The organism is Streptomyces sp. E11-3 (assembly GCF_046540415.1).
Lineage (GTDB): Bacteria > Actinomycetota > Actinomycetes > Streptomycetales > Streptomycetaceae > Streptomyces.
Map to the genome: position 1 here is coordinate 716,560 of NZ_JAZGRL010000002.1, position 54,903 is coordinate 771,462.

The 54,903-nt window shown below is 70.8% G+C and carries 54 protein-coding genes, 5 tRNA genes and 1 pseudogene (1 of these 60 only partly in view); 15 read left to right on the plus strand and 45 right to left on the minus strand.

The window, feature by feature from the left end:
- Window positions 1-56: 56 nt before the first annotated feature.
- The 15 genes from U9R90_RS22000 to pgsA form a co-directional block, all read right to left on the minus strand.
- Window positions 57-2,582, minus strand: coding sequence for a RelA/SpoT family protein (locus U9R90_RS22000; protein WP_411058373.1), 2,526 nt, complete (start codon window positions 2,580-2,582; stop codon window positions 57-59).
- A gap of 169 nt (window positions 2,583-2,751) precedes the next feature.
- Window positions 2,752-3,291, minus strand: coding sequence for an adenine phosphoribosyltransferase (locus U9R90_RS22005; RefSeq protein ID WP_411058374.1), 540 nt, complete (start codon window positions 3,289-3,291; stop codon window positions 2,752-2,754).
- Complete coding sequence (secF, locus tag U9R90_RS22010) at window positions 3,288-4,451, minus strand: protein translocase subunit SecF (RefSeq protein ID WP_411058375.1); 1,164 nt, start codon at window positions 4,449-4,451, stop codon at window positions 3,288-3,290. Before secF ends, U9R90_RS22005 begins: the two co-directional genes overlap by 4 nt.
- A 1-nt stretch (window position 4,452) precedes the next feature.
- Window positions 4,453-6,273: a protein translocase subunit SecD gene (secD, locus tag U9R90_RS22015; RefSeq protein ID WP_411058376.1), complete on the minus strand. Its 1,821-nt coding sequence runs from the start codon at window positions 6,271-6,273 to the stop codon at window positions 4,453-4,455.
- 148 nt (window positions 6,274-6,421) lie between these two features.
- Window positions 6,422-6,892 carry a preprotein translocase subunit YajC gene (gene yajC, locus U9R90_RS22020; protein ID WP_411058377.1) on the minus strand — a complete coding sequence of 157 codons (471 nt, stop codon included), beginning with the start codon at window positions 6,890-6,892 and terminating at the stop codon, window positions 6,422-6,424.
- 164 nt (window positions 6,893-7,056) lie between these two features.
- Entirely contained in the window at window positions 7,057-8,139 is a 1,083-nt protein-coding gene (ruvB, locus tag U9R90_RS22025; protein ID WP_411058378.1) for a Holliday junction branch migration DNA helicase RuvB, read from the minus strand.
- An 83-nt stretch (window positions 8,140-8,222) separates the two neighbouring features.
- Complete coding sequence (gene ruvA, locus U9R90_RS22030) at window positions 8,223-8,831, minus strand: Holliday junction branch migration protein RuvA (protein WP_411058379.1); 609 nt, start codon at window positions 8,829-8,831, stop codon at window positions 8,223-8,225.
- Window positions 8,828-9,382: a crossover junction endodeoxyribonuclease RuvC gene (ruvC, locus tag U9R90_RS22035; protein WP_411058380.1), complete on the minus strand. Its 555-nt coding sequence runs from the start codon at window positions 9,380-9,382 to the stop codon at window positions 8,828-8,830. Before ruvC ends, ruvA begins: the two co-directional genes overlap by 4 nt.
- A gap of 205 nt (window positions 9,383-9,587) precedes the next feature.
- Window positions 9,588-10,340, minus strand: coding sequence for a YebC/PmpR family DNA-binding transcriptional regulator (locus U9R90_RS22040; RefSeq protein WP_411058381.1), 753 nt, complete (start codon window positions 10,338-10,340; stop codon window positions 9,588-9,590).
- Between the two features lie 48 nt (window positions 10,341-10,388).
- The gene (pdxT, locus tag U9R90_RS22045; protein ID WP_411058382.1) at window positions 10,389-10,997 is read right to left on the minus strand and encodes a pyridoxal 5'-phosphate synthase glutaminase subunit PdxT; all 609 of its coding nucleotides are present in this window, start codon (window positions 10,995-10,997) and stop codon (window positions 10,389-10,391) included.
- Window positions 10,998-11,009: 12 nt separating this feature from the next.
- Window positions 11,010-11,927, minus strand: a complete 918-nt coding sequence (gene pdxS / locus U9R90_RS22050; RefSeq protein WP_411058383.1) for a pyridoxal 5'-phosphate synthase lyase subunit PdxS — start codon at window positions 11,925-11,927, stop codon at window positions 11,010-11,012.
- A gap of 153 nt (window positions 11,928-12,080) precedes the next feature.
- Window positions 12,081-12,626 (minus strand): hypothetical protein, encoded by a 546-nt coding sequence (locus U9R90_RS22055; RefSeq protein WP_411058384.1) that lies wholly within the window; start codon window positions 12,624-12,626, stop codon window positions 12,081-12,083.
- A 71-nt stretch (window positions 12,627-12,697) separates the two neighbouring features.
- Window positions 12,698-13,858 carry a glycosyltransferase family 4 protein gene (locus U9R90_RS22060; RefSeq protein WP_411058385.1) on the minus strand — a complete coding sequence of 387 codons (1,161 nt, stop codon included), beginning with the start codon at window positions 13,856-13,858 and terminating at the stop codon, window positions 12,698-12,700.
- On the minus strand, window positions 13,855-14,793 hold the full coding sequence (locus U9R90_RS22065; RefSeq protein ID WP_411058386.1) for a phosphatidylinositol mannoside acyltransferase: 939 nt from the start codon (window positions 14,791-14,793) through the stop codon (window positions 13,855-13,857). Before U9R90_RS22065 ends, U9R90_RS22060 begins: the two co-directional genes overlap by 4 nt.
- Complete coding sequence (gene pgsA / locus U9R90_RS22070; RefSeq protein ID WP_411058387.1) at window positions 14,790-15,443, minus strand: phosphatidylinositol phosphate synthase; 654 nt, start codon at window positions 15,441-15,443, stop codon at window positions 14,790-14,792. The genes U9R90_RS22065 and pgsA overlap by 4 nt, the downstream gene beginning before the upstream one ends.
- A gap of 279 nt (window positions 15,444-15,722) precedes the next feature.
- On the opposite strand from pgsA, the gene U9R90_RS22075 reads away from it, so the two are divergent.
- A complete protein-coding gene (locus tag U9R90_RS22075; protein WP_411058388.1) occupies window positions 15,723-17,933 on the plus strand; it encodes an elongation factor G-like protein EF-G2 in 2,211 nt (736 codons plus the stop codon).
- 141 nt (window positions 17,934-18,074) lie between these two features.
- Entirely contained in the window at window positions 18,075-19,742 is a 1,668-nt protein-coding gene (locus U9R90_RS22080; RefSeq protein WP_411059768.1) for a hypothetical protein, read from the plus strand.
- A gap of 75 nt (window positions 19,743-19,817) precedes the next feature.
- On the opposite strand, the gene U9R90_RS22085 is transcribed toward U9R90_RS22080, so the two are convergent.
- The 4 genes from U9R90_RS22085 to U9R90_RS22100 all read right to left on the minus strand — a co-directional run bounded on the left by U9R90_RS22085 (window position 19,818) and on the right by U9R90_RS22100 (window position 24,604).
- Window positions 19,818-20,378: an HIT family protein gene (locus U9R90_RS22085; protein WP_411058389.1), complete on the minus strand. Its 561-nt coding sequence runs from the start codon at window positions 20,376-20,378 to the stop codon at window positions 19,818-19,820.
- 109 nt (window positions 20,379-20,487) lie between these two features.
- Window positions 20,488-22,464, minus strand: a complete 1,977-nt coding sequence (thrS, locus tag U9R90_RS22090; RefSeq protein ID WP_411058390.1) for a threonine--tRNA ligase — start codon at window positions 22,462-22,464, stop codon at window positions 20,488-20,490.
- A 368-nt stretch (window positions 22,465-22,832) separates the two neighbouring features.
- Window positions 22,833-24,041: a hypothetical protein gene (locus U9R90_RS22095; RefSeq protein WP_411059769.1), complete on the minus strand. Its 1,209-nt coding sequence runs from the start codon at window positions 24,039-24,041 to the stop codon at window positions 22,833-22,835.
- The gene (locus tag U9R90_RS22100; RefSeq protein ID WP_411059770.1) at window positions 24,038-24,604 is read right to left on the minus strand and encodes a DUF4365 domain-containing protein; all 567 of its coding nucleotides are present in this window, start codon (window positions 24,602-24,604) and stop codon (window positions 24,038-24,040) included. The genes U9R90_RS22095 and U9R90_RS22100 overlap by 4 nt, the downstream gene beginning before the upstream one ends.
- Before the next feature lie 188 nt (window positions 24,605-24,792).
- Here U9R90_RS22100 and U9R90_RS22105 point away from each other — a divergent pair, with 188 nt between their 5' ends.
- A complete protein-coding gene (locus U9R90_RS22105) occupies window positions 24,793-25,518 on the plus strand; it encodes a 3'-5' exonuclease (protein WP_411058391.1) in 726 nt (241 codons plus the stop codon).
- Between the two features lie 74 nt (window positions 25,519-25,592).
- On the opposite strand, the gene U9R90_RS22110 is transcribed toward U9R90_RS22105, so the two are convergent.
- From U9R90_RS22110 to U9R90_RS22125, 4 genes are all read right to left on the minus strand, one after another.
- A tRNA-Val gene (locus U9R90_RS22110) sits at window positions 25,593-25,664 on the minus strand.
- Between the two features lie 39 nt (window positions 25,665-25,703).
- A complete protein-coding gene (locus U9R90_RS22115; RefSeq protein WP_411058392.1) occupies window positions 25,704-26,150 on the minus strand; it encodes an SRPBCC family protein in 447 nt (148 codons plus the stop codon).
- Between the two features lie 175 nt (window positions 26,151-26,325).
- Window positions 26,326-26,397 (minus strand) — tRNA-Val (locus U9R90_RS22120).
- Window positions 26,398-26,454: 57 nt separating this feature from the next.
- Window positions 26,455-26,895: a TIGR02611 family protein gene (locus U9R90_RS22125; RefSeq protein WP_411058393.1), complete on the minus strand. Its 441-nt coding sequence runs from the start codon at window positions 26,893-26,895 to the stop codon at window positions 26,455-26,457.
- Between the two features lie 190 nt (window positions 26,896-27,085).
- Between U9R90_RS22125 and U9R90_RS22130 the strand changes: the two genes are divergently transcribed.
- Window positions 27,086-27,499, plus strand: coding sequence for an SsgA family sporulation/cell division regulator (locus U9R90_RS22130; RefSeq protein WP_003959770.1), 414 nt, complete (start codon window positions 27,086-27,088; stop codon window positions 27,497-27,499).
- A gap of 236 nt (window positions 27,500-27,735) precedes the next feature.
- Window positions 27,736-28,293 (plus strand): CGNR zinc finger domain-containing protein, encoded by a 558-nt coding sequence (locus U9R90_RS22135; protein WP_411058394.1) that lies wholly within the window; start codon window positions 27,736-27,738, stop codon window positions 28,291-28,293.
- Between the two features lie 102 nt (window positions 28,294-28,395).
- Here U9R90_RS22135 and U9R90_RS22140 read toward each other — a convergent pair whose 3' ends face one another.
- Both U9R90_RS22140 and U9R90_RS22145 read right to left on the minus strand, forming a co-directional pair.
- Complete coding sequence (locus U9R90_RS22140) at window positions 28,396-28,569, minus strand: hypothetical protein (RefSeq protein ID WP_411058395.1); 174 nt, start codon at window positions 28,567-28,569, stop codon at window positions 28,396-28,398.
- 141 nt (window positions 28,570-28,710) lie between these two features.
- Window positions 28,711-29,160: a hypothetical protein gene (locus U9R90_RS22145; protein WP_411058396.1), complete on the minus strand. Its 450-nt coding sequence runs from the start codon at window positions 29,158-29,160 to the stop codon at window positions 28,711-28,713.
- A gap of 193 nt (window positions 29,161-29,353) precedes the next feature.
- On the opposite strand from U9R90_RS22145, the gene U9R90_RS22150 reads away from it, so the two are divergent.
- A complete protein-coding gene (locus U9R90_RS22150) occupies window positions 29,354-29,890 on the plus strand; it encodes a DsbA family protein (protein ID WP_411058397.1) in 537 nt (178 codons plus the stop codon).
- Between the two features lie 69 nt (window positions 29,891-29,959).
- On the opposite strand, the gene U9R90_RS22155 is transcribed toward U9R90_RS22150, so the two are convergent.
- From U9R90_RS22155 to U9R90_RS22165, 3 genes are all read right to left on the minus strand, one after another.
- The gene (locus U9R90_RS22155; RefSeq protein WP_411058398.1) at window positions 29,960-30,784 is read right to left on the minus strand and encodes a GNAT family N-acetyltransferase; all 825 of its coding nucleotides are present in this window, start codon (window positions 30,782-30,784) and stop codon (window positions 29,960-29,962) included.
- Window positions 30,785-30,851: 67 nt separating this feature from the next.
- Complete coding sequence (locus tag U9R90_RS22160) at window positions 30,852-31,673, minus strand: aminotransferase class IV (protein WP_411058399.1); 822 nt, start codon at window positions 31,671-31,673, stop codon at window positions 30,852-30,854.
- Entirely contained in the window at window positions 31,670-32,722 is a 1,053-nt protein-coding gene (locus U9R90_RS22165) for a chorismate-binding protein (RefSeq protein ID WP_411058400.1), read from the minus strand. Before U9R90_RS22165 ends, U9R90_RS22160 begins: the two co-directional genes overlap by 4 nt.
- A gap of 147 nt (window positions 32,723-32,869) precedes the next feature.
- On the opposite strand from U9R90_RS22165, the gene U9R90_RS22170 reads away from it, so the two are divergent.
- From U9R90_RS22170 to U9R90_RS22180, 3 genes are all read left to right on the plus strand, one after another.
- Window positions 32,870-32,942 (plus strand) — tRNA-Gly (locus U9R90_RS22170).
- 36 nt (window positions 32,943-32,978) lie between these two features.
- Window positions 32,979-33,052: transfer RNA gene (locus U9R90_RS22175), tRNA-Cys, on the plus strand.
- A 1-nt stretch (window position 33,053) separates the two neighbouring features.
- A tRNA-Val gene (locus tag U9R90_RS22180) sits at window positions 33,054-33,125 on the plus strand.
- A gap of 772 nt (window positions 33,126-33,897) precedes the next feature.
- On the opposite strand, the gene U9R90_RS22185 is transcribed toward U9R90_RS22180, so the two are convergent.
- Entirely contained in the window at window positions 33,898-34,104 is a 207-nt protein-coding gene (locus U9R90_RS22185) for a hypothetical protein (protein WP_411058401.1), read from the minus strand.
- 186 nt (window positions 34,105-34,290) lie between these two features.
- Window positions 34,291-34,560 carry a hypothetical protein gene (locus U9R90_RS22190; protein WP_411058402.1) on the minus strand — a complete coding sequence of 90 codons (270 nt, stop codon included), beginning with the start codon at window positions 34,558-34,560 and terminating at the stop codon, window positions 34,291-34,293.
- A 195-nt stretch (window positions 34,561-34,755) separates the two neighbouring features.
- Here U9R90_RS22190 and U9R90_RS22195 point away from each other — a divergent pair, with 195 nt between their 5' ends.
- Window positions 34,756-35,994: a serine/threonine-protein kinase gene (locus U9R90_RS22195; RefSeq protein ID WP_411058403.1), complete on the plus strand. Its 1,239-nt coding sequence runs from the start codon at window positions 34,756-34,758 to the stop codon at window positions 35,992-35,994.
- A gap of 57 nt (window positions 35,995-36,051) precedes the next feature.
- On the opposite strand, the gene U9R90_RS22200 is transcribed toward U9R90_RS22195, so the two are convergent.
- The 3 genes from U9R90_RS22200 to U9R90_RS22210 form a co-directional block, all read right to left on the minus strand.
- The gene (locus U9R90_RS22200) at window positions 36,052-36,471 is read right to left on the minus strand and encodes a DoxX family protein (protein WP_411058404.1); all 420 of its coding nucleotides are present in this window, start codon (window positions 36,469-36,471) and stop codon (window positions 36,052-36,054) included.
- A gap of 111 nt (window positions 36,472-36,582) precedes the next feature.
- Complete coding sequence (locus tag U9R90_RS22205) at window positions 36,583-37,251, minus strand: hypothetical protein (protein ID WP_411058405.1); 669 nt, start codon at window positions 37,249-37,251, stop codon at window positions 36,583-36,585.
- Window positions 37,248-38,288, minus strand: a complete 1,041-nt coding sequence (locus tag U9R90_RS22210; RefSeq protein ID WP_411058406.1) for a DUF3179 domain-containing protein — start codon at window positions 38,286-38,288, stop codon at window positions 37,248-37,250. The genes U9R90_RS22205 and U9R90_RS22210 overlap by 4 nt, the downstream gene beginning before the upstream one ends.
- Window positions 38,289-38,531: 243 nt before the next feature.
- Between U9R90_RS22210 and U9R90_RS22215 the strand changes: the two genes are divergently transcribed.
- Window positions 38,532-39,242: a Crp/Fnr family transcriptional regulator gene (locus U9R90_RS22215; RefSeq protein WP_411058407.1), complete on the plus strand. Its 711-nt coding sequence runs from the start codon at window positions 38,532-38,534 to the stop codon at window positions 39,240-39,242.
- Window positions 39,243-39,294: 52 nt separating this feature from the next.
- On the opposite strand, the gene U9R90_RS22220 is transcribed toward U9R90_RS22215, so the two are convergent.
- The 7 genes from U9R90_RS22220 to U9R90_RS22250 all read right to left on the minus strand — a co-directional run bounded on the left by U9R90_RS22220 (window position 39,295) and on the right by U9R90_RS22250 (window position 47,882).
- Window positions 39,295-40,122: a TrmH family RNA methyltransferase gene (locus U9R90_RS22220; RefSeq protein ID WP_411058408.1), complete on the minus strand. Its 828-nt coding sequence runs from the start codon at window positions 40,120-40,122 to the stop codon at window positions 39,295-39,297.
- A 64-nt stretch (window positions 40,123-40,186) separates the two neighbouring features.
- Complete coding sequence (gene cobA, locus U9R90_RS22225) at window positions 40,187-41,410, minus strand: uroporphyrinogen-III C-methyltransferase (RefSeq protein ID WP_411059771.1); 1,224 nt, start codon at window positions 41,408-41,410, stop codon at window positions 40,187-40,189.
- 1,699 nt (window positions 41,411-43,109) lie between these two features.
- Window positions 43,110-44,309: a precorrin-6y C5,15-methyltransferase (decarboxylating) subunit CbiE gene (gene cbiE, locus U9R90_RS22230; RefSeq protein WP_411058409.1), complete on the minus strand. Its 1,200-nt coding sequence runs from the start codon at window positions 44,307-44,309 to the stop codon at window positions 43,110-43,112.
- Window positions 44,310-44,461: 152 nt separating this feature from the next.
- Window positions 44,462-45,109: a GNAT family N-acetyltransferase gene (locus U9R90_RS22235; RefSeq protein ID WP_411058410.1), complete on the minus strand. Its 648-nt coding sequence runs from the start codon at window positions 45,107-45,109 to the stop codon at window positions 44,462-44,464.
- A gap of 118 nt (window positions 45,110-45,227) precedes the next feature.
- Window positions 45,228-46,046: a MetQ/NlpA family ABC transporter substrate-binding protein gene (locus U9R90_RS22240; RefSeq protein ID WP_411058411.1), complete on the minus strand. Its 819-nt coding sequence runs from the start codon at window positions 46,044-46,046 to the stop codon at window positions 45,228-45,230.
- Window positions 46,047-46,101: 55 nt separating this feature from the next.
- Window positions 46,102-46,833: a methionine ABC transporter permease gene (locus U9R90_RS22245; protein WP_411058412.1), complete on the minus strand. Its 732-nt coding sequence runs from the start codon at window positions 46,831-46,833 to the stop codon at window positions 46,102-46,104.
- Complete coding sequence (locus tag U9R90_RS22250; RefSeq protein WP_411058413.1) at window positions 46,830-47,882, minus strand: methionine ABC transporter ATP-binding protein; 1,053 nt, start codon at window positions 47,880-47,882, stop codon at window positions 46,830-46,832. The genes U9R90_RS22245 and U9R90_RS22250 overlap by 4 nt, the downstream gene beginning before the upstream one ends.
- A 654-nt stretch (window positions 47,883-48,536) precedes the next feature.
- Between U9R90_RS22250 and U9R90_RS22255 the strand changes: the two genes are divergently transcribed.
- Both U9R90_RS22255 and U9R90_RS22260 read left to right on the plus strand, forming a co-directional pair.
- Window positions 48,537-48,896 (plus strand): hypothetical protein, encoded by a 360-nt coding sequence (locus U9R90_RS22255; protein ID WP_411058414.1) that lies wholly within the window; start codon window positions 48,537-48,539, stop codon window positions 48,894-48,896.
- A 1-nt stretch (window position 48,897) separates the two neighbouring features.
- Complete coding sequence (locus tag U9R90_RS22260; protein ID WP_411058415.1) at window positions 48,898-49,365, plus strand: hypothetical protein; 468 nt, start codon at window positions 48,898-48,900, stop codon at window positions 49,363-49,365.
- On the opposite strand, the gene U9R90_RS22265 is transcribed toward U9R90_RS22260, so the two are convergent.
- The 3 genes from U9R90_RS22265 to U9R90_RS22275 all read right to left on the minus strand — a co-directional run bounded on the left by U9R90_RS22265 (window position 49,283) and on the right by U9R90_RS22275 (window position 51,611).
- A complete protein-coding gene (locus tag U9R90_RS22265) occupies window positions 49,283-49,798 on the minus strand; it encodes a GNAT family N-acetyltransferase (protein ID WP_411058416.1) in 516 nt (171 codons plus the stop codon). The genes U9R90_RS22260 and U9R90_RS22265 overlap by 83 nt on opposite strands.
- A 17-nt stretch (window positions 49,799-49,815) precedes the next feature.
- The gene (locus U9R90_RS22270) at window positions 49,816-50,361 is read right to left on the minus strand and encodes a sigma-70 family RNA polymerase sigma factor (RefSeq protein ID WP_411058417.1); all 546 of its coding nucleotides are present in this window, start codon (window positions 50,359-50,361) and stop codon (window positions 49,816-49,818) included.
- 74 nt (window positions 50,362-50,435) lie between these two features.
- Complete coding sequence (locus U9R90_RS22275) at window positions 50,436-51,611, minus strand: glycerophosphodiester phosphodiesterase (RefSeq protein ID WP_411058418.1); 1,176 nt, start codon at window positions 51,609-51,611, stop codon at window positions 50,436-50,438.
- Here U9R90_RS22275 and U9R90_RS22280 point away from each other — a divergent pair.
- Together U9R90_RS22280 and U9R90_RS22285 are read left to right on the plus strand one after the other, a co-directional pair.
- Window positions 51,610-51,738, plus strand: coding sequence for a hypothetical protein (locus U9R90_RS22280; RefSeq protein WP_411058419.1), 129 nt, complete (start codon window positions 51,610-51,612; stop codon window positions 51,736-51,738). The two genes, U9R90_RS22275 and U9R90_RS22280, sit on opposite strands and share 2 nt — an antisense overlap.
- A gap of 128 nt (window positions 51,739-51,866) precedes the next feature.
- Window positions 51,867-52,580 (plus strand): annotated as a pseudogene (locus U9R90_RS22285) (lysophospholipid acyltransferase family protein).
- Window positions 52,581-52,913: 333 nt separating this feature from the next.
- Here the strand turns inward: U9R90_RS22285 and U9R90_RS22290 are convergent.
- Both U9R90_RS22290 and U9R90_RS22295 read right to left on the minus strand, forming a co-directional pair.
- Window positions 52,914-54,458 carry an MFS transporter gene (locus U9R90_RS22290; protein ID WP_411058420.1) on the minus strand — a complete coding sequence of 515 codons (1,545 nt, stop codon included), beginning with the start codon at window positions 54,456-54,458 and terminating at the stop codon, window positions 52,914-52,916.
- Window positions 54,455-54,903, minus strand: partial view of a TetR/AcrR family transcriptional regulator gene (locus U9R90_RS22295; RefSeq protein WP_411058421.1) — the 3' portion only. Its footprint extends 103 nt past the window's final position; only the last 449 of its 552 coding nucleotides appear in the window; the start codon falls outside the window, past its right edge — the gene reads right to left on this strand; its stop codon occupies window positions 54,455-54,457. Before U9R90_RS22295 ends, U9R90_RS22290 begins: the two co-directional genes overlap by 4 nt.

Sequence of the window (54,903 nt, forward strand, 5' to 3'; positions counted from 1 at the left end):
TGGGGCCCCCCCGCGGGGGCCGCCCCCCCCCCCCCGGGCCCCCGCCGCCGTCTGGCTTACGGTCTGCGGGCCGACGTCACGCGGTACACGTCGTAGACGCCCTCCACGCCGCGTACGGCCTTGAGTACATGGCCCAGGTGCTTGGGGTCGCCCATCTCGAAGGTGAAGCGCGAGGTGGCCACCCGGTCGCGGGACGTCTGGACGGCCGCCGACAGGATGTTGACGTGCTGGTCGGACAGGACGCGGGTGACGTCCGAGAGCAGTCGCGAGCGGTCCAGGGCCTCGACCTGGATGGCGACCAGGAAGACCGAGGACTGGGTGGGCGCCCACTCGACCTCCAGCATCCGCTCGGGTTGCTGGGAGAGCGCGTCGACGTTCACGCAGTCCTTGCGGTGCACGGACACACCGCTGCCGCGGGTGACGAAGCCGATGATGGGGTCGCCCGGCACGGGGGTGCAGCAGCGGGCCAGCTTGACCCAGACGTCCTCGACACCCTTGACCACCACGCCGGGGTCAGCGCTGGTACGGCGCTTGCGGCTGCGGGTGGGCGGGGCGGTCTCGGCGATGTCCTCGTTGGCCGCGTCCTCGCCGCCGAGCGCCTGGACGAGCTTCTGGACGACGTTCTGCGCGGTGACATGGCCCTCGCCGATCGCCGCGTACAGCGAGGAGATGTCCGGGTAGCGCATCTCGTGCGCGAGGGTGACCAGGGAGTCGCCGGTGAGGATGCGCTGGATCGGCAGGTTCTGCTTGCGCATCGCGCGCGCGATGGCGTCCTTGCCCTGCTCGATCGCCTCGTCCCGGCGCTCCTTGGAGAACCAGGCGCGGATCTTGTTGCGGGCCCGGGGCGACTTGACGAAGCCCAGCCAGTCGCGGGACGGGCCCGCGCCGGACGCCTTGGAGGTGAAGACCTCGACCAGGTCGCCGTTGTCCAGGGTCGATTCCAGGGGTACCAGGCGTCCGTTGACGCGTGCGCCTATGGTCCGGTGGCCGACCTCGGTGTGTACGGCGTACGAGAAGTCGACGGGGGTCGCACCCGCGGGCAGCGCTATGACATCGCCCTTGGGGGTGAAGACGAAGACCTCGTTACGGGACAGGTCGAAGCGCAGGGACTCCAGGAACTCCGACGGGTCCTCGGTCTCCTTCTGCCAGTCCAGGAGCTGGCGCAGCCACGCCATGTCGTTGACGGCGTCCTTGTCCTTGCCCGCGCTCTTGGGGACGTCGGTACGCACCTTGGAGGCGCCGGCGGAAGGCTGCTGCTTGTACTTCCAGTGCGCGGCGATGCCGTACTCGGCCCTGCGGTGCATGTCGAAGGTGCGGATCTGCAGTTCGACGGGCTTGCCGTTGGGGCCGATCACCGTGGTGTGCAGTGACTGGTACATGTTGAACTTGGGCATCGCGATGTAGTCCTTGAACCGGCCGGGGACCGGATTCCATCGCGCGTGCACCGTGCCGAGCGCCGCGTAACAGTCGCGGACCGTGTCGACCAGGACCCGGATGCCCACCAGGTCGTAGATCTCCGCGAAGTCACGGCCGCGGACGATCATCTTCTGGTAGACGCTGTAGTAGTGCTTGGGGCGTCCGGTGACGGTGGCCTTGATGCGGGCGCCGCGCAGGTCGGACTGGACCTCGTCGGTCACTATGGCGAGGTACTCGTCGCGCTTGGGGGCGCGCTCGGCGACCAGGCGCACGATCTCGTCGTACATCTTGGGGTAGAGGATCGCGAAGGCGAGGTCCTCCAGCTCCCACTTGATGGTGTTCATACCCAGCCGGTGTGCCAGCGGGGCGTAGATCTCCAGGGTCTCGCGGGCCTTCTGCTCCTGCTTGTTGCGCTTGAGGTAGCGCATGGTGCGCATGTTGTGCAGGCGGTCGGCGAGCTTGATGACCAGGACGCGCGGGTCCTTGGCCATGGCGACGACCATCTTGCGCACGGTCTCGGCCTGCGCGGCCTCGCCGAACTTGACCTTGTCCAGCTTGGTGACGCCGTCCACGAGGAGGGCGACCTGGTCGCCGAAGTCGCGGCGCAGGGTGTCCAGGCCGTACTCGGTGTCCTCGACGGTGTCGTGCAGCAGACCGGCCATCAGGGTTGCCGGGTCCATGCCGAGCTCGGCGAGGATGGTGGTCACGGCGAGCGGGTGGGTGATGTACGGGTCGCCGCTCTTGCGCTTCTGGCCGCGGTGCCAGCGCTCGGCGACCTGGTAGGCGCGCTCGATCTGGCGGAGCGTGGCGGTCTCGATCTTCGGGTCGTTGCTGCGCACTATCCGCAGCAGGGGCTCCAGGACCGGGTTGTACGGGTTGGAGCGCTGGACGCCGAGCCGGGCCAGCCGGGCGCGTACCCGGTTGGACGAGCCGGAGCGCGCGGACGGACCGGCCGTCGGCGGACGCATGGCGGGCGCGGCGGCGCTGCCCGACGGCTGCGCGGCCGGGGGCGTGGGGCGTGGCTTTTCGGCCGCCTGGTCGCTCTTCGGGGGCGTGGCAGCCGGTGCCGTGGCCTGGTGCTCAGCGGTCTCAGGGGCTTCGGCCTGCCCGGCCTGCGGCTCGGGCTGGGGCTTGGCGGCGAGTGGCTGATGGGCCTCGTCTGGCAAGAGCGCTCCTCATGCAGGTTCCGGCCCCCCGATCAGGTCCGGGTGTCCATGGTATCCAGCCAATCGCTCCGACTCGCGTCCGACCGCTTGACCGAGCCCCTGTGGGGGACGCGCAAGGCGGGCACCCGGAGTGCTCCCGGGTGCCCGCCTCGGCCTTGCTGCGGCTGGGTCAGAGGGTGATGAGGGCGTCCAGCGGGGCACCCTGGAGAGCGGGCTCCAGGCGGGGCCTGCCGCCGAGGAATCCCAGTTCCATCAGGACCGCGACGCCGGCGACCTCGGCTCCGGCGCGGCGTATCAGCTGCAGTGACGCCTCGGCGGTGCCGCCGGTGGCCAGGACGTCGTCGATGACCATCACCCGGTCCCCGGTCGCCAGGTCCTCGGCGTGCACCTCGATCTCCGCGCTGCCGTACTCCAGGTCGTACGCCTGCGAGAGGGTCGCTCCGGGGAGCTTGCCCGCCTTGCGTACGGGGATGAAGCCGAGGCCCGCGCGGACCGCGACCGGTGCGGCGAGGATGAATCCCCGCGCCTCAAGGCCGACGATCTTCGTGGCGCCGTGCCGGACGCAGAGCTCCGCGAGGGTGTCGGTGAGGACCGTGAAGGCCGCGGGGTCGGCCAGCAGCGGGGTGATGTCCTTGAACATCACGCCCGGCTGCGGGTAGTCCGGGACGTCGCGGATACGGCTGAGCAGCAGCTCGCGGGCCTCGGTCATCGGCGCTTCCCCGAAGGACGGCCGCGGCCGCGGCCACGGGACTGCGGCTGGGTGCGGCGCTGGCCCACGACGGGTCCGGCGCCCACGGTGGCCTTGTCGTCCGGTGCGTCGTCCGCCTGCTCCACGGCCGAATCGGCCCCGTCCTGCGGCCCGTCGGGCAGCGCGTCCTCGTCGGAACCGCCGACCTCGGCGCGCCTGGCGCGCTTGTGCAGCACCCGCTTGTCGTGCGCCTTGACGGCCGGTTCGAGGTTCTTCAGGTCGACGACCACCGGCGTGGCGATCATGATCGACGAGTAGGTTCCCGCGGCCAGGCCGACGAACAGCGACAGCGCGATGTCCTTGAGCATGCCGCCGCCGAGCAGACCCGCGCCGATGAACAGCAGCGCGGCCACCGGCAGCAGGGCGACGATCGAGGTGTTGATCGAACGCACCACCGTGCCGTTCAGGCCCTGGTTGGCGAGCTCTCCGTAGGTGTAGCGGATGTCGTCGCCCAGGGTCGCGGTCTTCTCCCTGACCTTGTCGAACACCACGACCGTGTCGTAGAGGGAGTAACCGAGGATGGTCAGCAGGCCGACCACCGTGCCCGGGGTGACCTCGAAGCCGACGATGGCGTACACACCGACGGTGATCACGAGGTCGTGGATGAGGGCGACCAGCGCGGCGAGCGCCATCCGCCACTCGAAGGCGATCGCCAGGTAGACGCTCACCAGGACCAGGAAGATCACCATGCCGGTGAGGGCCTTGCTGGTCATCTGCTCGCCCCAGCTGGGGCCGACCAGTTCGGCGTTGAGCTTCCCGGCGGGGATGCCGAGTTCCTTGGCGAGTGCCTCGCGGGTCTCGCCCTGGTTGTCGGTGTCCAGGCCGGTGACGGTGATGCGCAGCGAGTCGTTGCCCAGGCGCTGCACCTTGGCGTCGCGGCCGGAGACCGACGAGGCCGTGTCCCGTGCGTCCTCCACCGACAGCTTGGTGTCGGCCGGGGTGGTGAAGACGGCGCCGCCCCGGAACTCGACGCCCATCTCCAGGCCCTTGAAGCCGAGGCCCCCGAGGGAGATCGCGACCAGGACCAGCGAGATCAGGTACCAGATCTTGCGACGCCCGATGAAGTCGATACCGCCGTCACCGCGGTGCAGCCTGGCACCGAGAGCACCCATCCGTGACATCTCAGGCCTCCTTCGGTTCGGCGGACGGGGCGGCCGCGCGGCCACGGCCCCGGATCGGTGGGGTGACGCCCAGACGCTTGGGGTCCAGGCCGGACAGCGGATGTCCGTTGTAGAAGAACTTCCGCCTGGCCAGCAGGGTCGTCAACGGCTTGGTGAGGCCGAACACGACCACGACGTCCAGCAGAGTCGTCAGGCCGAGGACGAACGCGAAGCCCTGGACCGTACCGACCGCGGCGAAGAACAGGACCACGGCGGCCAGGAACGAGACGACGTCGGACACCAGGATGGTGCGCCGGGCGGCGGGCCAGGCCCGCTCGATGGCGGGGCGGATCGACCGGCCGCCGCGCACCTCGTCCCTGATCCGCTCGAAGTAGACGATGAACGAGTCGGCCGTGATGCCGATGGCCACGATGGCGCCGCACACCGCGGGCAGGCTCAGCGCGAAGCCGACGGCGGGACCCATCAGCGCCATGATCACGTAGGTCAGCCCGCCCATGAGCGCGAGGCTGGCGATGGCGACGATGGCGAGCGCCCGGTAGTAGAAGACCAGGTAGGCGATGACGAGGATCAGGCCGATGACACCGGCGATCAGGCCCGCCTTGAGCTGCTCTCCGCCCAGCGAGGGCGAGATCGTGAGGACGTTGGCCTCTTCGAAGGAGAGCGGAAGCGCACCGTAGGACAGGATGTTCGCCAGGTTCTGGGCGGACTCCTGGGTGAAGCTGCCGGTGATCTCAGCGGTCTTGCTGAGCGTGGTGTTCACGCTGGGGGCGGAGACGACCTCGTTGTCGAGGACGATCGCGAACTGGTTCTGCGGGGCCTGCTGCTGGGAGAGCTTTGAGGTGATCGCCGCGAACTTCTTGGACCCCTTGCCCGTGAAGTCCATGGTGACCTTCCAGATTCCGCGTTCGGAATCAAGTACACCGTCGGCTTCCTTGACGTCGGTGCCCTCCACCTCGGCGGGGCCGAGGATGTACTTCTCCCACTGATCAGCGGAGTTCTTGCCGCAGGCGACGATCGTGTCGGTGGGCTTGGTGCCCTGGGCCGCCTTGGCGCGCTCGTCCGGCTTGGTGCAGTCGAGCGCCGCGAACTTGTCCTGCAGCGCCTTCGTCTCGGGGTCCGGGGTCTCGGAGTCCTTGGGCTTGCCCGACTCGGAATCCTTGGACTTGTCCGACTCGGAGTCCTTGGGCTTGTCCGACTCGTCGGCGGACGGCGAGGGGTCGTCGTCGGCCTTCAGGGCGTCGGTGACGGCGCGGCCCTGCGGCGTCTGAGTCGCGGACGGCGATGCCGAGGGGTCGCTCGCCTCGTCCTTGCCGTCCTTCTCGTCTTCCTTGGCGTCCTTGTCGTCGGCCTTGGCGTCCTTGTCGTCGGCCTTGGGCGTCTCCGAGGGAGAGGCCGAGGGGTCGGGGATCGGCACGCCCTGAGTCAGCGTGACCACCGGGCGGAAGTAGAGCTGGGCGGTGGTGCCGACCTGCTCCCGCGCCTGCGCCTCGTCCGTCCCCTTGGGGATGTTGACGATGATGTTCTCGTCGCCCTGCGTCTTGACCTCGGCCTCGGAGACGCCAAGACCGTTGACACGGCGGTCGATGATGCCGACCGCCGTGTTCATGTTGGTCTTGTTGATGGCGCTTTCCTTGCCGGGCTCCGCCTTCGCCTGGAGCGTGATGCTCGTGCCACCCGCGAGGTCGATGCCCAGGCGCGGTGTGGTGTGCCCGGAGAGGAACATCCCCCCGGTGAGCGCGACCATGGCGATCAGGATCAGGGCCAGAGCCCGCCCCGGCCTGGCCTGGCCGCTCTGCCTCCGGCCCTTCTTCGGTGCTGCCACCTTCTCGTTTCTCCCTGTCCAACCGCCCGGGGCCGGTTAACGCCCGTTGGCCCTGTGGGCGGCCATGAAGTGGTGTCGAGACCCCGTGCGAAGCGCGCACGATCCGAAAGGCCGCGGCGCGCCTGGCACCCCGCGGTCCTCGGTCGTACTACTTCGCGTCGGACTCGCCGTCGGTCTTCTTCGGCTCCGCGCTGTCCGCCGCGGCGTCGGCCGCCTCGGTGTCGGCGTCCTTCTTGCCGAGGTCGATGCGCGAGTCGTCGGAGTCGGCGGCGTCGTCCTCGATCAGCGAGGAGGCGTCGTCCGGCACCACGGTGCCGTCGGCCTCGAGCTCGTCGGAGATGCCGTGCACGATGCGGTTGTACTCGTCGTCGTCCAGGACGGCACCGACGGAGTTCTTGGCGTAGACGGCGTGCACGCCCGGGGCCACCTCAAGGACGATCGTGTCGTCGTGGACCTCCTTGACGGTCGCGTACATGCCCCCGATCGTGCGGATGCCGGTGCCGGGCTGCATCTGGTCGCGCATCTGCGCCGCCGCCTGCTGCTTCTTCTTGGCGGAGCGCGTCATCAGGAACATGGCCCCGATGAGCACGATGAAGGGGAGGAGGGTCACGATATTCACGGGACGGCATTTCCTTCGCACGACCGCGCAGGTGAGCGGCCTGATGGATGGGGGTGGGCACGCCACCCACAAGGGCGGCATCGGCGGAGTCTAAGCGAGTCCGCACCTAAGGAACAACGCTCAGCATGGCACCGAGGTTCCTGGCCGTGCGAGCCTGCGCGCCGTCAAGCCCTGAACAGGTCTTGTTGTCCCGTTGTGCCGCTTCCCTGGCTCTGCGGCGGTACGAGGCCGAGATGTGCCCATGCCGCGGGAGTGGCCACCCGGCCGCGCGGGGTGCGGGCCAGCAGTCCCTCGCGTACCAGGAACGGCTCCGCCACCTCCTCGACGGTCTCGCGCTCCTCGCCCACGGCGACGGCAAGGGTCGACAGGCCGACCGGTCCCCCGCCGAAGAGCTTGAGCAGGGCCTCCAGGACCGCCCGGTCCAGGCGGTCAAGACCCCGGGCGTCAACCTCGTACACCCCAAGGGCCACCGCCGCGATCTCGCGGGTGACGAACCCGTCGGCCTTGACCTGCGCGTAGTCGCGGACGCGGCGCAGCAGGCGGTTGGCGATACGGGGCGTGCCGCGCGAGCGTCCGGCGATCTCCGCCGCGCCGTCCGTGTCGATCGTGACGTCGAGGAGCTCGGCGGAGCGGTGGATGACGCGCTCCAGCTCCGCGGGCTCGTAGAACTCCATATGCGCGGTGAAGCCGAAGCGGTCGCGCAGCGGCGGCGGCAGCAGCCCCGCGCGCGTGGTGGCGCCGACCAGCGTGAAGGGCGGCAGCTCCAGCGGGATCGCGGTGGCGCCGGGGCCCTTGCCGACGATGACGTCGACCCGGAAGTCCTCCATCGCCATGTAGAGCATCTCCTCGGCGGGCCGGGACATCCGGTGGATCTCGTCGAGGAAGAGGACCTCGCCCTCCTGGAGGGAGGAGAGGATCGCGGCCAGGTCGCCCGCGTGCTGGATGGCGGGGCCGCTGGTGATCCGGATGGGGGCTTCCATCTCGGCGGCGATGATCATGGAGAGGGTGGTCTTGCCGAGGCCGGGGGCGCCGGAGAGCAGGACGTGGTCCGCGGTGGCGCCGCGCTGCCTGGCGGCCTTGAGTACGAGGTCAAGCTGTTCGCGCACCCGCTCCTGGCCGACGAACTCGGCCAGTGACTTGGGACGCAGGGCCGCCTCGACGGCCTGGTCGTCGCCGTCCGCCGCGGCCGCGACCAGACGGCCGCCTTCGGTGTCGTCGGCCGGGGGTACGGTGTCGTCCCAGTTCACGGGGTGCCTCGCGAGTCGTCGGTCGGTGGTCTGGTTCTGGCGGGTGCTGTGCGGGTCAGCGGGTGCGGGTTCGCGGGTACGGGTCAGCGGGTGCGGTTGAGGGTCTGCAGGGCCGCCTTGAGGAGCTGGCCCACCTGCGGGGTGCCGCCGGCGGCCTCGGCCTGCGGGGCGACCGCGGTGACCGCTTCGTCGGCCTCGCGGGTGGCGTAGCCGAGGCCGATGAGCGCGGCGTGCAGCTGGTCGCGCCAGGAGGCGGCCTGCGGGGCACGGGCGGCGGGTGTCTGGCCGAGCGGCTCGCCGAGACGGTCCTTCAGTTCGAGCAGCAGCTTCTGGGCGCCCTTCTTGCCGATGCCGGGCACGGCGGTGAGCGCCTTCTCGTCGGCGGTGGCGACGGCCCGGCGCAGGTCGTCCGGGGAGTGCACCGCCAGCATGGCCTGGGCGAGCCGGGGGCCGACACCGCTGGCGGTCTGCAGCAGTTCGAAGGTCTGGCGCTCGTCGTCGTCCGCGAAGCCGTAGAGGGTGAGCGAGTCCTCCCTGACGACCAGGGATGTGGCGAGCTTGGTCTGCTGGCCGACGCGCAGCCCGGAGAGGGTGTTGGGCGCGCACTGGACGGCCATGCCGATGCCGCCCACCTCCACCACGGCGGAGTCGGGGGCGAGGGCCGCGACCGGGCCGCTGACGAACGCGATCATCGCGTGACCTTCCGTACGGGAGCTGCGGGGGCGGGGGCGCGGCGGGCCGCCGCGTGCGCCTGCTGCAGGCGGTTGAGGGCGGGGGCGCGCCAGATGTGGCAGATGGCGATCGCGAGGGCGTCCGCCGCGTCGGCGGGCTTGGGTGGCGCGTCGAGCCGCAGCAGCCGGGTGACCATGGCGCCCACCTGGGCCTTGTCGGCTCGGCCGCTGCCGGTGACGGCGGCCTTGATCTCGCTGGGGGTGTGCAGGGCGACGGGCAGCCCGCGGCGGGAGGCGCAGAGCATGGCGACGGCGCTGGCCTGGGCGGTGCCCATCACCGTACGGACGTTGTGCTGGCTGAACACCCGCTCCACGGCGACGTATTCGGGCCGGTACTCGTCCAGCCACTGCTCGATGCCGCGCTCGATGGCCACCAGGCGGTCGCCGATCTCCGCGTCCGCCGCGGTGCGCACGACGCCGACGCCCAGCATCGTCAACGGGCGTCCCGCGGTGCCCTCGACGACACCGATGCCGCACCGGGTAAGCCCCGGGTCCACGCCAAGTACCCGCACGCCCCGCCCCCTCCCCTCTTTGCGGCTAATCCGCCGCCGCTTTCGCGGACCTGGTTGATCGCCGTCGTGGTGTCTCAATTGATGGTTACGGCCCGTGGCAGCTGACTTCACTTGCCCGTCAGGCTATCCGTTGCCACTGACAACAGCGTGCGGGCCGGAAGGACGTGTCCCTTCCGGCCCGCACGCTGAACTCGCCCCGCAGGGCTCAGGCGTCGACCTTCTCCATGATCTCGTCCGAGACGTCGAAGTTGGCGAAGACGTTCTGCACGTCGTCGCTGTCCTCAAGGACGTCGATCAGCTTGAAGATCTTCTTCGCGCCCTCTTCGTCCAGCTCGATCTGCATGGTCGGGACGAAGTTGGCGTCGGCCGAGTCGTAGTCGATACCGGCCTCCTGGAGCGCGGTGCGCACCGCGACCAGGTCGGTGGCCTCGCTGAGCACCTCGAAGGACTCACCCAGGTCGTTGACTTCCTCGGCGCCCGCGTCGAGTACCGCGCCCAGGACGTCGTCCTCGGACAGTTCACCCTTGGGGACGATCACCACGCCCTTGCGGTTGAACAGGTACGAGACCGAGCCCGGGTCGGCCATCGAGCCGCCGTTGCGGGTCATCGCGACGCGTACGTCGGACGCCGCGCGGTTGCGGTTGTCGGTGAGGCACTCGATGAGCACCGCGACGCCGTTGGGGCCGTAGCCCTCGTACATGATCGTCTCGTAGTCGGCGCCACCGGCCTCGAGACCGGCGCCGCGCTTGACCGCGGAGTCGATGTTCTTGTTCGGGACCGAGCTCTTCTTGGCCTTCTGGATGGCGTCGTAGAGCGTCGGGTTCCCGTCGATGTCGGCGCCGCCCATGCGCGCCGCGACCTCGATGTTCTTAATCAGCTTCGCGAAGAGCTTGCCGCGTTTGGCGTCGATCACGGCCTTCTTGTGCTTCGTCGTAGCCCATTTAGAGTGGCCGGACATCTGCCTGTCTCCTTCGCGTAACCAATCTCTGTACCAGCGCCAGAGATCCTACCGGGCGAGTGCCGCCCGCTGGGCGCGCACCATGTCCACGAACAGTGTGTGCACCCGGTGGTCGCCGGTCAGCTCCGGGTGGAACGACGTGGCCAGGACGCTGCCCTGGCGTACGGCGACGATGTGGCCCTCGTGCTCGGCGAGCACCTCGGCCGTGGCGCCGACCGACTCGACCCAGGGGGCGCGGATGAAGACGCCCTCGACCGGGCCGCCCTCGACGCCCTGGACCGAGACGGCCGCCTCGAAGGATTCGTTCTGCCGTCCGAAGGCGTTACGGCGCACGATCATGTCGATGCCGCCGAAGGTCTCCTGGCCCGAGCGCGGGTCGAGGATCTTGTCGGCGAGCATGATCAGCCCGGCGCAGCTGCCGTAGACCGGCAGGCCCGCCCTGATCCGCTCGCGCAGGGGCTCCATCAGGCCGAAGAGCTCGGCCAGCTTGGAGATGGTGGTGGATTCGCCGCCGGGTATGACCAGGCCGTCGACCTCGGCGAGCTCTTCGGGGCGCCTGACCGGCCTGGCCACGGCGTCCGCCGCGGCCAGGGCGACCAGGTGCTCCCGTACGTCGCCCTGGAGTGCCAGAACGCCGATGACGGGGGTTTCGCTCATCGAAATCGGGCCTTACCAGCCGCGGTTGGCGTAGCGCTCGGTCTCGGGCAGGGTGTCGCAGTTGATGCCGACCATGGCCTCGCCCAGGTTGCGCGAGGCGTCCGCGATGACCTTGGGGTCGTCGTAGAAGGTGGTGGCCTTCACGATGGCGGCGGCGCGCTTGGCCGGGTCGCCGGACTTGAAGATGCCGGAGCCGACGAAGACGCCCTCGGCGCCGAGCTGGCGCATCAGCGCGGCGTCGGCCGGGGTGGCCACGCCACCGGCGGAGAACAGCACGACCGGCAGCTTGCCGAGCTCGGCGACCTCCTTGACCAGCTCGTACGGGGCGCGCAGGTCCTTGGCGGCGGCGTACAGCTCGTTGTTGTCGTAGCCGCGCAGCCGGGCGATCTCGTTCTTGATCTGGCGCATGTGGCGGACGGCCTCGACGACGTTGCCGGTACCGGCCTCGCCCTTGGAGCGGATCATGGCCGCGCCTTCGGCGATGCGGCGCAGCGCCTCACCCAGGTTGGTGGCACCACACACGAAGGGGGTGGTGAAGGCGAACTTGTCGCTGTGGTTGACCTCGTCCGCCGGGGTGAGGACCTCGGACTCGTCGATGTAGTCCACGCCGAGCGACTGCAGGATCTGGGCCTCTACGAAGTGGCCGATCCGGGACTTGGCCATCACCGGGATGGAGACGGCGTTGATGATGCCCTCCACCATCTCCGGGTCGGACATCCGGGCCACGCCGCCGTCCTTGCGGATGTCGGCCGGGACCCGCTCCAGGGCCATGACGGCGACGGCGCCCGCGTCCTCGGCGATCTTCGCTTCCTCGGGCGTCACGACGTCCATGATCACGCCGCCCTTGAGCTGCTCGGCCATGCCGCGCTTGACGCGCGCGGTGCCGGTCTCGGGGGTCTGGGTGGTGGTGTTGGAGAGCGTGCTGGACACGGATACCTCGCTGAGAAGGGAAGAGGAGTTCTGCACACCAGAGACAACACGCCCCAAGCAGTCCACATCAAGGGCCAATAGTCACCCGGTGGATCATTCTCACCCCACCTCTCCCCAAAAGCCCAGGTCAAGGCAGTACGGCTGCGGGGCCAGCTAGGTCGTCGCGCGGTCCGCCAGTGCCGCCGGTGGCTCGTCGTCCATCTCGAAGGCCATCGGGAACGGGGCGTGCCCGGCCAGCCGGAACCATCTGACCTTGCGGTGCCTGCGCAGGGCACGGGCGGCCCGTACGGAGTCGTTGTGGAAGCGCCTGGCCATCGGGACCCGCCGGACGGCCGCCGCCAGCTCGCCCGCGGCCTCCTCGCCGCCGGGCGCCGCGCGGACCGCCTCGACCTGGTCCAGTTCGCCGAAGACCGCCCGCAGCGCCTGGCTGAGGTCGCTCTCGGCGACCTCGCGCTGGTCCTCCTCGGCCTGGCGCGCGGCGTGTGCCGCCTCGTACAGGACGATCGACGCGGCCGGATCGAGCACCTTGGATGTGGCCAGTTCCTGCGCGACCGACGCGCGGCGCAGCAGCTGGGCGTCGAGCGCGGCGCGGGAGGCGTCGATACGGGCGTGCAGCCGGTCCAGGCGTCCCGCCGTCCAGCTCAGGTACAGGCCGATCGCGAAGAGCGCGACGGCGATCCAGATCAGTGTGGAGGTCACGGGCGGCAAGGCTACCGCCGCGCGGGCCGCACCCGACCCGCCCGGCGGCTCAACCGCGCAGCGGCAGGCCGTCAGTCCCGGGCGAGCCCGAACCTGGCGCGCAGTCCGGTGCGCTCGTCGGCGGCCACCGACGCGGCACCGTCGGCGACCGTCTCGTACACCGCGAGAATGTCGGCACCGACCGTCGACCAATCGAAGCGGCGTACGTGGGCGCTGCCGCGCTCCCGCAGCTCGGCGCGGCGCACGGGGTCGCCGAGCAGCCGCAGCGCGCTGGCGGCAAGCGCGTCCGCGTCCTCGTTGGCAAACAGCTCACCGGCCGCGCCCTGGTCGAGCACCTGAGTGAACGCGTCGAGGTCGGAGGCGAGTACGGGCGCCCCCGCGGACATCGCCTCGACCAGGATGATCCCGAAGCTCTCGCCGCCGGTGTTGGGGGCGACGTACACATCGACGCTGCGCAGCAGCCGGGCCTTGTCCTCGTCGCTGACCATCCCGAGGAACTCCACGCGGTCGCGCAGCTGGGCGGGCAGGCTCGCCACCGCCTCCTCCTCGTCGCCCCGGCCCGCGACCAGCAGCCGGGTCTCAGGGCGCTCGGCCAGGATCTTCGGGAGGGCCTTCATCAGGACCGGCAGCCCCTTGCGCGGCTCGTCGATCCGTCCGATGAAGCCCAGCGTCCCCCCCTGCCACTCGGGCTTGGCCTCGGCCTTGGCGAAGACGTCCACGTCCACGCCGTTGGGGATGACGACCGCGTCACCGCCGAGGTGTTCGACCAGCGTGCGCCGGGCGTACTCGCTGACCGCGATCCGCGCGCTGATCTTCTCCAGCGCGGGCTGCAGGATCGGGTACGCGGCGATCATCGCCCGTGACCTGGGGTTGGAGGTGTGGAAGGTGGCGACGATCGGCCCCTGGGCGGCCCAGCAGGTGAGCAGGCCCAGCGAGGGCGAGGTCGGCTCGTGGATGTGGATCACGTCGAAGGTGCCGTCGTGCAGCCAGCGGCGCACCCGCGCGGCGGACAGGAAGCCGAAGTTCAGGCGAGCCACCGAGCCGTTGTACGGCACCGGGACCGCGCGGCCCGCCGAGACGACGTAGGGCGGCAGCGGAGTCTCGTCGTCCGCGGGCGCCAGCACGGACACCTCGTGGCCCCACCGGATCAGATGCTCGGCGAGGTCGCGGATGTGGAACTGGACCCCGCCTGGCACGTCCCAGGAGTACGGGCAGACGATGCCGATCCTCATGGCTGTCCCGCGTCGGGGGCCTGCTCCGGCGGCCCGTCCGGAGCTTTGTCGGGGTCGAGGTCGTCGAGCCACAAGCGCTGCAGCATGTGCCAGTCCTCCGGATGGTCGGCGATGCCCGTGGCGAAGGCGTCCGCGAGCGTCTGCGCCATGACAGACGTCTTCTCGGCGCGGGTACCTGTCTCGGGCACCTCGACCGGGGGGTGTACCCGGGCCTTCATGACCGGTGACTCGTCATACCAGAGGGTCACCGGCAGGAGCAGGGCGCCGGTCTGCTGGGCGAGCAGCGCGGGCCCCGCGGGTACCCGCGCGCGGTCGCCGAAGAACTTGACCTCGACGCCGGACGCGGACAGGTCGCGGTCGGCGACCAGGCACACCAGGCCCCCGGCCCGCAGTCGGCGGGCCAGCATGCCGAAGGCGGAGCCACCGGTGTGCGGCAGCACCTCCATGCCGAGACCGGCGCGGTACTCCACGAACCGGTCGTACAGCGACTCGGGCTTCAGCCGCTCCTGAACGGTGGTGAACGGCGTCTGGAGCCTGGTGGTGACCCAGGCTCCCGCCAGGTCCCAGTTGGCCAGGTGCGGCAGCGCGAGGATCACGCCGCGGTCCGAGGCCAGGCCGTCGGTCAGATGGTGGAGGTCCTTGACCTCCATGCCGTTCCTTATCCGCTCCTCGCTCCACGCGGGCAGCCGGAACGACTCCATCCAGTACCGCATGTACGAGCGCATGCCCGCCTTGGACAGCTCGGCGAGGCGCTCAGGGGTCGCGTCGGGCACCACGCGCGCGTAGTTGGACTCGAGCCGCCGTACGCCCTTGCCCCGCCGCTTCCAGGCGACGTCGGCGATGGTGCGGCCCAGCCGTACGGCCACGGGTTCGGGGAGCTTCTTGACGGTGCTCCAGCCGACTCCGTAGAGCGCGTCGGTGAGCTTGTCCTTCACGCGGTCCCTCCCCCACTCGCGGCGTCCGCCTCGGCGGCCTCGCGGTGCACCGTGACGACCCGCTGGGCCAGCGTCACCAGGCTGCCGGCCGCGACGATCCACAGCGCGATCGGCAGCAGGACGTCGATGCCCGGCACGCCGAACGCGTGCAGTCCGGCCAGGCCCGCGGCGACCAGCGAGATCACCAGGCGCTCCGCGCGCTCGATCAGGCCGTTGACCGCGACGGGCAGCCCGATCGACTCGCCACGCGCCTTGGTGTACGACACCACCTGGCCGCTGGCCAGGCAGAAGATGGCGACCGCGCAGAGCAGGTTGTTGTCGCCGCTGCCCGCGTACCAGAGCGCGAAGCCGCCGAAGATCGCGCTGTCCGCGACCCGGTCGAGGGTGGAGTCCAGGAAGGCGCCCCAACGGCTGGAGACACCCGCCTGGCGCGCCATGTTGCCGTCGACGAGGTCGGAGAACACGAACAGGGTGATGACGATCGTGCCCCAGAAGAACTCTCCCCGGGGGAAGAAGACCAGTGCACCCGCCACCACACCGGCCGTGCCGATCAGGGTGACCGCGTCGGGGCTGACCCCGCGGCGGAGCAGAAATGCGGCGAACGGCGTGAGGACACGCGTGAAGAATGCACGCGCGTACTTGTTCAGCATGGCCTTCCCGAGGGTTCGGTGAGCCGCGCGGCCCCTTCGGCCACCGGCTGGCCCATCGTAGCCACGGACACGGGCCCCGTACTGCCACCGGCCCCCCGCCCAGTGGATCGCGCCCCGCGCCGGGCGTTCCCGCACCGACGATCGCGTACGACGTATGGACGCCCTGTGACCGGAGTGGAAAGCTCGAAGAACGCGGGCGTCGCCGGAGCCGCCAGCACACGCGGGTCCCGCGCGACCGCGCCCTTACTCCTCACCGTGCAACAAACCGGGAGGCCAGCCATGGGCGACAAGGCGAGCACACACCCCGGAGCCGCCGGCAGGGCAGCTACGGCCGACCACCCCGCGTCCCTACGGAATGTGGTGCTGGTCGGCCACAGCGGTTCGGGAAAGACGACCCTGGTGGAGGCCCTCGCGCTGACCGCGGGGGCAGTGAACCGGGCGGGCCGGGTACAGGACGGCACCGCCGTCTCCGACTACGACGAGATCGAGCATCGGCAGCAGCGCTCGGTACAGCTCTCCCTGGTGCCCGTCACCTGGGACGGGTGCAAGATCAATCTCCTCGACACCCCCGGATACGCCGATTTCGTCGGGGAACTCAGGGCCGGTCTGCGAGCCGCGGACGCGGCCCTTTTCGTCGTCTCGGCCGCGGACGGCGTGGACGGCGCGACCCGCATGGTCTGGGACGAGTGCGCGGCGGTCGGAATGCCCCGCGCGATCGTGATCACCCACCTCGAAGCGTCCCGCGCCGACTTCGACGAGATGACCAGAATCTGCGCCGAGGCGTTCGGCGGCGACGACCCGGATGCCGTACTGCCGCTGTATCTGCCGCTGCACGGCCGTCCGGGAGCGGACGGGCACGCGCCGGTGACCGGCCTGATCGGGCTGCTCTCGCAGCAGGTCTTCGACTACGCGTCCGGCGAGCGCAAGGCGTCCGAGCCGGGCGATGACCAGCTGCCGCTCATCGCCGAGGCCCGCAACCGGCTCATCGAGGGGATCATCTCCGAGAGCGAGGACGAGTCCCTGATGGACCGCTACCTCGGCGGCGAGGAGATCGACCTCAAGACGCTCATCGAGGACCTGGAGCGGGCCGTCGCGCGCGGTGTCTTCCACCCCGTGCTCGCGGCCGCACCGGCCGCGGAGGACGCCCGCCAGGGCCTCGGCACGGTCGAGCTCCTAGAACTCGTCACAGGCGGCTTCCCGACGCCTCTGGAGCGCACGACGCCCGTCACCACGGTGGACGGCCAGGCGCGGCCCGAGGCCGGCTGCGATCCCGCGGGGCCACTGGTCGCCGAGGTCGTGAAGACCTCGTCCGACCCGTATGTGGGCCGGGTCTCGCTGGTACGGGTCTTCTCCGGCACCCTGCGCCCCGACGACACCGTCCACGTGTGCGGACACGGCCACGGACCGGCCGCGCCCGACGCGGGCGGCTCGGACCTGCACGAAGCCGACGAACGCATCGGCGCGCTCTCCTCCCCCTTCGGGAAGCAGCAGCGGTCCGTCACGGCCTGTGTCGCGGGCGATCTCGCGTGGGTGGCCAAGCTGGCCCGCGCCGAGACCGGCGACACCCTGTCGGCCAAGGACGCCCCGCTGCTGATGGAACCCTGGACGATGCCCGACCCGCTGCTGCCGCTGGCCATCGAAGCGCACAGCAAGCCGGACGAGGACAAGCTCTCCCAGGGCCTGTCCCGGCTGGTCGCCGAGGACCCGACGATGCGCCTGGAGCAGAACCAGGACACCCACCAGGTGGTCCTGTGGTGCCTGGGCGAGGCCCACGCGGACGTCGCCCTGGAGCGGCTGCGCAGCCGCTACGGCGTGCATGTGGACGTCGTCCCGCACAAGGTCTCCCTTCGGGAGACGTTCGGCGAGAAGGCGGCGGGCCGTGGGCGCCATGTGAAGCAGTCCGGTGGCCACGGGCAGTACGCGATCTGCGAGATCGAGGTGGAGCCGCTGCCGGGCGGCTCGGGCATCGAGTTCGTCGACAAGGTGGTGGGCGGAGCCGTCCCACGGCAGTTCATCCCCTCCGTCGAGAAGGGCGTACGCGCCCAGGCCGCGCGCGGTGTCGCGGCCGGCAACCCCATCGTGGACGTACGGATCACCCTGCTCGACGGCAAGGCGCACTCGGTCGACTCGTCGGACGCGGCGTTCCAGACGGCCGGTGCGCTGGCGCTGCGCGAGGCGGCCGCGGACGCCACGATCCATCTGCTGGAGCCGGTCGCCGAGCTGCGCGTGCTGATCGGCGACGAGTATGTCGGCGCGGTGATGAGCGACCTGTCCGGGCGGCGCGGCCGTGTGGTCGGCACCGAGCAGTCCCCCGGCGCGCGCACCCTCGTACGGGCCGAGGTGCCGGAGATCGAGATCGGCCGGTACGCGGTGGACCTGCGGTCCCTGTCGCACGGCACCGGCCGGTTCAGCCGCTCCTACGCCCGGCACGAGCCGATGCCCGCCGCCCTGTCCGCGAAGATCCGGGAGGAGGCGCACAAGGGCGCCTAGCCGCGCTCCCGCCCGCGGCGTTCGACCGCCCCCTGCCGGATGTCAGCAGCCCCCGATACATTGATGATCTGCTCATCGGTGCACTCAACTGGTGTGCTGCGTACAGAAGTCGGGAAAGGCCGCAGCAGCGGCGGGGCGGCGATGGGGGCGGCAGTGGCGGACGATGTCTTCGATTTCAGGCCCGGCGCGCAGGTACCGCTCTCGGGCGCCGCGGGCGAGACGGCGGCCACGCATGCCCTGGCATCGGCGGCGTACCGCGACTCGGAGGTCTCCGAGATACTGAAGGCCAACAACGAGTGGCACGAATCCACGGTCAAGAAGGGCAAGTTGTCGCTCTTCGAGCCGAATCTCGGCGAGGCGTTCTCCCATGCCGTGCAGACCCGCATGCTGGGGGGCTCCCGCAAGCCGCTGATCCAGTCCTTCGGCACCGAGCCGCAGGCCGTCGTCGAGCACTGCCTCGCCGCGACCCGCATCCGCAAGCAACGCGACATCCGGCTCACCGCCGTGACCGGGCTGTTCGGCCTGCTGTTCCTGCCCGGTGTGCTGATCTGGCTGGCGGTCTTCCAGGCCCGGCGCACGATCAGCCGTATCAAGGACAAGCGGAACCAGGCACTGGCCATGGCGGTGCTGGTCGGCGCCTGCGGCCTGGCCCTGCTCTATCTGATCCGACTGCCGTTCGGCGGCATCCTGGCGATCTACGTACGCGCGATGGTCATCGCCCCCGTCATCGGCTGGCTGCTCGCCCGGCAGTTCAGCGAGCGCACCGCCAAGGACCTGCGCGCGAGCTGGGAGAGCCTGCTGACCGGCGGCGGGGTCGGCGCCAAGATCCCCGAGGCGGTGCCCACCAAACCCGACGAGACCGCGGCCGAGCAGCTGCGCCAGAACCTGGCCAAGCTCACCGCCGAGCAGCAGTCCAACTCGGTCTTCTACGCGGGCCCCAAGGGCGTGCTCGGCATGGGCACCCGCTGGGGCAGCTGGCAGCTCGCCGAGGACCTGCTGCCGCGCGAGGGCCACGAAGAGATCCACCCGTTCCGCAGCTGGGACGTCATACGGGCCGTCCACGACCAGCTGCGGCTCATCGAGCGCGGCCCGCTGCACACCGGCGGCTTCCCGGTCCCCTCGATACGCCACTGGATCGTCTCCCCGGTCGGCGAGAAGGCCACCGAGGTCGCCAGGCCCGGCGGCACCGAGGTCGAGTCCTTCCAGATCAAGGGCCACGAGATCCAGCGCATCTGCAACGAGCAGCAGTTCGGCAGCGGCGACCGGCACTACCTCGGCGTCCAGTTCACGCTCTGGGACGGCCAGTTGGTGATCACCATGCTGATCACCGTGACCGTGCTGCACCAGACCCTGCGCATCGAGGTCACCGGCCATGCGCTCGGCCCGGTGCACCCGCTGTTCACCACCAAACCCAAGCCGAAGGTCAAGGAGGTCTCCAAGACCGTCAAGTTCTGGGAGACGAAAGCGGTGAAGCAGCCGCTGGTCGAACCGTCTGAGGTGGTACGCCTCGCGGTGCGCGCACCCCTCACCTGGTATCCGCCGCTGCTGGACTTCCTGGGCGGCAAGCTGGTGCTGCCCGAGCCCTTCGGCCTGCGCCACGCCTGGGCCGACCAGCCCTGGCGGCACCGCTTCATGGCCGACGACGCGCTGCGCGCGGCCACCCCGGTGCTGCGCGTGGTGCACGCGGCGGCACTCAAGGTCCTTGAGGACAACGAAGTGGACACCGAGCGCTTCGGCACCCGCTCGCTTTTCCTCAGCGGAATGGTCCAGGACCCGACCCCGAGGAAGGCGGATTTGTACGACGCGTAGCGGGCGCGTACCGGAGGACAGGCCCTGGCCTCAGCCGACCAGGGCTCAGTCGACCGGGGCTCAGTCGACCGGGGCTCAGTCGACCGGCCAGGCCTCGGCGAGCATCGCGCGGGTGTCGGCGAGCAGTTGGGGCAGGATCTTGGTGTGTCCGACCACCGGCATGAAGTTCGTGTCGCCGCCCCAGCGCGGAACGATGTGCTGGTGCAGATGCCCGGCGATGCCGGCGCCCGCCACCGAGCCCTGGTTCATCCCGATGTTGAAGCCGTGCGCGCCCGAAGCGGTGCGCAGCGCGGCCATCGCCCGCTTGGTGAGCGCGCTGAGTTCGACGGTCTCCGCGTCGGTCAGCTCCGTGTAGTCCGCGACATGGCGGTACGGGACGACCATGAGATGGCCGCCGTTGTACGGGTACAGGTTGAGCACCGCGTAGACCTGCTCGCCGCGCGCGACGATCAGCCCGTCCTCGTCGGACTTGGCGGGGATGGAGCAGAAGGGGCAGCCGTCGTCGGGGCCCGGGCCGCTGGGCTTGCTCTCGCCCTGGATGTAGGCCATCCGGTGGGGCGTCCACAGGCGCTGGAACGCGTCCTGAGTCCCGACTCCGATCTGCTGCTCCGGCTCACTCGTCATGCTGAGCAGCATATGGCTTCGCCCGGGTGCCAGGTGGCGGCGAGGGTATTCGGGCTCGGCCGGACACGCGGCGGGGCCCCGGAGCGCGAGACGCGCCCCGGGGCCCCGCCCCGTTCTCGGCTCAGACCTGTACGCGGTCCTCGACGGCCTTCACGATCTTCGCGAGGGCTTCGTCGACCGGGATGCCGTTCTCCTGGGAACCGTCGCGGTAGCGGAAGGAGACGGCGCCGTTGGCCATGTCCTCGTCACCGGCGATGATCATGAACGGCACCTTCTGCTTCTGGGCGTTGCGGATCTTCTTCTGCATACGGTCCGCCGACGCGTCCACCTCGACTCGCAGCCCCTGCTTCTTGGCCTTGACGGCGAACTCCTGCAGATACGGGATGTGCGCGTCCCCGATCGGAATGCCGACGGCCTGCACCGGCGCGAGCCACGCCGGGAACGCGCCCGCGTAGTGCTCAAGGAGCACCGCGAAGAACCGCTCGATGGAGCCGAACAGCGCACGGTGGATCATGACGGGACGATGCTTGGTGCCGTCCGGGCCCGTGTACTCGAGGTTGAAGCGCTCCGGCAGGTTGAAGTCCAGCTGCACGGTGGACATCTGCCAGGTCCGGCCGATCGCGTCCTTCGCCTGGACCGAGATCTTCGGCCCGTAGAACGCGGCGCCGCCCGGGTCGGGAACGAGCGGCAGGCCCTGCTTCTCGGCCACCTTGCGCAGCGTCTCGGTGGCCTCCGCCCATACCTCGTCCGAGCCGACGAACTTCTCCGGGTCCTTGGTGGACAGCTCCAGGTAGAAGTCGGTCAGACCGTAGTCGCGCAGCAGGTCGAGGACGAAGGTGAGCGTCGAGTCGAGCTCGTCGGCCATCTGCTCCTTGGTGCAGTAGATGTGCGCGTCGTCCTGGGTGAAGCCGCGGGCCCGGGTCAGACCGTGCACGACACCGGACTTCTCGTAGCGGTAGACCGTCCCGAACTCGAAGAGCCGCAGCGGGAGTTCACGGTAGGAACGGCCGCGCGCGTCGAAGATCAGGTTGTGCATCGGGCAGTTCATGGGCTTGAGGTAGTAGTCCACGCCCTCGTCGAGCTGCATGGGCGGGTACATGCCGTCGGCGTACCAGTCCAGGTGGCCCGAGGTCTCGAACAGCTTCCCCTTGGTGGCGTGCGGGGTGTAGACGAACTCGTAGTCCGCCTCCTCGTGCCGCTTGCGCGAGTAGTCCTCCATGACCCGCCGTACGATGCCGCCCTTGGGGTGGAACACCGCGAGGCCCGAGCCGATCTGGTCCGGGATGGAGAACAGGTCGAGCTCGTTGCCGAGCTTGCGGTGGTCGCGCTTCTCGGCCTCGGCGAGGAACTCCAGGTGCGCCTTGAGCTCGTCCTTGGAGGGCCAGGCGGTGCCGTAGATGCGTTGCAGCATCGGGTTCTTCTCGCTGCCGCGCCAGTACGCCGCGGCGTTCCGCATCAGCTTGAACGCCGGGATGTTGCGGGTGGTGGGCAGGTGCGGACCGCGGCAGAGGTCCTTCCAGCACAGGTCGCCGGTCTTGGGGTCCAGGTTGTCGTAGATGGTGAGCTCGCCCGCGCCCACCTCGACGTCCGCGCCGTCGTCCGATGAGGCCGAGCCCTTGAGCCCGATCAGCTCCAGCTTGTACGGCTCGTCGGCGAGCTCCTCACGGGCGGCCTCGTCGGTGACCACGCGCCGCGAGAAGCGCTGCCCGCGCTTCTGGATCTCCTGCATCTTCTTCTCGACGGCCTTGAGGTCCTCCGGGGTGAAGGGCCGGGCGACCTCGAAGTCGTAGTAGAAGCCGTCCTTGACCGGCGGGCCGATGCCCAGCTTGGCCTCGGGGAAGAGCTCCTGCACGGCCTGCGCCATGACATGCGCGGTCGAGTGGCGCAGGATGTTCAGACCGTCTTCGGAGGAGATCTCGACGGGCTCGACGACCTCGCCCTCGCAGGGTGCGTACGCCAGGTCCTTGAGCTCGCCGCCCACGCGCGCCGCGACGATGGTCCGCTCACCGGCGAAGATCTCGGCCGCCGTAGTGCCCGTGGTCACCACGCGCTCTTCCCGCTCGGAATCGCGTTGGATGATCACACGGACGTCTGACACCGGTCTCTCCTACCTGATGAGGTCGCCGCAGCGGACGCTGCGCGGCTCGAATCGTACCGAGCCGGACGGGTCGATCGCGAAACGGTTGTTCCGCGGCCCCTTCCCGTGCCCGTCCCCAGGGCCTGTCTGACAATTCCCGTCGTCGCCCGGAGGGCGGCCTCGCGCCCGCTGCGCCAGCAGCTGACGTCACCGAGGTGCGTGCTCTCGGCGTGCCGGGTGTGGACCCTCGTACTGGACGTACTTGGGTCTGCGCCCGGTGCGGCGAAGGGGGTCCCTCCCTGCTCGAGCGCAGCCGAGAGCTTGGGGGCGCGTGCATGGCGTCGCGAGGCAGACGGGAATTGTCAGACAGGCCCTGGCGCCCGTCGGCGTCAGAGCCCGTCCCCGCCGCACGCCTCCTCGAAGAAGTCGAGATTCTCCTGCAGCGCCTTCATCATCCGGTCCCGCTCCGCGTCATCCACCTGTACGGGCACGACCTCGCACGCCCCGGTCAGCCGCCTGAAGCCGCCGCGGCTCTCCAGCCTGCCGTGGACCCGCACCGGGAGCCCCACCAGATGGGCATGGCCCGCGATGCGGTACGCCTCCTCGTCCAGCGTCATCCGTACCTGCGGGACGTCCGCACCGGCCAGCACCCGCAGCCGCGCCGTGCCGGGGCCGCCAGGACCTGTCCTGCGCATCCGGACCACGGTGCCGGTGAGCCGTACCGGAATAGAGGGCTCCGTACGTAGATAGCGAGCGCCCGCCTGGCGCAGCACCGGCAGATCGCCCGGCGAGAACTCGACGGGCTCAGGCCGTGCGGCGCATCGCTCGGGCACTCCGGCCGCGGGTGCCCACGCGATGGCGACATGGGCGCCCTCGGTGCCCCGGACCAGAGCGGCGAGCGCCTCGGTCAGCTCCCGGCTGACGCCCGCCTGGACGGCGGAGTCGAACGCGTCCATGCCACCGGTCGCCCGTTGGTAGTCGATCGCCTCCCGGGCCGCGTACAGCGCGTGGTGCAGCCGAACGACCAGCGGGCGGGACTGAACCGGCACGAACGCGGTCAGCTGCCGCCCGCCCGGCTCGGGCCCCACCAGGACGTTCTCCAGCGAAGCGGCGGCGGCGCCGCGGTGCCGTGCCCCGTAGTACCCGGCCCGGTCGCGCACCGCGAGCGCCGCGGCCAGCAGCATCTGCCGGGCAGCCGAGCGCAGCCGCTCCGACTCGGTCCAGGCGGCGGCCCCCGCGGGCCCGGCCGGCACATCGCGCGACCAGCGCAGCTCGTCGCTCGGCACCGTGAGGCCGAGCAGCACCTCGCGCGCGGACGGCGCCGCGCTGCGGGACAGGGCGAGCAGCGCCTCGCCGAGCAGGTCGTCGCTGTCCGGGAACGACCGGCTGTGCGGCACCAGCAGGCTGGTACCCGAGGTGCCTCCTGGTTCGGTCCAGCGCGCATACCGGCCGGCGGCGCCACCGCGCCGTTGCCAGCCGTGCCGGTCGAGCAGGGCTCCGAGCACCACGGGGTCCACCCGTGTCGCGTCGGGGGCGTCGCGCCACGTCTCCTCGACGGGGTGGGGGCGTACGGGCTCGTCCATCGGGCGGTGCATCAGGGTCTCCCTCCCGTCCCGACCCGCGTCATGATCTCGCAGAGCGCCCGGTCGTCGAAGATCCGGGAGGTCGGGATGCGCACGGTGGTCCTGCGCCGGCCCGTCACCGGGTGCCCGGCCAGGTTGGTCCAGTAGCAGCAGTGCCGTAGCTCGAGCCGGTCGTGGCCGGCCCGCAGCCAGTCGTCCGGAGACCTCGGCACCAGCATCACCACGAGGATCTTGTGCACCGAGACCGGGGTGCGGGCGAGCTTCTCCAGGTGCGCGTTGTCGAGCGTGAAGGAGAAGGCGGGGCCCGGGGGGTTCGGCGGGAGCTGGTAGGTGCACTTGAGCTGCACCTTGATGGTGACCTCGTCGTCGACCGTGTGCCCGGGGGCGCTGTGACTGACGTGCCAGTCGATGCCGTTGTCCGGAAAGGGCTGGGACAAGGAGCATCCCGCGGCCGCCGCGACGGCGTGCAGATAGCCCACCTGGAGGGTCTCCATACAGGCGGTGGTGGCGAGTGTGCCGCGCGGCGGTACCGTCCGCTCGGGCAGCAGCCCACCCTGTTCGGGCTGCGCGAGCGCCATGTCGAACAAGCCTTCCGGGCTCAGGAGTTCATCGCGCCGGTCACTGGACCGGCGCCGCCGGACCGCCCAACTCCACGGTCCGTCAACTGTGTTGTCACCGCCCGGCGTACGGCGCAAACGGTCCGGGTATCACCAGCTCGGGCAGGGCAAGGGCGTCTTCTGCCTGTAGTGGACCGGGAGTTGTGGCTATGACGTGCTGGTACGAGGGGCCGCTGACCGCTTTCGACACGGAGACCACGGGCGTGGATGTCGAGAACGATCGCATCGTGTCCGCCGCTGTGGTCGTCCAGGACCGTGCCGGGGCCCGGCCGCGCATCACCCGCTGGCTGGTGAATCCGGGGGTCCCGGTGCCGGAAGGGGCCACCGCGATCCACGGGCTGACCGAGGACCATCTGCGGTGCAACGGCCGTTGGCCGGCGCCGGTGATGGAGGAGATAGCGCGGAAGATCGCCGACGAGACCACGGCGGGACGGCCGCTGGTGGTGATGAACGCACCCTTCGATCTGACGCTCCTGGACCGCGAGTTGCGCCGTCATCGCGCCGCCTCGCTCGGGCACTACCTGGAGACCCATCCGCTGTGTGTGCTCGATCCACGGGTGCTCGACAAGCACCTGGACCGCTACCGCAAGGGCCGCCGCACCCTCGCCGACCTCTGCGCGCAGTACGGGGTCGAGCTGTCCGGGGCGCATGACGCGGCCGCCGACGCGCAGGCTTCGCTGGACCTGGTGCGGGCCCTGGGGCGCCGGTTCGCGTCCCGGCTCGACCAGTTGACGCCTGCCGAGCTGCATGCCCGGCAGGCCGTGTGGCACGCGGCCCAGGCTCGCGGCCTGCAGGCGTGGTTCGCGCGCTCCGGCTCCCAGGAGGCGGTGGACCCCGCGTGGCCGCTGCGGCCCGAACTCCCGGCGGCGGCCTGAGTCGTAGGGCGCGGTGCGCACAGCGTCCGGACATGAGAAAACCGGTCCGTCATGGACGGACCGGTCCTTCCCGGTGGGCGATACTGGGTTCGAACCAGTGACCTCTTCGGTGTGAACGAAGCGCTCTCCCACTGAGCTAATCGCCCGGGAACGCACTGAACCATACAGGTCCGGGCGCCCGTCGTTCAAACTCTCTTCAGCAGCCGGCGCAGTCCGCGCCGCCCGCCGCGCATCATCAGCGCGTGGTTGAGCAGGAACACCGGTCTGGCCGGCAGCGAGAGTCGGCGCATCAGCGGTTTACGCACCTCGACTTCCTGCTCGTAGAGGACGTGGGTGGAGCCGCCGTCCGCGGTGACGGTCCAGCGTGCCCAGCCGTCCAGGTCTCCGTTCATCTCGATCTCCAGCACCCCGGCATCGGGGTCGCGCCGCTGCTCGCGGGCGGTGACGACCAGGTCGTAGGGCAGCAGGGAGCGGAAGCGCGCGATGCCGCTGCGGTCGTCGAGCGGCGTCACCTCGCGCACCTGTGGCCACCAGTTCGGATACTCCTCGGCCCGCTCAAGGGCCGCGTAGACGGCGGCGGGTTCTGCGGCCAACTCCCAGACGCAGCGGAAACGGTAACGGCACCAGTCCATGGCAGGAGTCTGCCCGCCGGGAGCGCGGCGGCCCGGGAACGACGAAGATCCGTTCACGACGAAGATCCGTTCACGAGGGAGGGCCGTTCACGAGGGAGGGCCGTTGAACGACGAAGGTCCGTTGAACGACAAAGGTCCGTGAGACAGATGCTGTCTCACGGACCTTCGATCCGGGTGGGCGATACTGGGTTCGAACCAGTGACCTCTTCGGTGTGAACGAAGCGCTCTCCCACTGAGCTAATCGCCCGGGCGCACGGAGAACATTACCGCACCTCAGCGGGTGCCCCGGACCACCCCTGCCTGGTCACATGTCGATCGTCCAGGGCAGTACGAACCCGAACTTCCAGACGTAGACGCCCAGCAGCGCCGCCGTGATCACCAGGCCGATGGTGGTGAGGATGATGTTGCGACGGCGCACCTTCGGGTCGAGCGCGCGCTGTGCGGCCTCGGTCACCTTGCGCTTGGTCCAGCGCAGCACCAGCTGGGCCCAGACGAACTCCGTCGCCCAGATCGCCATACCGGCGAAAATCACGAACCAGCCGGGGCCCGGCAGCACCAGCATGGCGACACCCGCGATCACTACCGCGAGCCCGACCATGAAGACGCCGACCTGCCAGCTCAGATGCAGCACCCTGCGGGCCTTGATGAAGTCGGGCGCCTTGGACCCGAGCTTCTGCTTGGCCTTGGCCGCAGGAGGTTCGACCTCCACGACGCCCCCGCCACGGCGGTCACTCTCCGTATCCATACTCCGCAACATTACCGGACGGAAACGCTTCACCGGAATGGGCGCACGGAGCCCGGCCGCAGGCGCCGTATGAGCTACCGAAAGGCACGCAAATCGCTCAGAGGGGTTTACAACGGCACCGTAGGTGGCATGTCGATTTCGCCGACGTGCGAATCCCCGAGCGCACACTGAGCGAAAGGCCCTGGCGCTTATGAACACCACGGTCAGCTGCGAGCTGCACCTGCGCCTCGTTGTGTCGAGCGAGTCCTCACTGCCTGTACCCGCAGGACTGCGGTATGACACGGCCGATCCCTATGCCGTGCACGCCACCTTCCACACCGGAGCGGAGGAGACCGTCGAGTGGGTCTTCGCCCGCGACCTCCTCGCCGAGGGCCTGCACAGGCCCACCGGCACCGGTGATGTCCGTGTCTGGCCGTCCCGCAGCCACGGACAGGGCGTTGTCTGCATCGCCCTGAGTTCCCCGGAGGGCGAGGCTCTGCTCGAGGCCCCGGCGCGGGCCCTGGAGTCGTTCCTGAAGCGGACCGACGCCGCCGTACCACCCGGCACCGAGCACCGTCACTTCGACCTGGATACGGAGCTGTCACACATCCTGGCCGAGAGCTGAGCGAGCGCGGCCGCCCAGAAAGCAGCCCGACACCGTCCGACTCGGGGAGACGGTGCGGGTGACGACAACCTCATACCGGCAGTCACCGACGCCGTCCCCGCGGGTTCACCCTGCGGGGACGGCGTCGGTACGTCGTCAGCGCGAGCCGCTAGCATCGGCCAGCATCGGCGGGCACCCTTCCCCAAGCTCTTAATGAGCAGGGGAGGCCCCACTACCCCCAGGCCAGGGAGCGAATCGTGCTGATCACCCACGACACCCGGTGTGCACTCGACGCCGTGGTCGATCTGGTGAACACCGCACCGGAGGACGACAAGACCGACGGGCTCGCGGACCTCGCGGCCCTGAACGCGTTTGTGGAGACCCACGAGATCAGCGATGTCGGCGTGCTGTCCGAGCGGGACCTGGAGTCCGTACGCCGGGCCAGGGCCCGTTTCGCGGAGGTCTTCGCCGCATCCGACGTCCGCGTCGCGGCCACCCTGATCAACGACCTCGTGGCCGCCGCGGGCACCACACCGCGGCTCACCGACCACGACGGCTACGACTGGCATGTGCACTATTTCGCGCCGGGAGCGTCGGTGGCCGACCACCTCGCCGCCGACTGCGGGATGGCACTGGCCTTCTTCGTGGTCGCCGGGGAGCAGGACCGGCTGCGCCGCTGCGAGGCACCGGACTGCCGACGCGCCTTCGTCGACCTTTCCAGGAACCGCTCACGCCGCTACTGCGACAGCCGCACCTGCGGTAACCGGCTGCATGTCGCCGCGTACCGGGCACGGCGCAAGGAAGCGGCCCGCTGAGCGGGTACGCCCGCGCCGGGACGCCCGCCGCCGCGCTCACAGCGGATAGTCACCGTGCTCACAGCAGGTAGTCGCCACGCTCACAGCAGGTAGCCGCCGTGCTCACAACAGATACAGGTCGTGCACGGCGGCGAGGAGCAGCAGACAGCCGATCACCCCGAGGAAGATCATCAAGGGCGGCTGGGAGAGGGCGAAGAGGCAACCTCGCGGCTCGGACGCGGGCGCCGACGGCACGGGTGCTGGTGCGGGGGCCTCGCCCCGGGATGTGTGCTGCATCTCGGGGTGATGATGGCGCAGCCGCACCCACCCATTCGACCAACACGCCCGTAAAGAGCGGGAGTTAGCCGAATCTCGTACTCATTCAGATGTGATCGCGCCACACTTCGGACAGGCCCGGGCAGGGGCAGGCAGAGATCCTCAGATCCCGTGCTTTTTCAGAATCGCCTCGATGTCCGAGAAGTCCTCCGTCGGAGCGGCCGACTTCTTCTGCTTCTGCTGGACCGCCGGCGGAGCGGACTGGCCCGCGCCCAGCGAGGGTGCCGACGCCCGGGGGGCGACCGCCTCCTGCTGAGCCGCCGCCGCGGCCTGCTTACGCTCCTTGCGGGTGCCGCCGGCGCGCCGCTCGATGGCGCGGGTGGTCATGAACAGCACCCAGGCGAGGCCGAGCACACCGAAGCCGACCCAGGTACTGGGCTTGAAGACGAGGTCGGACACCCACTGGACCACGCCTGTCATCACGAGGCCGAGCGGGATGAGTGAGTAGGCCGCGATACGGGTGGCGGTCAGGAACCGCTTGCGGTACGCGGTGATCGCGGCGATGCCCAGGCCTGCCGCGGACACGGCGGAACAGACGGTCTCGGCAAGCATCCGGTCCTCCAGCGTTGAAGTGCCATGGCGATATCGCGGTACCGCAGTACCGTCATGGGTTACGTCCCTTCCATCCTGCACCGTCCAGGGCCCTCGGGGCCACGATCCGGGAGGACCTCAGGGACAACTCCGGGTCGGGCTACTCCCCAGGTCCGGGTTGGGGCGGGGGCGGCGGGGCTGGAAGACTGTCCCCATGAGCGACTCCCTCCCCGGCCACCCCACCACCCCTCCCGTACTCGACGTGTGGTGCGAGCTCCAGTGCCCCGACTGCCTCACCGCCCTGGACGACCTGCGTGCGCTGCGCGCCCGCTACGGCGAGCGGCTGGAGGTGCGACTGCGCCACTTCCCGCTGGAGAAGCACAAGTACTCCTTCGCCGCGGCGCAGGCGGCCGAGGAGGCCGTCGAGCAGGGGCAGGGGTGGCCGTACGCGGAGGCCCTGCTGGCGCGGGTCAAGGAGTTCGACCGCAGGGGTGAGGCGCTGCTGTCGGATGTGGCCCGCGACCTCGGCCTGGACGCCGACGAGTTCGATACGGCCCTGATCGACGGACGCCACACCCTGATCGTCGACGCCGACCAGGCCGAGGGTAAGGCGATCGGCGTCACCGGCACCCCGACCTATGTCATCGGGGGCGAGCGCCTCGACGGCGGCAAGAGCCAGGAGGGGCTGCGCGAGCGGATCGAAGAGATCGCGGACCGTCTGCTGGCCGACCAGGACGCGTCGCAGAACTAGTCGCAGGACCAGGTGCGGAACTAGGCACGGGACCAGGCACAGAACCAGGTTCGGCCCGCGCCCCCGGCGTCAGAGCAGCGGCTTGGACAGGTGGTACGCGGTTGGCTGATAGCCGAGCGAGGCGTACAGCCGCATCGCCGGGGTGTTGTTCGTGAAGACGTTCAGGCCGATCCGTCGGGCCCCGGCGGCGAGGGCCTCGCGCTCGGCGAGCCGCAGCAGCGACCGGCCGTACCCCCGGCCGCGGTACTCCTCAGCGACCTCGACGTCGAAGACGTACGCGCCATCGTCACGTAGGGCGAGCCAGAGGGTGCCGACCGCCGTGCCCTGGTGCTCCAGGACCCGCATCCGCACCCCCGCGGTACGGATGCCGTCCGGCAGGTTCGTGGCGTGGTCGGTCTCGGACTTGGCGTACGCCTCGCGCTCGGCGACGCCGCGGGCTATCCACTCGCGCGCGTAGTGCTCCTTGGCGTGCGCCAGCCACGGGCCGTACTCGGCCTCTGACATCGGCCTGCCGACACTGCCTTCGGGGAGCGCCGGGGCCCGTTCGGGCAGCGCCTTGGACATCGTGCGGTTGCGCTCGCCGTAGCCGAGCACGGTGGCCAGTTGCAGGGCGGGCCCGGCGGCCGCGGGGATGGTCGCCTCGACACGGGTGCAGCGCCAGCCGCGCAGGATCTCCTCCGCGGCGAGCGCCGCCACCGTGCCCCGGCCTCGCCTGCGGTCGGGCTCGTCGATCCTGAGGGCGCGGATCTGGCCGACGGCGGGGCCGAAGGCCGGGTGGGTGGCGAGTTCCAGCACGCCGACCGGCCGACTGTTCACACACACCTGGTACGGGCGTGAACGCGCTCCGTCAGCTGCGCTCTGAAGCGGCCCGGTCGGCCGCAGTGTCGTGGTCATCAGAAGGGTTCTACCCGCTGGCGAGCGCCCGCGTCATCGGCTTTCCCGTCATCGGCCTCACAGGAGCTCAGGGGTCGAGGTCGGCACCCGAGCGCTCGTCGAAGACCCGCATCGCCTTGGCGGTCACCGGGCCCGGGGCGCCCGGCAGTTCGCGTCCGTCGACCCGGTGCACGGCCTGGATGTCGCGCAGCGTCGAGGTCAGGAAGACCTCGTCGGCGCGGTCCAGTACGTCGAGCGGCAGATCCGTCTCGTGCGCCGAGGTCCATTCGACGGCGAGTGCGCGGGTGATGCCCGCGAGGCAGCCCGAGGCGACCGGCGGGGTGTGGATCTCGCCGTCGAGTACGACGAAGACGTTGGACCCGGTGCCCTCGCAGAGCTGCCCCACGGTGTTGCCGAACAGCGCCTCGCTGGCGCCCCGTTCGCGGGCCCGGTCGAGGGCGACGACGTTCTCCGCGTACGAGGTGGTCTTCAGGCCGGTGACCGCGCCGCGCTCGTTCCGGGTCCACGGCACCGTGACCACGGCCGTGCTGTCGGGCCTGCGCGCGGTCTCGCCGAGCGCGACGATCAGGGTCTGCCCCGCGTCGCCGCGGTCCGAGCCAAGCGGAGAGAGCCCCCCGGTGTAGGTGATCCGCAGGCGGCCGAGCGGCATCGGGTTGGCTTCGAGCACGGCGGCGCAGGCCCGGCGCACCTCGTCCTGGTCCGGCTCGGGGAGACCGAGGCCGCGCGCGGAGCGGGCGAGCCGGTCGAGGTGGCGGGTGAGGGCGAAGGGCCGTCCTTCGACGGCCTTGAGCGTCTCGAAGACGCCGTCGCCCACGGTCAGCCCGTGGTCGAGGACGGAGACTCGGGCCGACTCGAGATCCCGGAGACCGCCGTTGAGCCAGATCTTCACGTGGCACTTCCTCCTGAGAGGCCTGAGGGGTCGTACGTACCCGACGCTACCGCGAGCAGCCGGGCCGCCTTCAGCTCGGTCTCCCGCCACTCCCGTTCGGGGTCGGAGCCCCAGGTGATGCCCGCGCCCGTACCGAACCGCAGCACGCCGTCGGCCCGGTCGGCCCAGAAGGTGCGGATGCCGACGGCCAGCTCACCGGTACCCCGGTCGGCGTCCACCCAGCCGATGCCGCCGCAGTACGGGCCACGCGGCGCCGTCTCCAGCGCGTCGATGATCCGCAGGGCGCTGGACTTGGGGGCGCCGGTCACCGACCCCGGCGGGAACGTGGCGGCCAGCAGCCCGGGCCAGCCCACCCCTTCGGCGAGCTCACCGCGCACGGTGGAGACGAGGTGGACCAGGCCGGGGTGCTTCTCGACGACACAGAGTTCGGGGACGGTCACCGAGCCGGTGGCGCAGGCCTTGCCGAGGTCGTTGCGGACCAGGTCGACGATCATCACGTTCTCGGCGTGGTCCTTGTCCAGCAGGTCCGCCTCGGTCCGCCCGGTTCCCTTGATCGGGCCCGACTCGACGATCCGGCCCGCTCGGCGCAGAAACAGCTCGGGGGACGCGGTGGCGATCTCCACGCCCTGCGCCGGGAGCCGGATGGTGCCCGCGTACGGGGCGGGGTTGCCGCGCGCCAGCAGGGCGGTCAGGGCGTCCAGGTCCGCGTCCGGGGCGAGCGGCGCGGAGAGCACCCGGCAGAGGTTGGCCTGGTAGACCTCGCCCGCCGCGATGTGCTCGCGTATGCGCCGTACGCCCGCGGTGTACGCGCCGCGGTCCAGGGACGTCGTCCAGTCGCCGGGCGCGGGGCCCTGCCAGCGGCCCGCGACGGGGGCGGGCACGGGTTCTGTGCGTACGTCGGCGAAGCGGGCGCAGACCAGACGGCCTTCGAAGTCCGCGGACACCGCCCAGAAGCCGGTGGAGTCGAGGGCGGTGGGGTCGCTGGTGACATCGCGCAGGTCGGAGGCGACAAGGTCACCGAAACGCGCCATCGGATGCAGGTCGTACACAGCTGCGAGTCTATGACCGGCGGGGCCGGGGGCGCCCCGGGCCGGGTGGCAGCGCAGCACGCTGGGTAAACGCGTTTTTGTACTGGCCCGGGAATCCGCTAGAGTTCAACACGTCGCCGGGACGCGCCAAGCGCCCCGGAGAGACAAGCGGACGTAGCTCAGTTGGTAGAGCGCAACCTTGCCAAGGTTGAGGTCGCCAGTTCGAACCTGGTCGTCCGCTCGGAACAGGGGGATCTTCCCGAGCCCCCGCACTCCTGGTGGAGTGGCCGAGAGGCGAGGCAACGGCCTGCAAAGCCGTCTACACGGGTTCAAATCCCGTCTCCACCTCCAAGGACGATTAGCTCAGCGGGAGAGCGCTTCCCTGACACGGAAGAGGTCACTGGTTCAATCCCAGTATCGTCCACTGGTCCGCGAGGACCACCCCGCGCGATTAGCTCAGCGGGAGAGCGCTTCCCTGACACGGAAGAGGTCACTGGTTCNGCGGCCGCTTCCCAAGGGGCGTGCTCGGGGGTGTCGGGGTCCACTGGGGTGCCGTGCGGCCAGCAGGTCACCGGGCGGCCGTGCAGCTCCGCCGCGGCTGCGCGGAGCGGGGGCAGCAGGATGCCGGTGAGCGCGGGGTGCGCGGCGAGGGCGAGGCGGGTCGTCAGCTCGGCGCGGTCCGTTGCCGAGGCGTGCGCCTTGGCGACGACGGCGCCGTGCCGGACGACGGTGCCGTCCTGGCGGTCGGCGAGGACGGCGCCGGGGTCCTGGCAGGCGCAGGGTGCGGAGCGGTGGCGGTGGGCGGTGCGGTGGGCCGACTCGGCGAGCGCGCGCAGGGTTGGTGTGGTCATGTTGCCCCCCTGCGGTGCGTCCCCGCGGTGCGTCGCCTTGCCTGCGCCGCAGCGTATCGCGGTGCTCGTGGGGCCTTCTGCCTGCGGGCTTCTCGCGGGTGCGGGCCGGTGGCCGGTGCGGGTCAGAGATTCGTCCCCCCACCCCGCCCCTTCCCGAAAGGCCTCAAGCGCCGGCCGGGCTCACCAGATGGCCTCAATCGCCGCCGGGCTTGATTGACGAACGCGCAATGCCCGCGCAGCTCGTAAGCTGCGCGGGCATTCGTGCCGTCCGCCGCACCCCCGTCCCCACGGGGTATATGGCCGGATGTCCCCGCCCGGACCGCTCTTCCGGGCCTGGGGCGCCGCTCAGCGCCCCAGCATCACGCCCACGGACGACGCTTGTGTGACCACTGCTTCCCAGCCGCCGAAGACGACTACGAGCAGGGCCGCCAGGGGAAGGACCATGGCCGTCGCCACCAGGGGGTGACGCGTACCGGACGGGCGGCCGCCGAACGCGGCGTACGACCTGCGTCCCTGCGTGCGGATCATGGTCCGCGGTGCCGTGTCCGCCATGGTTCCTCTCCTGTCGTTTTGGCAGCGGCGAGTGTCTGACCTCGGGGGACGAGTGCTGCACCCGCCGCTTGACTTCAAACTTAGGCGGCGGGGGCCTCGCGGGCGTCATGCCCTCGTACCGATTGCCGGGCCTCCCCCAGGATGAGCGGCGAGCCGCCGTGTACTCCCCTGGGTGGAGACGCGGCCTCAGGACTTAGGGTCTTCCCGGAGGGGGCGCCGCTCGGCGGCCTCCGACGCGTCCTCACGCGGCACCGGCTGCTCGACGAGTGCCAGCACCCGGTTGGCCATGAAGCGCGCCGTGCGCACCACGGACCCGCTGCGGGTGACTTCACTCACTTCGACCACCCCTCTGCGCACCGCCGTCTCCACCCGGCGGCCCGCCCTGGCAGCCACCACCTCGTACGTCCTGGTCGTGTCCCCGGCGTCCACGACTATCTCGACCCGGTCACCCTTCATGAACCCAATCCCCCTTCTGCGACAGACCGTTGGGCACCCAGGCAGGCTCCATGGCCCCGGTGTCCCGTTCTTCTGACCACTCTTCAATTCTCCCACCGGGCACTGACAATCGATCGGCCCGCGAAGGCGCGGCCTCTGCGCGCGCACGGGCGGGGAAACGTAAGCTGAGGCTCGTCAATCGGACAGGCAGCGGGGATGGACATGGCGATGATGCGGCTCCGGCGCGAGGACCCGCGTGTCGTCGGCTCGTTCAGGATTCACCGGCGGCTGGGCGCGGGCGGTATGGGCGTGGTCTTCCTGGGCTCCGACCGCCGTGGCCAGCGGGTCGCCCTGAAGGTGATCCGGCCGGATCTGGCCGAGGACCAGGAGTTCCGCTCGCGCTTCGCCCGTGAGGTGTCCGCGGCGCGGCGGATCAGGGGCGGGTGTACGGCCCGGCTGGTGGCCGCCGATCTGGAGGCGGACCGGCCGTGGTTCGCGACGCAGTACGTACCGGGGCCCTCGCTGCACGACAAGGTCGCCGAGGAGGGGCCGCTCACGGCGGCCGAGGTGGCGGCGGTCGGCTCGGCGCTCGCGGAGGGGCTGGTCGCCGTCCATGAGGCCGGGGTGGTGCACCGGGACCTCAAGCCGTCCAACATCCTGCTGTCGCCCAAGGGCCCGCGGATCATCGACTTCGGTATCGCCTGGGCGACGGGCGCGTCCACGCTGACGCACGTGGGTACGGCGGTGGGCTCGCCGGGGTTCCTCGCGCCGGAGCAGGTGCGCGGGGCCGCGGTCACGCCCGCCACCGACGTCTTCTCGCTGGGTGCCACGCTGGCCTATGCCGCGATGGGCGACTCGCCCTTCGGGCACGGCAGCTCCGAGGTGATGCTCTACCGCGTGGTGCACGAGGAGGCGCAGCTGCACGGGGTGCCGGACGCGCTGGCGCCGCTGGTGCGCGCCTGTCTGGCCAAGGTTCCCGATGAGCGCCCCAGTACGCTCCAACTCTCGCTGCGGCTCAAGGAGATCGCGGCGCGCGAGGCCCAGGGTCTGACCGACGGCCGCCCCCCGGTCCAGCGCCGCGAGGCGGACCGGCCCTCCGGGCAGCATGCCGACGCGTACCCCGAGCGCCGTACTCTGCGGCACACCCAGTCCGCTCCCCCGGCTTCCCGTCCGGACGGGTCCCGCCCGGGTCGGCGCCCGCCCACACCCCGGAACACCACCGGGTCCAGGAACAAGGCCGCGCCGCGCAGCGGTACGGGGCGCCAGGGACCGCGTACGACGGGAACCGGACGTCGGGTACCCGCCAATCCGCGGCTGCTGCGGCAGCGGTTGGTCGTGTTCGTCGTGGTGACGCTGTTGGTGGCTCTGGGGATCGCTGCGGCACAGGGGTGCCAGGGGCCGGCCCAGGGGCTGCGGCAGCAGATCTCGGGGCAGGACGCTCCCGGCGCACAGTAGTCAAGCGGCGCGCTCGGGAGTTCCGCGGCGGCCCGTTGGCCATCCATGCCCGCAAGCTCAGTCGATGTCGAAGAGCGGGCCGGCGATCATCAGGCCCAGGTCAGCGCCCGCGTGCGCGATGAGGGCGAGCAGCATGAGCGCCGCGCCGGCCAGCGCCAAGTCCTTCTGGAAGGAGATCATCTCAAGCTGCCGCGCCTGGGCGTCACTCTCCGTCCAGAAGGCGTGCATCAGCACCGCGGTCGGGATCAGGAAGACGACCAGCAGCAGGGCGCCCAGGTCGGCCCAGATGCCAAGCAGGACACTCAGTCCGCCAACGAGGATGAGCAAGCCGCTGCCGATCGTCGCGGGCACGGGGGCGCGTACTCCCCTGGACGCGGCATACCCGGCCATCGCCTTGGTCTGGGTGAGGTGAGCGACACCCGAGGCCAGGAAGAGTGCTCCGAAGAGGATGCGGCCGATGAGTACCAGGACGTCCATAACGACCTCCAGGTGGGGATGCTGTTGAGCAGAAAACCACCTATGTCCAAGGTACGCGTCGAGGCCGCGGAATGCCGTGTCTCGCATCCACACCGCCGCACCGCCGGTACGTCACCGAGAGCCGCGCCCGGTCACTGCGGCCGGTCGGTCGATCCGGGATGTGCCCCACACCAGCGTTCCGGCCAGCATCACCAGCGTGAGCGGGTAGAACACCGGGCGCAGGGGGAGCAGTACCGGCAGGAGTGCCGCGGCGGTGCCGGTACCGAGGACGAGCAGGAAGGTCGGTACGCAGCAGGCGAATCCAAGCAGGAACGCCGGGAGTACGCCGAGCAGCCGCGCGTATCCGGTCCGGCGTCCGGGGTATCGGCAGGAGGCCGCCTGCCGGGCCGCGAGCCCGGCGACCGCGATATTGCAGCCCACCAGGGCGGCGATGACCGCGCCGAGCAGCAGGTTGACCGGGCTGAGGAACACGGCCACGTACGGACCCGGATGGATCGCGAGCACCGGCTCGAACAGATACGGCGCCCGGGCACGGAACAGCTGCTCCCCAGCGGTCTGGAACACCGGGGCACCGGTGAACCGGCCGGAGGCCGACACCGCGAGATCACCGATGGAGAACAGGTACGCCATCAGCACGACGGCAGCGGAGACCAGTCCGATCCGCCGGTGGCGGCGTACGGCGAGGGCGGCCCGCACTCGGCGAGGGGCGGCCGCGGCGGCGGCGAGGGTGTGGTCCCAGGCATCGCCGGCCCTGGCGAGGGCGGCCAGCACCGCGTTCATTGCCGCACCTGGGTGTTCGGGTAGAACGCGTACCAGGCGAACCACATGGAGTCGAGGTAGTCGGCGGGCTCCCACCGATCGCCGTCGCCGGCCCGCTGGAGGACCCGGGCGGTGTCGAGCTTGTCGTCCCAGCGCGCTTCGAGCTGCGTGCCCGTGACCTCGGCACGCACGGTTTTGGCGGTGCGGACGAGATCCTTGTGGATGGCGAGCCGCTTGTCGCCGACCCGCACGCCGATCACGACGTCCTTGTCGGGGAAACGGTCGCTGGTGGCCAGCAGCGGGAAGAGGGTGCCTTGGTCTGCGTAGTATCCGCCACGGTCCGGATACGAGTCGTAGGAGCCGTACGGGTCGCTGCCGTAACTGCGAAGCGCACCCGTGTCGGTGGACAGCACGCGGGTGTCGGGATGCGCGGCCCGCCACTCCTTCCACGTCGTCCACACCAGCGGGACGGTGTCCAGCCGCGTGCCCTTGAGCGGGCCGCTGACCGCCGTGCCGACCAGCTGCGGCCACTGTGAGCCGGTCTGCCGGTCGTACATCACCAGGTTGGAGTTGACGAGTTTGCCGGTGGTGCCGAACGTCAGCTCGGGTGTGCCGGCCGGGGCGGAGAAACCGATGACCGTGCCGGTGAGCGGACAGTAGGTGACCGCCAGCGGCTCACCGCCCACGGTGTCGTTGACGATCTCGTGCCACACCAGCACCGACTGCGGGTATGCCCGCACCTCACCCCGGTACTCCAGGCCGAACACCGGCTCGTCGTCGGAAAGGAATCCGGCGTCGCGAGCCGGGATGAACCGCGGCCGGTCGATGGAGGGGATCCCGTCCTTGCCCGGCCCACCCGAGACCGCCGCACCGGCCAGCGCCTCCAGCGACGGATCCTGGCCGGGCTGTACGGCTGTCACCGGCTCGGCCGGGCGGTCCGAGACGGCCTGCCAGCCGATGACGCCCCCGCCCACGAGCAGGACGACGACTCCCCCGATCACGCCGGCGCCCTTGATGGCCTGCCGCCGGTCCGGCCCGGAACGCTGCTGACCGTTCACCGTGCATCACCCGCCTCGGAACACGGTTCCCACACTCTCGATGATCCCGCGCGGCGGATGCCCGTTCGGTGAGCGCGCTTACGGTTCCCGGCCTCGTCGCGGGACGCCGCTCTGCGCGGCAGCACCCCCGACGGGGGCGGCATGCCCTACTGTCTGGCCGAGGGCGCCGACGCATTGGCGAGCCCGGCGCGGGGAGCCGCGCCCCCGCCGTGGGCGCCGGGACAACGCGAGGAGGCGCACCGCATGGTCGACGCCGGTCCGGACGCCGAGGGGACCTGGTGCCTGGCCGAGGTCGACATCTTCTGCGACCTGTCCGAGCAGGAAATGCAGGCCATCGCCGCCGCCGCGCCGATGAAGACCTACTCGGCCGGGGACCTGCTGTACTCCCCGGCCCAGCCGTCCGAGGTGCTGTTCATCCTCAAGAAGGGCCGGGTGCGCATCTTCCGGGTCTCCGCGGACGGCCGTGCGCTGACCACCGCGATCATCGCCGCGGGCACCATCTTCGGCGAGATGGTGCTGCTCGGACAGCGCATGTACGACAATTACGCCGAAGCCCTCGACGACGCGGTCGTGTGCGTGATGAGCCGTGCCGACGTGCACCGTTTCCTGCTCGCGGACGCCCGCATCACCGCCCGCATCACCGCGATCCTCGGCCGCCGCCTCGCCGACCTCGAACAGCGCCTGTCCGACAGCGTCTTCAAGACCGTCGCCCAGCGCATCGCCACCACCCTGGTCACCCTCGCCACCGCCCAGCCCCCGCCGGGCCCGCTGTGGCCCGGCACCCACCACCCGCAGATCGCCCTCACCCACGAGCAACTCGCCGCCCTGGCCGGCACCTCCCGCGAGACCTGTACCAAGGTCCTGCGCGAGTACGCCGACCGCGGCCTGCTGCGCCTGGCCCGCGGCCGCATCACCGTCCTGGACACGTCGCGGCTGAAGGACGAAGCCGGTTAAGCCAACTGCCATGGAAGCGGGGCTTCCCCCGCCGGGCAAAGTCGCTAGGGGCCTACCGGTGCCTCGTCGTGTAGAGGGCCACAGCGGAGGCCGCGGCGACGTTGAGCGAGTCCACCCCTGCGGCCATGGGGATGCGGACCCATTCATCGGCCGCACGCAGGGCGCCGGTCGACAGGCCGTCGCCTTCGGTGCCGAACATCAGGACCAGCTTCTCGTACCGGCGGGCGGCCAGTTCGTCAATCGTGATCGACTTCTCCGAGAGGCACAGGGCAGCCGTCACGAAGCCGTGCTCACGGAACAGTTCCACGTCCTTCGGCCAGGAGGTCAGCCGGGTCCAGGGGACCTGGAAGACCGCGCCCATCGACACCTTCACGGCCCGCCGGTAGAGGGGGTCCGCGCAGCTCGGGGTGAGGATGACAGCATCCACTCCCAGGGCAGCCGCATTGCGGAAGGCAGCCCCCAGGTTCGCGTGATCAACGATGTCCTCGAACAGGGCGACGCGCTGACCCGCACCCTCAACCCGGCCGGTAGAGGTGAGGAGTTCCTCGGCCGCCGGGAGCGGTTTGCGCTGCATGGAGGCGAGTGCGCCGCGGTGTACGTGGTAGCCGGTGACCTGCTCGGCGAGCTCGGGGCTGACCGCGTACACCGGGGCGGGGACCTCGTCGATGACGTCGCGCATCACGTCGACCCACTTGGCCGAGAGCAGCATCGAGCGCATCTCGTACCCGGCCTGCCGGGCCCGTCTGATGACCTTCTCGCCCTCGGCGATGAACAGGCCCTCGGCGGGCTCGCGCCTGCGCCGCAGTTCTACGTCGGTCAGTCCGGTGTAGTCGCGCAGACGCGGGTCGTCGGGGTCGTCGAGGGTGATGAGATCAGCCACAGGGTGATACTGCCTTGTTCGGGGTGCGGTGCCAACGGCTGGGCAGGGATTGTGTTACCGGTGGTTACGCGGGACGTGTCCCTACGGTGACGACCTCGCCGATCACGATCACGGCGGGCGGACGGACCTCCTCAGCGGTGACCGTCTGCGCGACCGTGGCGAGTGTGGCGTCCACGCGGCGCTGGGCCGCGGTGGTGCCCTCCTGGACCAGGGCGACGGGCGTCTCGGGGGACCGGCCGCCGTCGATCAGGGTCCGCGCGATCGCACCGATCTTGTCGACGCCCATCAGGATCACCAGGGTGCCGCGGAGCTTGGCGAGGGCCGACCAGTCGACGAGGGAGCGCTCGTCGTCGGGTGCGACGTGGCCGCTGACGACGGTGAACTCGTGGGCGACCCCGCGGTGGGTGACCGGGATTCCGGCGGCGCCCGGGACGGAGATCGAGCTGGAGATGCCGGGCACCACGGTGCAGGGGATGCCTGCTTCGGCGAGCGCCTGGGCCTCCTCCATGCCGCGGCCGAAGACGAAGGGGTCGCCGCCCTTGAGGCGGACCACGGACTTGCCCGCCTTGGCGTGCTCGATCAGCGCGTTGTTGATCGCCTCCTGGGCCATGAAGCGGCCGTAGGGGATCTTCGCGGCGTCGATCACCTCGACATGCGGCGGGAGTTCGTCGAGCAGGTCGCGCGGGCCGAGCCGGTCGGCGATGACGACGTCGGCCTCGGCGAGCAGGCGGCGGCCGCGGACCGTGATCAGGTCGGGGTCGCCGGGGCCGCCGCCGACCAGGGCGACGCCCTGGGTGCGGGTGCGGTGGTGCGGGGCGACCAGGGTGCCGTCGCGCAGGCCCTCGACGACCGCGTCCCGGATGGCGGCGGTGCGGCGCGGGTCGGGGGACGCGTTGGTGAGCACCGCGACGGTGACGCCTTCGGAGCGGCCGGTGGCCGGGGTCCAGGCGGTGGCGGCGGTGGCGTCGTCGGAGCGTACGCACCAGACGCGGCGGGCCTCCGCCTCGGCGGACGCGGCCTCGTTGGCGGCGTGGTCGCTGGTGGCGATCAGGGCGTACCAGGCGTCGGCGAGGTCGCCTTCCGCGTACGGGCGCCGGTGCCAGGTGATCTCGCCGGTGTCCGCCATGGCCTCCACCGACGCGGTCGCGGTCGGGGAGATCAGCGTGATGTCGGCTCCGGCCGCGAGGAGGGCGGGGAGGCGGCGCTGGGCCACCTGGCCGCCGCCGATGACGACTACGCGGCGGCCGGTGAGGCGGAGGCCTACGGGGTAGGCGGGGTGGTCAGCCATGACGGTTCGGCTCCCTTGGGCGGCTGTGCGGGCCGCTGCGGCGGTGGAGCGGCGTCTGACGTGGGGGGATGGGGTGCGGNTTTCCGGCGCGGCAGCAGTCTGCGCGCTGTTGTCGTGCCCGGCAGTCGACTGCCCCTCCGCGCCCGGCGCGACGGCGACCTGGCCATCGGCGCCGAGCGCGATGGCGGCCTGTGCGTCGGTATCCGGCGGGGCAGCGGACTGGCCGTCCATGTCCGGCGCTACGGGCAGCTGCCCGTCGGCGCGAGGCGTGGCGGCAGACCGACCAGCGGCGCCGGGCTCGGCGGCCGACTGGCCGTCCGAGCCAGGCACGACGGCGGCGGGCTGCCCAACGACGGCTGGGCCGTCTGCGAGGGAGGGTCCGGCGTCCTGCGCGTCCGCCGCCGACGGCGCGCCACCGGCCGTCCCGGCGACCGCCGCGTCCGGCACGGGCACGGCCATCGCGTGGGGCGGGGTCGGCGCCAGGTGCGGCGTGGACGGGACCTGGCCGTCGACCGGGACGAACTGGCCGACGGGCACCTCGGGCGTCCCAGGCGGCACGGCGGCCATCGCGGGAGGCGGGGTCTGTGCGGGATCTGGTGACTGTGGGGCGTCTGTGGCAGCTGTGGCGTCAGGGGCCACTGGAGCAACTGGGGCTCCTGGGACGACCGTTTCTGCAGTCCGTACGCCCGCGGGCTGCGGTGTCCAGGGCGTCGACCCCTGCGGCGGGATCTCGCCGAGCTGCGGGCCGGGAACGTCGAGGTACTCCGGGCCCGTGGTGGGCGGTCCCTGTCGGCGCGCAGGACCCGCGCTCGGCGGCGTACCGGCCGGACCGCGATCGGCGAGCGAGCGCACCGGGCTGGCCATGGCGCCCGGCGCGGGCGGGCCCAGGTGCAGCGGGCGCCGCGCGGGCTGCGCCGCCGCGGCGGGGTCGGGGTAGGACTCCGGCGCGGGCGCCGGGTTGGGCACCCGGACCGCGCCGAGGTCGATCGAACCGCTGTCGCGGCCCGCCGTCTCATGCGGCCCGGGTTCGTGCGCGAGCGGCGGCACGGCGGCCGGGTCGTACGCCACAGCCGCGGGCGCCGGTGCCGGTGGGGCCTGTCGCGCCACCGGCTGCGCGGTCGTCGACGGGCCCGGCTGTCCCTCGGTCCACGCCCCCTGCGCGCCCGGCATCAACAGCAGATCGTCGTCGTCCGCGGCGGTCTCCGCGGGGTCGATGAAGGTGTACGCACCCGGGGCGGGAGCTCCCGGCTGCTCCACCGTGCCCGCGTCCTGAGGCAGTCCCTCGCCCGGGACCTGGCCGGTGTCGGTCATGCGTACCCCTCGCCCATTGGTCGTGCTCTCCTTCGGCCGGCTCGCCCGGGGCGGCACATCGACCACCCATGGACAAGAACGAGCGTGCGCGCCGCGCGGCACGAATGCCCCATCGACAAACCGCCAAAACGACAAAGCGTCAAAACGCCAAAGCCATTGTCGCGGCCGCACCCACCACTGTGACGGTAGATCCGCCACAGCCCGCTGTGGACTGCGCCACGTCGCGCGTCCTACCGGTCCCTGCAGTACCACAGACGCCCCAAACCGGGCGCGTCTTCTGGACATTGACGTATGAACCGACGAACGTCCTGGCGTAGTACAACGATCGGCCAGCCTACCGCGCGCTCTGCGGTGGCATGGTCACGGGGCGCAGTCTGGACGCGCTCCCTTACCGGGCTCCCAGCTCCCCGGACAGCAGGAAGGCGACCGCGCGCTTGCGTTCGGTCCAGGCGCGGGTGTCGAGTTCCACGGACTGCAGCAGGGCGCACTCGACGGCGTATCCGTGCTCGGTGAGGTCGCGGCCGATCAGTTCGGCCGCGTCGCGGGTGGCCGCGTGCGTCACGATCCGCTCGGGCCTGCGGTCGGCCACCGCCGAGACCACGGCCGCTCCCCCGCCCCCGACCCGTACGACATCGGGCTCCGGCAGGTCCTCCAGGACGAGCGGCGCGGTCCCGTGCAGGATCTGCGGCTGTACCCCGAAGCGGCGGGCGACGGCCGCGGTGCGCCCGCAGGCGTCGGCGTCGCGGTCGACGGCGATCACCGCGGCACCGAGGCGGGCGGCCTCGGTGGCCAGGGCTCCGCTGCCGCAGCCGATGTCCCAGACGAGGTCCCCGACCCGGGGGCCGAGGCGCGCCAGTTGGGCCGCGCGCAGCTGGTGGTTCTCCCCCTCCGGCAGTTCACCGCCGTACTCGGTGGCGGGCAGCGCCCAGCCGCGGGGGCGGATGGCGGGGTCGCGCCCCGCGAGCCAGCCGGTCTCGGCGGTGGCCTGGCCGCCGATGACGATGACGACGTTCGGGTCGCGCCAGCTGTGGTCGGCGACCTTGTCCGAGGTGAGGACGGTGACCTGCTCCCGCGCGGTGCCCAGTTCCTCGCAGATGACGAAGGTGCGGTGCACGCCTTCGAGGAGCAGGGCCAGTTCGGCGGGGCCAGCGCCGGGCGAGGTGAGCACCGCGACCTTGGGGTGGGCGCGGCAGACGTTGACCGCGCGGCGCAGGGTGCGGCGGTGGGCGACCACGATCTGGGCGTCGTCCCAGGGCATCGAGGCGCGGGCGAAGGCCTGGGCGACGGCGGAGACGGCGGGGACCACCTCGACCTCAAGGCCGTGTTCGGGGGCGCGCAGGGTGCGGACGACGCCGAAGAAGCCGGGGTCGCCGTCGGCGAAGACCACGGCGGTACCGCGGTGGGCGGCGATCCGCCGGGCGGCCAGCGAGACGCTGCCGAGCCGGATGCGTTCGGCGGCCGCGGGTACTTCGGGGAGCGCCAGGTGGTGCGCCGCGCCGGCCACCAGCGTGGCGGCGCCGAGGGCGGAGCAGGCCGCGTCGGTCAGCGGCGAGCCGTCCCAGCCGATCACCGTGACCCGGTCGGCCATCGTTGTCAGTCTCCTGGGGGTTCTCTGAGGTCTTCAGCGGGTGGTGGGCAGACCGCCTGCGTGGATGAGCAGGTGGTCGGCCGGCCGTCAGCGATCGTCGGCGAGGGCATCGTGAGCGTACCCGCTCACACGGGAAGGAGCGCGTGAGGAGATCAGTTCCACTCCGAGAAGGCGGTGTAGCCGGAGGCGTCGGCGAGCTGCTCGGTGACGCCGTCGAAGTCCTCGGGCAGCAGGCTCCAGACGATCAGGTCGGTGCGTACGTCGCTCCAGCCGCCGTCCTCCGTGCGGCTGCGCGCTATCCAGGCGCCGCGCAGCACACCCTCGCTGATGCAGCCGATCTTCTGCGCGACCTGCTGGGCGGCGGTGTTGTCCGCGGCGGTGCGCAGCTCCAGGCGCTCGAACCCCTGGTCCCTGAACAGCCACTGGGCGACGGCGACGGCGGCCTCGGACGCATAGCCTTCGCCGCGGGCCCAGGGGGCGACGACGTAGGCCATCTCTGTAGCGCGGACCCGCCAGTCGGTGTGCTGCAGGTGCACGATGCCGACCAGCCGCTGGGTGAGGAACTCGGTGACGGCGAAGACGATGCCGCGGCCCTCGGTGCGCTCCGCGGGGGCGAGCCTGGTGACCCACTCCCGGGCGTCGGCTTCGGTGTAGGGGTGGGGCACGGTGGTCCAGGAGGTGACCAGCTCGTCGTTCATCATCTCGGTGCAGGCCTGGATGTCCGCCTCATCGAACGGGCGCAGCACCAACCGCTCCGTGCTGATGGAGATGTCCGGGAACACCAGGTGGGCCGTCTTCATCGCGCCGCTCCGTCACTACAGGATGCTGAAGTGCCCCAGCATGCAGCATCGGAGCGGAAACCCGCACCACGGGGCCCGCACCTTCGCAGGTGCGGGCCCCGTGGTAAGCGACGGTCCGTCAGAAGGCGGGCAGCACCGCGCCGTCGAACTCCTTCTCGATGTATTTCTTGACCTCGGGCGACTGGAGCAGCTTGACGAGCTTCTTGACCTGCGGGTCGTTCTCGTTGCCCTTCTTGACGGCCAGGAAGTTGGCGTACGGGTTGCCCTTGGCGGCCTCGTGGACCAGGGCGTCCTTGGCGGGGCTGAGCTTGGCCTCCACCGCGAAGTTGCCGTTGATCACCGCGGCGTCCGCGTCACCGAGGGAGAGCGCGACCTGAGGCGCCTCCAGCTCCTTGAACTTCAGGCCCTTCGGGTTCTCGGCGATGTCCTTGGGGGTCGCCTCGTTGCCCGCGCCGTCCTTCAGCTTGATGAGGCCGTTGGCGTCGAGCAGCTTGAGCGCGCGCGCCTCGTTGGTGGTGTCGTTCGGGAGGAGGACGGTCGCGCCCTTGCCGAGGTCGTCCAGCTTCTCGATCTTGTTCGAGTAGAGGCCGAGCGGCTCCAGGTGGACGTCGCCCACCGGGACGATGTCGGTGTTGTTCTTCTTGTTGAAGTCGTCCAGGTACGGCTTGTGCTGGAAGTAGTTGGCGTCGACCGAGCCGTCCTGGGTCGCCGTGTTCGGCAGGACGTATTCGGTGAACTCCTTGACCTCGATCTTGAGGTCCTCCTTGGCGGCCAGGTTGTCCCTGACGTACTCGAGGATCTTGGCGTGCGGGGCCGGGCTGGCGGCGACGACGAGGGCGTCACCGTCCGATCCCGAGTCCGAGCCGCAGGCGGTGAGACCGAGGGTGAGGGCTCCGGCGGCCAGGACGGCGCTGGTGATCTTGACGGTATTACGCACGAAAAGTGCCTTTCTCCATGGGTGGTGCCACCCGGGTCACGGGTGTCGGTGCGGGTCAGGAAGCCTTTGTGGGTTCGGCGGCCGGGGCGGCGCTCCGCAGCAGGCACAGCCTCGGGACGGTGGAGCCGCGGCCGCGGCGGGAGAGCGAGCGGGCCGCGTAGTCGCCGGTGAGCTGGATGGCGGAGATGACGAGCGCGAGGATGCCGACGGTGATCCACATCAGGCCGGACTCGAAGCGCTGGTAGCCGTAGCGGATCGCGATGTCGCCGAGGCCGCCGGCGCCGACGGTGCCGGCCATCGCCGAGTAGCCGATGAGGACGACGACCGTGGTGGTGGCGCTGGAGATCAGCGAGGGCAGCGCCTCGGGGACCAGGACCTTGCGTACGACGGTCCAGGTGTTGCCGCCCATGGCCTGTACGGCCTCGACCAGGCCGTGGTCCACCTCGCGTACGGCGGTCTCGACCAGCCGCGCGAAAAACGGGATGGCGCCGATGGACAGCGGCACGATCGCCGCCTCGACCCCGATGGTGGTGCCGGTGATCCAGCGGGTGAAGGACATCAGCGCGACCATCAGGATGATGAAGGGCATCGAGCGCGCGATGTTCACGATCTGGCCCAGCGCCTTGTTCAGCACGGTGTTCTGCAGCAGCCCGCCGCGGTCGGTGAGGACCAGCAGGACGCCGAGGGGCAGACCGCCGGCGACGGCTATCAGGGTCGAGAAGCCGACCATGGACAGGGTGTCCCAGCTGGCCTGCTCAAGGAGCGGCTGCATCTCCGACCAGGTCACTTGGCACCTTCCTTGACGAGCAGGGACGGGTCGGCCGGGCGGCCTTCCACGTCCACCTGCAGGCCCTGCTCGCGCAGGAAGCCGATGGGCACGACGTTGTCCTCGAAGCGTCCGGGCAGCTCGATGCGCATCCGGCCGACCTGCTTGCCGCCGACGGTGTCCATCGCGGCGCCCAGGATCGAGATGTCGATGTTGTACGTACGGGACAGCTGGGAGATGACCGGCTGGGTCGCGGCGTCGCCGTGGAAGGTGACGTCGACGACGGTGCGGTCATCGCCCGTCGCGTCCCCGCTGACCGGGAAGAGCGCCGTGGCCAGCTCGGAGCCCGGTGTACCGAGCAGTTCGTGCACGGTGCCCGACTCGACGATGCGGCCGCGCTCCATCAGGGCGGCGGAGTCGCAGATCTGCTTGACGACGTCCATCTCGTGCGTGATGAGCAGGACGGTCAGGCCGAGTTGCCGGTTGAGGTCGCGCAGCAGCTCCAGGATGGAGCGGGTGGTCTCGGGGTCCAGGGCGCTGGTGGCCTCGTCGGAGAGCAGCACCTTGGGGTCGCCGGCCAGGGCGCGGGCGATGCCCACGCGCTGCTTCTGGCCGCCGGAGAGCTGGCTCGGGTAGCTGGCGGCCTTGTCGGACAGGCCCACCAGGTCGAGCAGTTCGAGCGCCTTGCGGGTGCGCTCGCGGCCCTGCACGCCGAGGATCTCCAGCGGGAGCTCCACGTTGTCCCGCACGGTGCGCGAGGACAGCAGGTTGAAGTGCTGGAAGACCATGCCGATACGGCTGCGGGCGGCGCGGAGTTCCTTGCCCGCGCGGGGGCCGCGGCCGGCGAGCGCGGTGAGGTCCAGGCCGTCCACGGTCACGGTGCCGGAGGTCGGGCGTTCCAGCAGGTTGACGCAGCGGATCAGCGAGGACTTGCCGGCGCCGCTCTGGCCGATGACTCCGTACACCTCGCCTTCGCGCACATGGAGGTCGACGCCGTCCAGGGCGGTGACCTCTCGGCCGCGCGAGCGGTCGGCCCGATAGACCTTCGTCAGGCCCGTAGTGGTGATCACAGGGTTTCCGTCACTGTCGAGTGCGCGGCGAGGTGCTCGCCGGGCAGGGGGCATTCATCGTTGTGGGGTGCGAGGTTTCGAACGAGGCACGGGTTATCGCAGGCGGACGAGGCCGGGAAGGACAACGCGTGCGCGGGGCAGGCCTGATCCGGGCGCGGGTGGCGTACGGACGGGGCTCAGCCGGCTCGCTTCGGGGCGCGAGGCTGTCGTGCGGGGGCCCTCAGAAGTCGCACATTCGACGCATACAACGAGCACCGGGCGTCATCATCGCCTCGGTCGCAAGGGTGCGGCTGCTCGTCGTGGTCATGAGCTCAAGTAAAACAGACCAGGACGCTGAGCGATCACGCCCGTCCGTATAGCGGACAGATCTGTCCACTCTGAGGACACCGTCGGGTCCGCCCGGCCCTCGCCGCGCAGGCCCCTCCACCGGCCGCGGCCTGCGCGGACACCGCTGGCAGGTCACGTACGGCGAGGATCGCGGTGAGCTCGCCTGGGCCGTGCGCTGTGGCCAACGCCACGGTCCGCGTCCCGCCCGTACACACGGTCCGCGTCCGGCTCGTACGGGGGTGCACGTCCCGCCCGTACAGGGGTGCGCGTCCCGCCCGTACAAGGGGTGCGCGCAGCAGGTCTTTCGTCCCGTAATAGGCTCGCGGCATGCTTGCTGCCCTGACGATCGCGACCGCCGTGTCCGCGCTCGTGCTCGCCGCGTGGTGCGGCTACGCCGCCTACCGCGATCAGCCCACCAAGGACTGGCACTTCATCGGTATGGCCGTGGTGACCCTGTTCGCCGTGGCCCAACTGGTGGTCGGGATCGTGCAGCTGGCGCGGGGCGAGAAGCCGGAGCAGGGGGCGACGCTCTTCGTGTCGTATCTGGTCGGCTCGGCGCTGTGTGTTCCGGCCGCGGGCTTTCTGTCGCTGGCCGAGCGCACCCGCTGGGGTTCGGTGACGGTCGCCGCGGGCGCGGTGGTGCTGGCCGTGCTCGAGGTGCGGCTGTACGACATCTGGGGAGGCTGAGATGGCCGGGCAGCGGACCGAGGGGGCACCAAAGACGCCGGAGACACCAGGGAAACAGCGGACGCGGCTGATCGGCGGGCCCGGCCTGGTCCTGGTCTGGCTGTACGGGGTGATGGTGGTCGGCGCCGTCTCGCGCTCGGCCTACCAGATCTCCACCGAGTTCGACCGGGCCCCGCTGGCGTACGCGCTGTCCGCCGTCGCCGCGCTGGTGTACGCGTTCATCACCTACACCCTGGTACGCGGCGGGGAGACGGCCCGCAGGGCGGCGCTGGTGTGCTGCGCCGCCGAGCTGGTGGGCGTGCTGGTAGTGGGCGCCTGGACGGTGGCCGCTCCCTCGGCCTTCCCGGACGCCACGGTCTGGTCGAAGTTCGGGATGGGCTATCTGTTCATCCCTGTACTGCTGCCGGTGACGGCGGTGTACTGGCTGCGGCGTCCTTGGCCAGGGTCACCAGCGTCAGGCGCGCGCTGACCTGCTCGGTCCCGACCGGCACGTAGCCGTGCTTGCGGTACAGCTGGAGGTTGGTCTCGCTGCGGTGGCCGGTGAAGAGCTGGAAGTGCTTGACGCCGCCCGCGGCACCGAGCTTCCCCTCCACCGCGGTCAGCAGCCGTCCGCCGAGGCCGTGCCGCTGCATCCTCGGGTGTACGACGAGCTTGTTGATACGGGCGGTGCCGTCGGCGTCCACGATGCCGCGCACCGAGGCCACCACCTCGTCGCCGAGCCGGGCCACCAGGACGCAGCCGTCGCCCAGTTCCGCCTTGACCGAGGCGAGCGACTGGGTCAGCGGCTCCAGGGAGTAGTCGCCGTACAGCTCCGCCTCGCTCTGGTAGCAGAGGTACTGCAGTTTCAGTATCTGCTCGGCGTCCTGCTCGGTCGCCGCAGAGATGGTCACGCTCATGCCCATGTGTGCATGCCTCTCGCTCACCTGTCCGCCGGTTGCCTTCTGAGCACCTTTCCCCGCCGCTGAGGTGCCGCAACCTCCGCCGCCAGCATTCTGCGCAGGCATCCCAGGCAACGGGAACGTTCTGGCCCCAAGGACCCCTGTGAGATACCCAACTCCCCTGCGATCTCCCGGTAGGTGAGGTCCTGTGGGGACAGCAGCGCGGCCATCAGCCGGGGGCAGCGGCCCGGCAGCCGTCGTACGGCCGCGCGTACGGTGCGGCGCCGCTCGGCCGTGAGGGCGGCGCGCTCCGGGCCGTGGTCCGGCGCGGCCGCGGGCTCGGTGGCGTACGGCCGCTCATGCCGGGCCCTGCGGCGAGCACGGCGCGACTCCCCGCGTACGGCGAGCCGGAGCCAGCGGGCGGGGTCGGGCGGCGGGTCTTCGGCGTCCAGGCGCTCCAGGAGGCGCAGCCACACCGCCTGTTCGAGGTCGGCGGGGTCGGCTCCCGAGGCGAGCGCCTCGGCGGCGGCCTCGGCGGAAAGGAGCGGGCGCAACGCGCCCACCAGGTCCGATGCGTCAGCAGTCATGTCGGGCGGGACGCGGCCGTCCCGGCAGCCGGTTGCCGGGACGGCCGAGGCTCACCCGTGCGGGCGGACGGGGATCAGCGCTTGACGAAGTCGGCGGCCGCGAGCAGGCCCGTATCCGGGTTGTCGGTGAAGATCCCGTCGATGCCCGTCTCGAAGTACCGCTGGAAGGCGCCGAAGGCGTCGCCGTAGGCGTTCGGGTCGGTGCCGCGCCGGAACTCGGTGGGCAGGAAGCGGTTCTCGTTGCGCATGGTGTACGGGTGCAGCACCAGGTTCTTCGCGTGCGCGTCCCGGACCAGGGTGGTCGGGGTGCCCAGGCTGCCGTCGGCGTTCTTGGGGATGATCAGGTCGACCAGCGGGCCGATGCCCTGGGCGTAGGACGCGATCCACTTCAGGCCCTCGGGCGTGATCAGATCGGCGACCGTGCGCGGGTCGCCCGCCTCGACGAAGTCCCAGGGCCGGTCGTCGAGGGTCCACAGGAGCACCACGCGGGGCGTGCCGACCAGCCGCGCCATCCGTTCCATGCTGCTGGGCTCGAAGGACTGCAGGAAGGTCGGCGAGTTCTTCTTGTGGCGGCCGTAGCGGCGCAGCAGTCGGGCGAGGCGCTCCTCCAGACCGAGGCCGAGCCCGCGGAAGTAGCTGGGGTGCTTGGTCTCGACGTGCAGCCACACCTTGCGGCCGCGCCGCTTGCCCTCCCTGTCCGCCCAGCGCAGCACCTCTTCGAAGGTGGGCACGGTCCAGCGGCCGTTGTAGAGCGTGTTGTGCTGGCGGGTGCCGGGGATGCGTTCCACGGCGCGCAGGGTCTTGAGCTCGGCGAGCGTGAAGTCCTCGGTGAACCAGCCGGTGAGCTCGCCCCCGTCCACGGTCTTGGTCGTCTTGCGGCCGGCGAACTCGGGGTGGTCCGCGACGTCGGTGGTGCCGGTGATGTCGTTCTCGTGACGGCATACGAGATGGCCGTCCTTGGTGGGCACCAGGTCCTGCTCGATGACGTGCGCGCCCATGTCGAGCGCCAGTTGGTACGCGCCGAAGGTGTGCTCCGGGCGGTAGCCGCTGGCCCCTCGGTGCGCCACCACGGCCGGCACCGGCAGGTGCCGGTGGCCGCCGTCGGTCCGCTGGCCGTCGGCGGCTCTCGCCGTGCCGGAGAGGCCGAGTGCGGCTCCCCCGGCGCCGAGGGCCGCGGCCCCCAGCACCGCGCGCCGCCCCGGGCCCGTGCCTGTGCCCGGCTGCTGCTCCTGCGAACTGCCCTGCGTCATGGGGCTCCTCCCTTTCGAGGTCCACTACGAGGTCCACTACGAGGTCGACTTCGAGCTCTACTTCGAGTCCACGGACGTCCGTTCGACATCCGATGTGATGTCCAGCACCTGTCAAGGCGAGCCCTGATGCTAGGTGCCTACGCCTGTTGCAGGGGAGACTCTTGGACAAACACAGCGCTAATGCACGTCAACACTGCGTATCCATTCCATGAACCCGATGTGCAATCGGCACGGACCCGCGAGTATCGTCCTCACCTGCACAGACCTCACCCTCACCCCTTGACACCGGAGGACTAGTTGTCCCGCTTTGCGTTCATCAAGGCAGTGCTCGGACCGGTCATGCGCCTGATGTTCCGCCCACGCGTGGAGGGCGCCGAGAACATTCCGGGCTCGGGGCCCGTGATCCTCGCGGGCAACCACCTGACGTTCATCGACTCGATGATCTTGCCACTGGTCTGCGACCGTCAGGTGCTGTTCATCGGCAAGGACGAGTACGTCACCGGTAAGGGGATCAAGGGCCGTCTGATGGCCTGGTTCTTCACCGGGGTCGGGATGATCCCGGTGGACCGGGACGGCGCCAACGGCGGGGTCGCGGCGCTGATGACCGGTCGCCGGGTGCTGGAGGAGGGCCAGGTCTTCGGCATCTACCCGGAGGGCACCCGCTCCCCCGACGGCCGCCTGTACCGCGGCCGCACCGGGATCGCCCGGCTGACCCTGATGACCGGCGCGCCGGTGGTGCCGTTCGCGATGATCGGCACGGACAAGCTGCAGCCCGGTGGCGCGGGGTTCCCGCGGCCCGGGCGGGTCACGGTCCGCTTCGGTGAGCCGATGGAGTTCTCGCGCTACGACGGCATGGGCCGGGACCGCTATGTGCTGCGCGCCGTGACCGACTCGGTGATGACCGAGGTGATGGAGCTGTCGGGCCAGGAGTACGTGGACATGTACGCCACGAAGGCGAAGGCGGCGTAACGCCGTCCGGCGGGGGGCGCCGGGGATTCGGCTCGGCGCGAGGGCCCGGTCTACCGGGATTGCCGGGGAGGCAGCCCGGGCGGGCACCGCGTCCAGGCCCCCCGGGGGGGCGCGCGCCGCTCCGGCCGCGGGCGGTTCGGAGGGGGGCGTCGCCGCCCAGCGCCCCCACCAGATACCCGGCCCCGCCACCGGCGGGCACCGCGGCCAGGCGATGGTGAAGACCGGCAACCCGCCATCCGCCGCCGCCTGCGCGGCCGAACTGACCGAGCGGCCCGTGGCATTGGAGCCGTCGGAGAGCGGCACCGCATGGACGGGCGGCGGCTTCCCGCCCTCTTACGGGTGCTCGACACCCTCTTCGAGGCGCTGTCCGCGCAGCAGGAACCAGGCAGCGACGGCGGTGGCGAACAGCACCGCCGCACCCACCCCGGCCGCCGCCTCAAAGCCCTGCGTGAAGGCGTCACGGGCCGCCGACAGCAGTGCCGCGCCCTGCTCCGGTGGCAGCCCGGCCGCCGTCTCCACCGCACCGCCGAGGGACTCCCGGGCCGCGGCCGCGGCCTCCGCGGACACCCCGTCGGGCGTCTCGAAGCCCCGGTAGGTGCCGGTGACGATCGAGCCGAGCAGCGCGATACCGAGCGCCGCGCCCAGTTCGTACGCCGTCTCGGAGACCGCGGACGCGGCGCCCGCCTGCTCCTTGGGAACGCTGGACAGAATCACGTCCGCGGTCACCGTGAAGGCGAGCCCGGCACCGGCCCCGCCGATGAACAGGGCCACCACCAGCGACACCACCGCGGTGTCGGCGTCCAGTGCCATACACGCGGCAAGCGCCAGGCCGACCGCGGTGAGACCACCGGAGATGGCGATCCGTACGGACGTCCTGCGGGCCAGCACACCGGCCGTCAGACCGAGTATCACCGCGCCCACGGCTGCGGGCAGTTCGATGAGCCCGGCCTCCAGGGGCGAGCGGTCCTGGACCAGTTGCAGGAACTGGGAGAGGAAGAAGACGAGACCGGACAGGCCGAGGATGGTCAGCAGGTCGGCGAGTACCGCGCCGGAGAAGCCCCGATGCCTGAACAGCCGCATGTCGAGCAGCGGCGAGGGCAGCGTGAGCTGGCGCCGGGCGAACCAGATCAGTGCCCCGATGCCGATCACGGCGGTGGCTGCGATGTCCCAGCGGAAGCCGTGTACGGCCGCCTCCTTCACCGCGTACACCACGCTGACCATGCCGACCAGTGAGAGCCCGACGCTGGGCAGGTCCCAGGGTCCGGGCGCGGGGTTGCGCGACTCGGGCAGCAGCTTGACGCCGACGACGACCAGGACCGCCATCACCGGCAGGTTGATCAAGAAGACCGAGCCCCACCAGAAGTGCTCCAGGAGGAAGCCGCCGAGTACCGGCCCGACGGCCGCGCCCGCGGACGCCGCCGCGCCCCAGATGCCGACGGCGAGGCTGCGCTCCTTGGGGTCGTGGAAGATGTTGCGGATCAGGGCCAGCGTGGACGGCATCAGGGTCGCGCCCGCCACACCGAGCAGGGCACGCGCGGCGATCATCATCTCGGGGCTGGTGGCGTAGGCGTTGAGCACCGATACGCCGCCGAACGCGACCGAGCCGATGAGCAGCAGCTTCTTGCGGCCGATACGGTCGCCGAGGCTGCCCATGGACACCAGCAGGCCCGCGATGACGAACGAGTAGACGTCGCCGATCCACAGCAGTTGGGTGCCGGACGGCTTCAGGTCCTCGCTCAGGAACGGCGTGGCGAGGCCGAGTACGGTCGCGTCGACCGCGACCAGCAGGACGGCCAGGACGAGGACGGCGAGCGCGAGCCAGCGTCCGGGCTGCCGTTCGCCGTGGGCTTGGGCGACCCGTTGCTCGGTGCTCGTCATCGTTCCACGCTCCGTCGTACTCCGCCGAGCAGCAACTCGACGATCATGAATGAGAAGTCCCTGGCCGCGAGGCGGCCGTCCTGTACGGACCAGGCTCCGGCGCCGATGAGCCCGTACAGGGCCTCGGTCAGCCAGGCCGGGGACAGGTCGATACGGAACTCGCCCGCCTCCTGCCCGCGCCGGAAGAGCACCGAGAACCGCTCGTCGATGCGCGTCCAGCCGGGGTGCTGCTGCTCGCCTTCGAAGAGCTGGTTCTCGGTGACCAGGAAGGCCAGGAACCCGGCGACCGGCTGCACCTCGACGACCAGCCGCCGCAGCGCGTCGGACGCGGGCCCCTCCTCGAGCCGGGCGCGGTCCAGGGCCTCTTCCAGCTGGCGCAGCCCGAGCTCTTCCAGCGCCTTGACGAGCGCGTCCCGCCCGGCGAACTGCCGGTGCAGGGTGGCCC

Coding starts and splice junctions, on each gene's coding strand:
- U9R90_RS22140 (WP_411058395.1), bottom strand. CDS start 28,569: ATGCAGCACACATCCCGGGGCGAGGCCCCCGCACCAGCACCCGTGCCG.
- U9R90_RS22155 (WP_411058398.1), bottom strand. CDS start 30,784: ATGACCACGACACTGCGGCCGACCGGGCCGCTTCAGAGCGCAGCTGAC.
- ruvA (WP_411058379.1), bottom strand. CDS start 8,831: ATGATCGCGTTCGTCAGCGGCCCGGTCGCGGCCCTCGCCCCCGACTCC.
- U9R90_RS22105 (WP_411058391.1), top strand. CDS start 24,793: ATGACGTGCTGGTACGAGGGGCCGCTGACCGCTTTCGACACGGAGACC.
- U9R90_RS22215 (WP_411058407.1), top strand. CDS start 38,532: ATGGTCGACGCCGGTCCGGACGCCGAGGGGACCTGGTGCCTGGCCGAG.
- U9R90_RS22185 (WP_411058401.1), bottom strand. CDS start 34,104: ATGGCGGACACGGCACCGCGGACCATGATCCGCACGCAGGGACGCAGG.
- U9R90_RS22130 (WP_003959770.1), top strand. CDS start 27,086: ATGAACACCACGGTCAGCTGCGAGCTGCACCTGCGCCTCGTTGTGTCG.
- U9R90_RS22040 (WP_411058381.1), bottom strand. CDS start 10,340: ATGTCCGGCCACTCTAAATGGGCTACGACGAAGCACAAGAAGGCCGTG.
- U9R90_RS22150 (WP_411058397.1), top strand. CDS start 29,354: ATGAGCGACTCCCTCCCCGGCCACCCCACCACCCCTCCCGTACTCGAC.
- U9R90_RS22290 (WP_411058420.1), bottom strand. CDS start 54,458: ATGACGAGCACCGAGCAACGGGTCGCCCAAGCCCACGGCGAACGGCAG.
- pgsA (WP_411058387.1), bottom strand. CDS start 15,443: ATGCTGAACAAGTACGCGCGTGCATTCTTCACGCGTGTCCTCACGCCG.
- U9R90_RS22260 (WP_411058415.1), top strand. CDS start 48,898: ATGGCCGGGCAGCGGACCGAGGGGGCACCAAAGACGCCGGAGACACCA.
- U9R90_RS22005 (WP_411058374.1), bottom strand. CDS start 3,291: ATGACCGAGGCCCGCGAGCTGCTGCTCAGCCGTATCCGCGACGTCCCG.
- U9R90_RS22115 (WP_411058392.1), bottom strand. CDS start 26,150: ATGGACTGGTGCCGTTACCGTTTCCGCTGCGTCTGGGAGTTGGCCGCA.
- U9R90_RS22255 (WP_411058414.1), top strand. CDS start 48,537: ATGCTTGCTGCCCTGACGATCGCGACCGCCGTGTCCGCGCTCGTGCTC.
- U9R90_RS22080 (WP_411059768.1), top strand. CDS start 18,075: ATGGGGGCGGCAGTGGCGGACGATGTCTTCGATTTCAGGCCCGGCGCG.
- secF (WP_411058375.1), bottom strand. CDS start 4,451: ATGTCACGGATGGGTGCTCTCGGTGCCAGGCTGCACCGCGGTGACGGC.
- cbiE (WP_411058409.1), bottom strand. CDS start 44,309: ATGGCCGACCGGGTCACGGTGATCGGCTGGGACGGCTCGCCGCTGACC.
- U9R90_RS22200 (WP_411058404.1), bottom strand. CDS start 36,471: ATGGACGTCCTGGTACTCATCGGCCGCATCCTCTTCGGAGCACTCTTC.
- U9R90_RS22270 (WP_411058417.1), bottom strand. CDS start 50,361: ATGACTGCTGACGCATCGGACCTGGTGGGCGCGTTGCGCCCGCTCCTT.
- U9R90_RS22190 (WP_411058402.1), bottom strand. CDS start 34,560: ATGAAGGGTGACCGGGTCGAGATAGTCGTGGACGCCGGGGACACGACC.
- U9R90_RS22265 (WP_411058416.1), bottom strand. CDS start 49,798: ATGGGCATGAGCGTGACCATCTCTGCGGCGACCGAGCAGGACGCCGAG.
- U9R90_RS22235 (WP_411058410.1), bottom strand. CDS start 45,109: ATGAAGACGGCCCACCTGGTGTTCCCGGACATCTCCATCAGCACGGAG.
- pdxT (WP_411058382.1), bottom strand. CDS start 10,997: ATGAGCGAAACCCCCGTCATCGGCGTTCTGGCACTCCAGGGCGACGTA.
- U9R90_RS22275 (WP_411058418.1), bottom strand. CDS start 51,611: ATGACGCAGGGCAGTTCGCAGGAGCAGCAGCCGGGCACAGGCACGGGC.
- U9R90_RS22145 (WP_411058396.1), bottom strand. CDS start 29,160: ATGCTTGCCGAGACCGTCTGTTCCGCCGTGTCCGCGGCAGGCCTGGGC.
- U9R90_RS22075 (WP_411058388.1), top strand. CDS start 15,723: ATGGGCGACAAGGCGAGCACACACCCCGGAGCCGCCGGCAGGGCAGCT.
- U9R90_RS22085 (WP_411058389.1), bottom strand. CDS start 20,378: ATGCTGCTCAGCATGACGAGTGAGCCGGAGCAGCAGATCGGAGTCGGG.
- U9R90_RS22100 (WP_411059770.1), bottom strand. CDS start 24,604: ATGGCGCTCGCGCAGCCCGAACAGGGTGGGCTGCTGCCCGAGCGGACG.
- U9R90_RS22125 (WP_411058393.1), bottom strand. CDS start 26,895: ATGGATACGGAGAGTGACCGCCGTGGCGGGGGCGTCGTGGAGGTCGAA.
- cobA (WP_411059771.1), bottom strand. CDS start 41,410: ATGGCTGACCACCCCGCCTACCCCGTAGGCCTCCGCCTCACCGGCCGC.
- U9R90_RS22195 (WP_411058403.1), top strand. CDS start 34,756: ATGGACATGGCGATGATGCGGCTCCGGCGCGAGGACCCGCGTGTCGTC.
- U9R90_RS22205 (WP_411058405.1), bottom strand. CDS start 37,251: ATGAACGCGGTGCTGGCCGCCCTCGCCAGGGCCGGCGATGCCTGGGAC.
- U9R90_RS22280 (WP_411058419.1), top strand. CDS start 51,610: ATGGGGCTCCTCCCTTTCGAGGTCCACTACGAGGTCCACTACGAGGTC.
- U9R90_RS22060 (WP_411058385.1), bottom strand. CDS start 13,858: ATGAGGATCGGCATCGTCTGCCCGTACTCCTGGGACGTGCCAGGCGGG.